The sequence below is a fragment of the Pseudomonas sp. HOU2 genome, assembly GCF_040729435.1.
GTDB lineage: Bacteria > Pseudomonadota > Gammaproteobacteria > Pseudomonadales > Pseudomonadaceae > Aquipseudomonas.
The window spans coordinates 173,015-230,524 of sequence record NZ_CP160398.1; the positions used below are offsets into that span (position 1 = coordinate 173,015).

Genomic DNA, 57,510 nt, shown 5'->3' on the forward strand with positions numbered 1-57,510 from the left:
TGAAGGCGCATGCCGGCGGCGACTGGCTGTTCGGCCTGGACGGCAACGACCACTTGATCGGCGGTGCCGGCAACGACGTGTTTGTCGGTGGCGCCGGCAATGACCTGATGGAATCGGGGGGCGGGGCGGATACGTTCCTGTTCAACGGCGCGTTCGGTCAGGATCGGGTGCTGGGTTTTACGTCGAACGACAAACTGGTGTTCCTTGGCGTGCAAGGGGTGTTGCCCAATGACGACTTCCGCGCGCATGCCTCGATGGTGGGGCAGGACACGGTGCTGAAGTTTGGCGCTGACTCGGTGACGCTGGTTGGGGTGGCGCTGAATAGCCTCAGTGCCGATGGAATTGTGATCGCCTGATGCATCCGTAACCTGTGGCGAGGGAGCTTGCTCCCGCTGGGTCGCGAAGCGGCCCTGAAGACTTTGTGAGCGCTACGCGCTCAAGCGGGAGCAAGCTCCCTCGCCACAACTCGGTATCGAAAGTGACTCGACAGCCACACCCTGACTCAAAAGCTCTGCAAACAGCAGAAGCGGCCTAAAGCCAGCACGTGCACACACGTTCTATAGCTAGCCGCCATTGAGTACAGGAGATGCACACGTGAGAAGGTTCAAGGGGTATGTCGGGATTGTCGGACTGGCGCTGTTATCGGCCAATGCCTGGGCCGACCTGCCGCCAACCTCGATTCTCAGCCGCTACGGCATCAGCAGCGATCAATTGCCGAAACCGGCTAAGACCGAAGCGGTCGAGCCGGTCGAAGAGAAAAGCCTGTTTCAGATTCAGCCCGAACAGCCGTTCGTGACGTTTCGGCGGGGTGATGACAAACAAGCGCAAGCCACCGGCAATCTGAGCATTGACCGCATGACCCAACAGGATCTGGAGCGTTGCCGACGTCTGCAAGCCGAGCTGGCGCGGCGCGGTGAGCAGTATTTCAGCTGTGATCACAGCATTGTGGGCCTGCCGGCTTTCGAGTAATTCTCCAACGTTCCCCCTGTAGGAGCTGCCGAAGGCTGCGATCTTTTGATTTTGTTTTTAAGATCAAAAGATCGCAGCCTTCGGCAGCTCCTACAGGGGTTGGGGGGTCAGTCTTCCTTGCGCACCGTTGCGACTTCGTCGGAACGGACTTTCACCTTGGTCCCGGAAATATCCTCGAACTCATAGAACCCGTCCTTGGTCTTGGTTTTCGGCATGTCCTTGGTCAAATACTGGGTGCCGTTCTGCAAGGTGACCACGGTCGGCGTCGAGCAGCCGGCCAATGCCAGCAGGGCCGCTACCGCCAGAGGAATACCCAGAGTCTTGATCTTCATAGCCACCTCAAATACCTCATTCCATATCAATTGACCGACTTCGGCCTCTAACGCGGTTGGTGCCATCGAACCGGGAAAAGTTCGATGGCCCCCTGAAAAAATCCGAATTGCCGCTGCCATTGATCTTTTTCCGTTTGCACCCGGCAGGGCAGAGCTGGTATCTGTACGCATAACCAGTATTTGCTCGCCATGGCCCTGAATTCCCGTGACTGCCAACCCGCTCGACGATCCGTTCTATTACCTCAACAACTTCCGGCAAGTGCTTGATTGGCTTGAGCTTCGCTATGCCGATGTGATGAGCGAATCCGAGCACGGCTTTATCCGCGACTTCAAGGCCTTGCCGCACGCTTCGCAGGGTCTGCTGGTGCGCATGGTAATGCGTAAGGGCGTGCATTTCCGCCTTGGCAAACTCAACTACCCAGAAATTGGGGACATCAGCAACGCCGCGCAGCCTTTGTTGCGTCACGGCTGGCTCGACGATCAGGCTTTATTGAGCGTGGCCGAAGTGTTCGACGTGTTGCTCAAGGCTGAACTGCTGCAGGCGTTCGGCAGCTTCATCGAACAGCCCAAGGGCCGCAAGGACGACTGGCTGCTGGCGCTCGCCGAGCAATTCAGCGAGTCGCGCAGCCTCTGCGACTGGGCGCCGACGCTCGGCGAGCGCTTGCTCAGCCTGACCATCATGGACCTGTGCGACCGTCTGCGCCTGATGTTCTTCGGCAACCTGTATCAGGACTGGTCGGAGTTCGTGCTCGCCGACCTCGGCATCTTTACCTACGAAAAAGTCGAATTCTGCGCCGACTCCCGTGGCCTGCGCAGCCGCGAGGACGTTGACGCCTGCCTGTTCCTGCATCACTGCCAGCAACGCTTCGAGGCCGGTGAACCGTTGGAAACCATTGTCGAGCAGGTCAGCGCGCTGCAGTTCGACAACCCGTGGCTGCAACGGCGGCGCGGCAAGGTGCTGTTCCAGATCGGCCAGTATTGCGAGCGCATCACTGAGTTTGCCCTGGCGCTGAGCATCTACCGCGATTGCGCCTACCCCGGCGCCCGTCAGCGCATGATCCGCGTGCTCGAGCGCTGCGGCGAATACGCACTGGCGCTGGAGCTCGCGACGCTCGCCGAACAGGCGCCGGAAAGCGCCGCCGAGCAGCAGAGCCTGCAACGGATGCTGCCACGGCTGCGACGCAAACTCGGCGGGCCACCGCTCAAACGCGCAACGCCACGTCCGGTCGAGCGCCTCGATCTGCAATTGCCGCGCACTGATCCGGGATTGTCGGTGGAGTTTTACGTGCAGGCGCATCTGCACGAAGACAGCGGCCCGGTGCATTACGTCGAGAACAGCCTGATCAACTCGCTGTTCGGCCTGTTGTGCTGGCCGGCGATTTTCGCGCCGTTGCCGGGAGCGTTCTTTCATCCGTTTCAGCGCGGGCCGGTGGATCTGCTCAACGAAGACTTCCAGCAACGCCGCGCCGAACTGTTCCAGGCTTGTCTCGACCAACTCGACGACGGCCGTTACGTCGCAACCATTCGTGAACGCTTTGTCGCCAAATGGGGCGTGCAGTCGCCGTTCGTGTTCTGGGGCGCGTTGAATGAGCAACTGCTCGAGCAGGCGTTGGCGTGCTTGCCGGCGGAACACCTCAAGCACTGGTTCAATCGTCTGCTGCTCGACATCAAGGCCAACCGCGCCGGCATGCCCGACCTGATCCAGTTCTGGCCGCAGCACAAGACCTACCGGATGATCGAGGTCAAAGGCCCCGGTGACCGCTTGCAAGACAACCAGCTGCGTTGGCTGGAGTTCTGCCACCAACATCAGATGCCGGTCGCCGTGTGCTACGTGCAATGGGCGGAGCAGAGCGCTTGAGTTACAGCATTGCCGTCCGTGCCCTGTGCGAGTTCACCGCCAAGACCGGCGACCTCGACCTGCGATTCACGCCCTCGCCGACAGCCCTCGAAGGCATGCTCGGCCATCGCACCGTGGCCTCGCGGCGCAACGACAAATACCAGAGCGAAGTGGCGCTGGAAGGCGAGTTTCTGCAGTTGAAGGTCAGGGGCAGGGCGGACGGCTACGACCCAGCGCAGAACTGTCTGGAAGAAGTCAAAACCTATCGCGGCGACCTCAGCAAGCAACCGGCCAACCATCGGCAGCTGCATTGGGCGCAGGCGAAGATCTACGGCTGGCTGATGTGCCGCAAGCTTGAACTTGAGCAGATCAATCTGGCACTGGTGTATTTCGACATCGTCAGCGAAAAGGAAACCTGTCTGGTCGAGTCCTTCAATGCACCCGCCTTGCAGGCCTTTTTCGAACAGCAATGCCGGTTGTTCCTGAACTGGGCCGAGCAGGAAATGGCCCATCGCGAGGCGCGCAATCTGGCCGCGCAGCAATTGAGCTTTCCCCACGCCGATTTTCGCCCCGGCCAGCGGCATCTGGCCGAATCGGTATTCAAAGCGGTCAGCACCGGCCGCTGCCTGATGGCCCAGGCGCCCACCGGGATCGGCAAAACCCTCGGTACGCTGTTCCCGATGCTCAAGGCTTTGGCGCCGCAGCAACTGGACAAGGTGTTCTTCCTGACCGCCAAGACTCCGGGGCGCAAACTGGCGCTGGATGCCAGTCAGGTGCTGTTCGATCAATCGCAAAATTTGCCGCTGCGGGTGCTGGAGATGGTCGCCCGCGACAAGGCCTGCGAACACCTGGACAAAGCCTGTCACGGCGAGTCTTGCCCGTTGGCCCAGGGCTTCTATGATCGCCTGCCCGCCGCTCGGCAAGCGGCGAGCCGGATCAATTTGCTGGATCAGGCGGCGATGCGCGAGGTGGCCCTCCAGCACACGGTTTGCCCGTATTACCTGAGCCAGGAAATGGCCCGCTGGGCCGACGTGGTAGTGGCGGACTACAACTATTACTTCGATTTCAGCGCGCTGCTGTTCGGCCTCGCTCAGCTCAACCAGTGGAAGGTTGCGGTACTGGCTGATGAAGCGCACAACCTGGTCGAACGCGGGCGCTCGATGTACAGCGCCAGTATCGACCAAGGCGCGCTGGCCAGTGTGCGCAAGACGGCCCCCGAAGTGCTGAAAAAATCCCTGCAACGGGTCAACCGCGAGTGGAACGCGCTGCACCAGCCGCAACTGGCGCCATATCAGGCCTACGACAAGGCCCCGGAGAAACTGCTGCAAGCCGTTTCCCTGTGCAGCTCGGCGATTGGCGATTACCTCAATGATCATCCGCAGGGGCTCGACAGCGCGCTGCAAACCTTCTATTTCGACATGCTGCAGTTTGGCCGGGTGGCGGAGCTGTTCGACGAGCATTACCTGTTCGACATCAGCAAGCGCGACCTTGAGCGCAAGCGGCCGCTGTCGCAGCTGTGCCTGCGCAACGTGGTGCCGGCGGCGTTCATCGGCCCGCGCCTGAAAGCGGCGCGCAGCAGCGTGCTGTTCTCGGCGACGCTGAGCCCGCGGCGCTATTACGCCGATCTGCTCGGCACGCCCGCCGACACGGTATGCATAGACGTCGAATCACCCTTCAGCGCCGAACAGCTGCAAGTGCAGATCGTCAGCCGTATCTCCACGCGCTTCAATCATCGCCAGGCGTCGCTGGAGCCGATCGTCGAGCTGATCGCCCGTCAGTTCAGCGAGCGTCCGGGCAATTACCTGGCGTTCTTCAGCAGTTTCGATTACCTGCAACAGGTGCTGACGCTGCTCGCCGAACGCCACCCGCAGATCAATCTGTGGCAGCAATCGCGGGGCATGGCCGAAGGGCAGCGCCAGGCCTTTCTCGATCAGTTCACCGCCGACAGTCAGGGCATCGGCTTCGCCGTGTTGGGCGGTGCGTTTGGCGAGGGCATCGACTTGCCCGGAGCACGGTTGATCGGCGCATTCATTGCGACTCTGGGGCTGGCCCAGCTCAACCCGGTCAACGAACAGTTGAAACGGCGCATGGCAGCGATTTTCGGCGCCGGCTACGATTACACCTACCTGTATCCGGGCGTGCAGAAAGTGGTGCAGGCCGCCGGGCGGGTGATCCGTACGCGGCAGGATCGCGGTGTGGTGATGCTGATCGATGACCGCTTCGCCGAGCCGCGCATTCAGCAACTGTTGCCGCGCTGGTGGTCGCTCGGTACCGACTCGCCCTCAATCAACCCGTTGATCACGCCGTGAATAGAAGCGCGTTTGCACCTTCCCATGGCGCCGGATTGCCGCATACTTGCGCTAATGAAAACCAGCGGTGAACCTGATGAGTGACAAACCGAGCAAAACTGCCGCGATCGAGGAGATGCGTTTCCGTCTGCTGATCGATGCGGTGGTCGATTATGCGATTTACATGATCGATCCGGACGGCATCATCACCAGCTGGAACTCCGGCGCCAAACGCTTCAAGGGCTACGAAGAGGCGGAGATTCTCGGCGAGCATTTCTCGCGCTTCTATACCGCCGATGATCGTGCGGCGGGCCTGCCGCAACGTGCGCTCGACACAGCGCTGCGCGAAGGACGCTTCGAAGGCGAGGGCTGGCGGGTGCGCAAGGATGGCGCCCGTTTCTGGTGCCACGTGGTCATCGATCCGATCATCGATCCCGACGGCAAACTGCTCGGCTACGCCAAGATCACCCGCGACCTGACCGACCGCAAGATGGCGGAGGAAACCCTCAAGCAAAGCGAACAGCAGTTCCGCCTGCTGGTGCAGGGGGTCACCGATTATGCGATCTACATGCTCAGCCCCGAAGGTCGCGTAAGCAACTGGAATCAGGGCGCCCAGCGGATCAAGGGGTACCAGCCGGAAGAAATCATCGGCGAGCATTTTTCGATTTTCTATACCCCCGAAGACCGCGTGGCCGGCGAACCACAGCGGGCACTGGAAATTGCCACCCGCGAGGGCCGTTTCGAGAACAAGAGCTGGCGCATGCGCAAGGATGGCACGCGGTTTCTGGCCCACGTGGTGGTCGATGCCATTCGCGGCGAAACCGGTACGCTGCTCGGGTTTGCCAAGATCACCCGCGATGTCACCGAAGCCCATGAGGCGCAAGTGGCGCTGGAAAAGACCCGTGAAGCACTGTTCCAGGCGCAGAAGATGCAGGCCATCGGTCAGCTCAGCGGCGGCATCGCCCATGACTTCAACAATCTGCTGACGGTGATTCTGGGCAATCTGGAGATTCTGCAAAAGCGCATCGGTGACGATCCGAAAAACAGTCGTCTGCTGGAAAACGCCACGCAGGGTGCATTGCGTGGCGTATCGCTGACCCAACGCATGCTGGCTTTCGCCCGCCGTCAGGAACTGAAGACCGAGCCGGTCGATATCGCGCAACTGGTGCAAGGCATCACCGGGCTGTTGCGCAGCTCGATCGGCCCGGGGATTCGCATCGAGACACGCTTTCCCGAGGATCTGCAACCGGTGCTGGCCGACAGCAACCAACTGGAACTGGCGCTGCTCAATCTGGCGACCAACGCCCGCGACGCCATGGTCGACGGCGGCAGCCTGTGCATTACTGCGCAGCCGGAAGTCGTGCTTGAGCAAAGCCATTCGTCAATGGCGGCGGGACGCTATGTGTGCCTGAGCGTGATCGACACGGGCGAGGGCATGGATGAAGCCACGCTGGGTTCGGCCAGGGATCCGTTTTTCACCACCAAGGGCGTGGGCAAGGGTACCGGGCTGGGCCTGTCGATGGTGCATGGCTTTATCGAGCAACTGGGTGGCCGTTTCATTCTCAAGAGCGAAAAAGGCCATGGCACCCGCGCTGAAATGTGGATACCGGTGGCGCTGGCCGGGGAGACGGCAAAAAACCTTTACCCGGCAGTCAAACCGGTGTTGGTGCCACGCCTCAGCGTGCTGGTGGTCGACGACGATTCGCTGGTAATGACCAGCACCACGCTGCTGCTCGAAGACCTAGGCCATCGTGTGATCAGCGCCACGTCCGGTGCCAGGGCGCTGGCGTTGTTCGAGCAGGGCGAAGTCATCGATCTGATGATCACCGACATGGCCATGCCGCAGATGAGCGGCGCGCAACTGGCGCATGCGGTGCGCCTGCTCAAGCCGGATCTGCCGATCATTCTGGCCACCGGTTACGCTGAACGCCTGGAAGGCTTTGCCGCGCAACTGCCGCGTCTGCCCAAGCCGTTCACCCAGCTCAACCTGGTGGAAATCATCGCGCAGTCGATGAAGTGAATCCGCCTGAACTTGTCCGTGGCGAGGGCCTTCTAAAAGGTTTCCCCCGCCACGGAGCGCGCGTCCCTTGCCTCGCATATTGACTGAGCCCAGCGCTGAAGAACACCTGACTGAACACGACGCCAAGATGTTCGGCTCACCCAAGGAACGACTGGATTTCTATCGCAAGGAAATCCAGTACGAAACCAGCATCCTCGCCAACCGCACTGACGCCTATCTGGCGGCGCAGTCGTTCTTGGTGATTGCCTTTGCTTCGTGCATGGCCAACCTCAACCCCGAGTGGGGCAAGTTGTTCACGCTGGTGGTGCCGCCGTTTCTCGCGCTGTTGGGGCTGCTCAGTTCGCTCAACGCCTGGCCGGGAATACGGGCGGCGTACGACATCATCGACCACTGGCACTACAAGCAGAGCGAGTTGTTGCGCAGCGAGCCGATCATGGGCATGGCTTACGACGAGTCGCCGCTGTTCAGCGAGATGGAGTCGAGCCACAAGGGCTATCGCAAGTCGTTGTTGTTTTCGGTGCGCACGCCCTGGATTTTCGCCACGTTCTGGATCTTGCTCGGGGCTTATGCGGTGTTCATTCAGGTGACCAACCCCGGGGGCTGAACGCCGCACAAGAAAAAGCCCGGACTTTGCAGCCGGGCTTTTTCTTGTGCGCGTTATTCGACGGTTTCAAGCTGTCGACGCAGTTCCTGCGAGTGATGCGGTGACATTGGAATCGGCGGAAAGTCTTCGTTGAGGACGCACAGATGATCGATGGCTTCCTCGAACTTCGCATCGGCTTTGCGGCGCAGTGCTCGATAGTGCTCAAACTGTTCGAGGTCCAGATTGTCCGCTTCCAGCAGCTCGTAAGCCGCTCGGTTGAGGGCGTGGGCATCTTCGAACAGTTGACGATTGCGTTCCAGGGCCAAAGCCCTGCAAGCCTTGATTTGTGCAGGAGTCGAGCATTCTTTCATGACCGTGACCTTGTTATCCAAAGATTCCTATTCATGGGCTGCAAGCCGCAGGGGAACCGAACCTGCCGGACCCCGCCGAGTGCTTACAGCGAGGGGTTATGCTTGTGACTGTCCGCTTTGGTCGAGGGATCCATTTATTTTCAGAAAAAACTTCGATGGTTCGCCCAAGATATTGCCGCCGGAAAAATCAGTTTTTTCGTTTTGGCCGTTGTTCATAGCGCGCCAGCAGCGGTTGCGTGCTGATGCCATGCAGCAAAATGCTCAATGCCACCACCGACAGGGTGATGTTGGTGCACAACGTCGCGACTGAAGGACTCAGACCATGGTTCAAGGCATAAAACAAATAGAACAGGCTGCCGATCCCGCGAATGCCGAACCAGCCGATCAACAGGCGCTGACCGCGGTCAAGCAAGGTGCCCCAAGGCATCAACGCCACGCAGAGTGGACGCACCACGCAGAACAGCACCGCGCCAATGACCAATGCGCGCCAGTCCCAATGCGGCACCAGCACCACGCCGAGCAGGGTCACCAGAAACACTTCCATGGCGCGTTCCACCAGACTGCCGAACGAGAGCATGTCGCCCATCATGATCCCGGCCGCAACCTGGCTGCTTTCCAGTCGTTCGGTATCACCGTGCACCGCGTGCTGCGGTTCGATGTTCTGATGGCCCACCACCGGTTGCACCAGATGTTCGGCGGGTGGCTGGCTGGCGCCGGTGGATTTGACTTCTTCCTGGCGCAAGCCGAGGCCGGCGGCGAATACTGACAGAAAACCATAACCGCCAATCGCATCCGCGCCGACGTAAGCCAGGGCAATCAGCGACAGCGCCAGATAATCATTCGGGCTCAGGGTGCTGTCGTCGTTGCGGATGCGCAGCGACAGGGTCAGCCGGCCAATGCCGCGTCCCATCCAGTAACCGGTGAGCAGACCGACCGGCACCGCCCAGAGCAAACCGTGCAGCACCCAATCGGTCAAGGCGCCGGGTTGCGCGTCGGCCTGCAACAGCAGCAAGCCGAGAATCACGAACGGGAACGCGATGCCGTCATTGAGCCCGGCTTCACCGGAAAGACCGAAGCGCACGCTGTCGACATCCCGCGCATCATTGACCTGCACCAGCGCGGCCAGTACCGGGTCGGTGGGCGCCAGCATCGCCCCGATCAGCAGCGACGGCCCCCACGACAGTTGCAGGCCCCAGTGCAGCAATACGCTGACCCCGGCGATGGTCAAGACCATCACCGGGCCAGCCAGCCCGAACGCAATCCGCCAGCGCTTGTCGCGCAGTGGCAGACGCAGCTTCAGCCCGCAGACAAACAGCGAAAACAGCACCGCCACTTCCGTGAGGTGTTCCATCCACACCGAGGCGTTTTCCAGGGGCAGCTTCAGCAGATCCAGACCGCTCGGACCGATGCCGATCCCCAGCAACAGGCACACGGCCGAAGTGGTGACCGGCATCCAGCGCAGGTACGACGAAGTCAGCGCCAGGGTCAGCAAGACGGCGCCAAGCACCGCGACCCAGATGACGAAGCTCATGTTCGGTCGCCCATCGACGACAGCGTTGGCACCGGGTTAAGCAACGGTAGTACGCAGGTACTCAGGCGCGAGCACGTTGAACCACAGCAGAATCATCGACACCAGAATGGTCACCATCACCAACAGGCCGACGCCCCAGACGCAGGCCGAGTACAGCAGGCCCTGTTCCTTGCGTTCATGCATGAACGTCGGCAGACCAACGAACAACAGGAACGTCGAATACACCGAAGCGGCACCCAGTACCAGAATCGCCAGCCAGCGACTTGGATATAGCCCGGCGATGCCGGCGACGAAAAACGGCGTCACGGTATAGGCGGCAAAGCCGATGCACTGGTTAAGCGTGGGGCGCGCGTCGAACGTACGCGACATCCAGCGGATGAACCCGCCGATGACCGCGACCCCGGCGACAATCGCCACATACAGCATGATGCTCAGTTGCAGCGCACTGGCCGTGCTCAAGCGCACGGTCTCGCCGGCTGCCAGACTCCAGCCGACATACGTAGTACCGAAGAACAGGCACACGGCGGGAATCAGCGCCAATAGCAGCAGATGCGCCAGGTAGTGACGGGGATGGGCCTCTTCTTCGCGGCGGATGTCGGTCCAGGCGAAGTTGGGCTGGGTGAAGAGTTTAATGAGAGGGGCGGACATGACGACCTCCTGATCCTGCGGACCGGTTGGGACTCTTAAAGGTATGGAGGGACGTCATGCCGCCAGGTTCAGTTTTTATCGCGCTGCTCAGAGCATCGGCTTGCCGCCGGTCACGCCATAGCGCTGACCGGTGATGTAACTGGCTTCATCAGAGGCCAGCAGCACGTAAATCGGCGCCACTTCCACTGGTTGTCCGGGGCGACCGAGCGGGGTTTCGCTGCCGAAGTTCTGCACTTCTTCATCGGGCATGGTCGAGACGATCAGCGGTGTCCAGATCGGCCCGGGGGCCACGCAGTTCACGCGGATATCTTTTGGCCCGAGGATCTGCGCCAGACCGCCGGTGAAGTTGGCGATCGCGCCTTTGGTGGTGGCATAGGCCAGCAGGGTCGGTTTGGGCATGTCCGAGTTGACCGAGCTGGTGTTGATGATCGAGGCGCCGGGGCGCATGTGTTTGATCGCCGCCTGACACAGCCGGAAAATCGCCGTGATGTTGACGTCGAAGGTCATTACCCATTCTTCGTCGGGGATTTCTTCGAAGGTCTCGTGGGTCATCTGGAACGCCGCGTTGTTGACCAGAATGTCGATGCGCCCGAAGCGTGCGACGGTCTTGTCCACCAATTCCTGGCAATGGGCCTTGTGCGCCAGATCGCCGGACAGCAACAGGCACTGGCGGCCTGCCTGTTCAACCCAGCGTGCGGTCTCTTTGGCGTCGTCATGTTCATTCAGATAGGCCACGACCACGTCTGCGCCTTCACGGGCGAAGGCAATCGCCACCGCGCGGCCAATGCCACTGTCGGCGCCGGTGATCAGCGCAATCTTGCCGGCCAGCCGCCCGGAACCGACATAGCTTTGCTCGCCACAGTCGGGGTACAGCTGCATTTTACTTTGCGCACCGGGAACGGCTTGGGCTTGTGCGGGGAAGGGTGGTTTTGGGTAGTCGGTCATCATCAATCTCCGAGGTTCTCAGGGCAGGTATGGGTGGTTGACCCGGACGGTTTGCCGTGAGTTCGATCGGATTTGCGCTGCACACCCACTGCAAACACAAACCCCCTGTAGGAGCTGCCGCAGGCTGCGATCTTTTGATCTTGTTTTAAAAAACCAACGTCAAAAGATCGCAGCCTTCGGCAGCTCCTACAGGGGGAGGTGGTGTTTTCAGGATTTGCGGTTGGTCAGGGCGCGCTCCATGCGGCTGATGCCTTCTTCGAGCAGCGAGCGCGGGCAGCCGAAGTTCAGGCGCACGAACTGTTGGTGCTGGTCACCGAAGTCCAGACCGGGGCTCAAGCCGACTTTGGCCTGTTCGAGGAAGAACTGCTGCGGATTGTCCAGCTCCAGCGCCGAGCAATCGAGCCACGCCAGATAGGTTCCCTGCGGCACATTGATCGTGACGCCCGGCAAGCGGCTGCGCACCGCATCCACCAGCCAGTCGCGGTTGGCCTGCAGATAGGTTTTCAGCTCGGCCAGCCACGGCGCACCTTCGCTGTAGGCGACGCGGGTGGCTTCCATGCCCAGCGGGTTGACGCTGTCGACCATGCCGCAACGGGCGTGGTTGACGCGTTCGCGCAGGGCGGCGTCCTGGATGATCATGAACGAGGTCTTGAGGCCGGCGATGTTGTAGGCCTTGCTCGCCGACATCAGGGTGATCGTGCGCCTGGCGATTTCCGGGCTCAGCGAGGCGGTCGGAATGTGCACGCGGCCGTCGAAGCACAGCTCGGCGTGGATCTCGTCGGAGATGATCCAGGCGTCCTGTGCCGCGCAGATATCCGCCACGGCTTGCAGTTCTTCACGATCGAACACTTTGCCGATCGGGTTGTGCGGATTACTCAGGAGCAGCGCACCGCCACCGTTCAGCGACTCGCGCAGGGTCTCCAGCGGGGTGGCGTAGGTGCCATCGGCCTGGGCGACGAATTCCAGCTCGACCTTGTTCAGCCCCCAATGCCCCGGCGCGTGACGCAGCGGCGGGTAGTTCGGCACCTGCACCACGACGTTCTGCTGCGGCTGTACCAGCGCTTTCAAAGCCATGTTGAAACCAGATTCGACACCCGGCAGGAAGATCAGCTCCTGCGGTTTGACCTTCCAGGCGAACTTGTTCCACAGATCAGTGACGATGGCTTCACGCAGGTTGTCCTGCGCCACGCTGTACCCCACCAACGGATGCAGCAGGCGCTGCTGCAATGCCTCGATGACGACCGGCGGCGCGGCGAAATCCATGTCAGCGACCCACATCGGCAACACGTCTGCCGAGTAACGGCTCCACTTGGTGCTGCCGGTGTTGTGGCGGTCGAATAGCTGATCAAAATCGAAAGTCATGCGCGGTCTCGTGAAGGCGGGATGGGTCCTGGGCGCCATTCTAAGCCCAACGCGACCCATGTGGGAGCTGGCTTGCCAGCGATGGCGTCGTCACTGTCGCTATTGGTGTTGGCTGATCCACCGCTTTCGCTGGCAAGCCAGCTCCCACAGGGTTTTGTGTTCGTTGGCGAATAGACCGACAAACGGCCGACGGTCGGTTTTCACACAGAGTGTGTGGTCATTGTCTACAGTGAAAAAGTCGGCAGCCATTCTGCCGTAACCGTGTTTGTCCAGAAAAAGCCCGGCTCAAGTACCGGGTTCCACCTGATCAGGAGTGCACGATGGATCTCAGCCGTCGTCAATTCTTCAAGGTCGCCGGTATCGGCCTTGCAGGCTCTAGCCTGGGCGCGTTGGGCATGGCCCCGACGCTGGCCTTCGCCGAGCAGGTGCGTCACTTCAAGCTTGCCCACACTCATGAAACCCGCAACACCTGCCCGTATTGCTCGGTCGGTTGCGGGTTGATCATGTACAGCCAGGGCGATGCCGCGAAGAACGTCGCGCAAAACATCATTCATATCGAGGGCGACGCCGACCACCCGGTCAACCGCGGCACCCTGTGCCCAAAAGGCGCGGGCCTGCTGGACTTCATTCACAGCCCGGGCCGCCTGCAATATCCGCAGGTGCGCAAACCCGGCAGCAGCGAGTGGACACGCATCGGTTGGGACGAAGCACTGGATCGCATCGCCGACCTGATGAAGGCCGACCGCGACGCCAACTTCATCGAGAAGAACGCCACCGGGCAAACGGTGAATCGCTGGCTGACCACCGGGTTTCTCGCCGCGTCGGCCGCGTCCAACGAAGCCGGTTACATCACCCAGAAGGTGATTCGCAGTCTCGGCATGCTGGGGTTCGATAACCAGGCGCGTGTCTGACACGGCCCGACGGTGGCAAGTCTTGCCCCGACGTACGGCCGTGGTGCCATGACCAACACCTGGACCGATATCGCCAACGCGAATCTGATCCTGGTGATGGGCGGCAACGCAGCAGAAGCGCATCCGTGCGGCTTCAAATGGGTGACCGAGGCCAAGGCGCACAACGCTGCCCGGCTGATCGTGGTCGACCCGCGTTTTACCCGGACCGCTTCGGTGGCCGACTATTACGCGCCGATCCGCACCGGTACCGACATCGCCTTCATGGGCGGGCTGATCAATTACCTGCTGACTCAGGACAAGATCCAGCACGAATACGTGCGCAACTACACCGACGTCTCGTTCATCGTCAAAGCCGGCTATGGCTTTGAGGATGGCATTTTCAGCGGCTATGACGCGGCCAAACGCAGTTACACCGACAAATCCGGCTGGGGTTACGAGTTGGGCGAGGATGGCTTCGTCAAGGTCGACCCGACCCTGCAGGATCCGCAATGCGTCTATCAATTGATGAAGCAGCATTACAGCCGCTACAACATTGAGCTGGCGAGCCAGATCTGCGGGATGCCGGTCGATGCCATGCAGAAAATCTGGGATGAGATTGCCACGTGCTCCACGCCGGGCAAGACCATGACCATCCTGTATGCCCTCGGCTGGACGCAACACTCGATCGGCGCGCAGATCATCCGCAGCGCGGCGATGGTGCAACTGCTGCTGGGCAACGTCGGCATGCCGGGTGGCGGCGTGAATGCCTTGCGCGGCCACTCGAACATTCAGGGCCTGACCGACCTCGGGTTGCTGTCCAACTCGTTGCCGGGCTATCTGACCCTGGGCAGCGATGGCGAGCAGGACTACAACGCCTTCATCAAAAAGCGCACACAGGTGCCGTTGCGTCCGGGGCAACTGTCCTATTGGCAGAACTACAGCAAATTCCACGTCAGCCTGATGAAGTCGTGGTACGGCGCCAACGCGACGCTGGAGAACAACTGGAATTACGATTACCTGCCGAAACTGGACATCCCCAACTACGACGTCCTGAAAATGTTCGATCTGATGAGCCAGGGCAAGGTCAACGGCTACATGTGCCAGGGTTTCAATCCGATCGCTGCGCTGCCGGACAAGAACCGGGTGATGGGCGCGCTGGCCAAGCTCAAATGGCTGGTGGTGATGGATCCGCTGGCCACCGAAACCTCGGAGTTCTGGCAGAACGTCGGGCCGTACAACGACGTGAAAAGCGCCGAGATCCAGACCGAAGTGATTCGCCTGCCGACCACTTGCTTTGCCGAGGAGGACGGCTCGCTGGTCAATAGCAGCCGCTGGCTGCAATGGCACTGGAAGGGCGCCGACGGCCCCGGCGAAGCGCAGACCGACATACGCATCATGAGCGAACTGTTCCTGCGCCTGCGCAAGCGCTATCAGGCCGAGGGCGGCAAGTTCCCCGATCCGCTGCTGAACCTGTCGTGGCCGTACAAGATTCCCGACGAGCCATCGCCGGAGGAGCTGGCCAAAGAGATCAACGGCAGCGCCATGGCTGACTTCACCGATGCCAGCGGCGTGGCGGTCAAGGCCGGCTCGCAACTGGCCGGGTTCGGGTTGCTCAAGGATGACGGCAGCACCGCGTCCGGTTGCTGGATCTTCGCCGGCAGCTGGACCGAGGCCGGCAACCAGATGGCCCGGCGCGACAATGCCGATCCGTATGGCATGCATCAGCATCAGGGCTGGGCCTGGGCGTGGCCGGCCAACCGGCGGATCCTCTACAACCGCGCTTCGGCAGACGTTGCGGGCAAACCGTGGGATCCGAAAAAACGTCTCGTATGGTGGAACGGCAAGGCCTGGGGCGGCACCGACGTGCCGGACTACAAGGCCGATGTGCCGCCGGAAGCCGGGATGAACCCGTTCATCATGAACCCCGAAGGCGTGGCGCGGTTCTTCGCCGTCGACAAGATGAACGAAGGGCCTTTTCCCGAGCACTACGAGCCGTTCGAAACGCCGATCGGCATCAACCCGCTGCACCCGCAAAACAAGAAAGCCACCAGCAACCCGGCGGCGCGGATCTTCGATTCGGTCTGGGAAAGCCTCGGCGAAGCCAAGGACTTCCCATACGCCGGCACCAGCTACCGGTTGACCGAGCACTTCCACTTCTGGAGCAAGCATTGCAAGTTGAATGCGATTGCCCAGCCCGAGCAGTTCGTCGAAATCGGCGAAGTGCTGGCGAAGGAGAAGGGCATCGCGGCTGGAGATCGGGTGCGGGTCAGCTGCAAACGCGGGTTCATCGAGGCGGTCGCGGTGGTGACCAAACGCATCCGGCCGCTGCAGGTCAACGGCCAGGTGGTGCATCAGATCGGCATCCCGCTGCACTGGGGGTTCACCGGCCAGACGCGCCACGGCTACCTGACCAACACCCTGGTGCCGTTCCTCGGCGATGGCAACACACAGACCCCGGAATCCAAGTCATTCCTGGTCAACGTGGAGAAACTGTAAATGGCCAGCCAAGACATCATTGCCCGCTCGGCCACCACCACGGTGCCGCCCTCGGTGCGGAATCAGCAGGCAGTCGCCAAACTGATCGACACCACCAAATGCATTGGCTGCAAGGCCTGCCAGGTCGCCTGCTCGGAATGGAACGAGCTGCGCGACGAGGTCGGCCACAACCACGGCACCTACGACAACCCGCAAGACCTGAGCGCAGAAACCTGGACCCTGATGCGTTTCACCGAACACGAAACCGACGCCGGCAACCTGGAGTGGCTGATCCGCAAGGACGGCTGCATGCATTGCGCCGAGCCGGGGTGCCTCGCGGCTTGCCCGAGTCCCGGGGCGATCATCAAGCACGCCAACGGCATCGTCGATTTCGATCAGGATCATTGCATCGGCTGCGGCTATTGCATCACCGGTTGCCCGTTCAACATTCCGCGGATTTCGCAGAAGGATCACAAGGCCTACAAATGCACCTTGTGTTCCGACCGCGTCGCGGTAGGGCTGGAGCCGGCCTGTGTGAAAACCTGCCCGACCGGGGCCATCGTCTTCGGCACCAAGGAAGACATGAAGGAACACGCCGCCGAACGCATCGTCGACCTGAAAAGCCGTGGCTTCGACAACGCCGGGCTGTATGACCCGGAAGGCGTCGGCGGCACTCATGTGATGTATGTGTTGCACCACGCCGACACGCCGAAGATCTACGCCGGGTTGCCCGATGCACCAGCCATCAGCCCGCTAGTGGGCCTGTGGAAAGGCATCAGCAAACCGCTGGGTCTGCTGGCAATGGGCGCGGCGGTGCTGGCCGGGTTCTTCCATTACGTGCGTATCGGGCCGAATCGCGTCGAGGAAGATGACCATCCGGCGCCACCGGATACTTCGGTACATGTCGTCGATCCGGCGGTGCACACCTTCGATCCACGCGGGGAGGACCGGCCATGAGCAACAAGACGATCCTGCGCTACACCGCCAACCAGCGCACCAATCACTGGCTGGTAGCGATTCTGTTTTTCATGGCCGGGCTGTCCGGGCTGGCGTTGTTTCATCCTTCGATGTTCTGGCTGACCCACCTGTTCGGCGGCGGGCCGTGGACGCGGATTCTGCACCCGTTCATGGGCGTGCTGATGTTCGTGTTGTTCCTCGGTCTGGTGTTCCGTTTCTGGCGTTCGAACTTCTTCATCGACAACGACTGGAAGTGGATGCGCCGCATCGATCGGGTGCTGGTCAACGATGAAGAAAGCGTGCCGCCGGTGGGCAAGTACAACGCCGGGCAGAAGATGCTGTTCTGGACTTTACTGCTGTGCATGCTTGGCTTGCTGTTCACTGGACTTGTGATCTGGCGCGCGTATTTCAGTGCGTACTTCGGCATCACCGTGATCCGCTGGGCCATGCTCCTGCATGCGCTGGCCGGGTTTGTGCTGATCCTCAGCATCATCATTCACATCTACGCCGGGCTGTGGATCAAGGGTTCGGTGGACGCGATGCTGCATGGCTGGGTCAGCCGCGCCTGGGCGAGGAAACACCATGAACTCTGGTATCGCGACATCACCCGCGATGAACGCAATCCGGACGTGCCGGAGCGACCGATCACCAAAAAGGGCTGACTTTTGGCAACCATTCTTGAACCCGGGGAAATCGAAGCGGCGGCCAGTTCGCCGCCGTTTCTGCACCTGCCGCCGCACAACCTGTTCACCTTGCGCGCCCAGCGTCTGGAGCAATTGGCTCACGGGCATCCGCTGGCCGATTACCTGCGGCTGATCGGCGGATTGTGCCGGGCTCAGCAGCAGGTTTTCGACGATCCACCGCTGACGGCACCGTTTGATCAGCAAAGGATCGAAGCCTGTCAGCTGCATGGTTTGCCGCCGTTCGCCGCCGACACACTGGTGCGCGAAGACGCCTGGCAGGCTTATCTCGATGCGTTGCTGCAACGCTATGCGCCGCCCGAGCAACCCGCCGTGGTCGACGCGCTCGCCACATTGCGTGGCGCCAGTGCCGGGCAGTTGCGATCATGGGCGGTGGCGCTGGTCAGCGGCCAGTATTCGATGGTGCCGGCGCAGTTGGTGCCGTTTCTCGGTGCCGGGTTGCAAGCGGCGTGGAGTCACTGGCTGCTCAACGCACCCAACCTGCAACTGAAACCCGGCGACAGCCTCAGCCAGTGCCCGGGCTGCGGCTCACCGGCGATGGCCGGGGTCATTCGTCATCGCGGCAAACACAACGGCCTGCGTTATCTGGTGTGTTCGTTGTGTGCCTGCGAATGGCATGTGGTGCGGGTCAAGTGCGTGTATTGCGAATCGAGCAAGGGCCTGGATTACCTGAGCCTTGAGGATGATCGGCATGCGGCCAATCAGGCGCCGATTCGGGCGGAGGTGTGCCCGAGTTGCAACAGCTACTTGAAACTGGTGTACCTGGAAAACGATGCCGAAGGCGAAGCGCTGTCGGCTGACCTCACCAGCCTGCTGCTCGACATGCGTCTGGCGCAGGACGGCTATCAGCGTCTGGCACCGAATCTGTTGCTGGCGCCGGGAGACGAATGACCAGAGCGTCTACACTCGCCGGACAGTCTTGTTTTTTCGGGAGTGGCTGATGTCTTCGAGCGTTGCCCTGCGGTTGCCTTCCATTGATGGGTTGTTGCGTCACCCGGCCTGTGTGCCGTTGGCCGAGCGTTATGGTCGCGAGTCGTTGCTGGCCAGCTTGCGCCAGTTGCTCGATGAGTTGCGATCCAGCGTGTTGAACGGCCAATTGTCAGCCGTCGAAATCAGCCCTGACGTGCTCGCCGGGCGGGTTGGCGAGCGCCTGGCCCAGCAGCAGCGCAGCAACGTGCGCCGAGTGTTCAACCTCACCGGCACGGTGCTGCACACCAATCTTGGCCGGGCGTTGTTACCGGACGAAGCCATCGACGCGGTGCAGATGGCCGCGCGCTATCCGCTCAATCTTGAGTTCGATCTGGCGACCGGCAAACGCGGTGATCGCGATGACCTGATCGAAGGCCTGATCCGCGAACTGACCGGCGCCGAAGCCGTTACCGTGGTCAACAACAATGCCGCAGCGGTGTTGCTGACACTGAACAGCCTCGGCGCGCGCAAGGAAGGCATCATCTCCCGTGGCGAACTGATCGAAATCGGTGGCGCGTTCCGCATCCCCGACATCATGGCCCGCGCCGGCGTGCGCCTGCATGAAGTCGGCACCACCAACCGCACTCACGCCCGCGACTACGAAGCGGCGATCAGCCCGCGCAGTGGTTTGATCATGCGCGTGCATGCGAGCAACTACAGCATCGAAGGCTTTACCGCCCGGGTGCCCACCGCCGAACTGGCCGAGCTGGCCCATCGGCACGGCTTGCCGCTGCTGGAGGATTTGGGCAGTGGCAGTCTGCTGGACTTGACCCGCTGGGGGCTGCCGGCGGAACCAACAGTGCGCCAAGCGCTGCTTGATGGCGCTGACATCGTCACCTTCAGCGGCGACAAATTGCTCGGCGGGCCGCAGGCCGGGTTGATTGTCGGGCGCAAAGACTTGATCGCGAAGATCAAGAAGAATCCGTTGAAGCGTGCCTTGCGGGTCGACAAGTTAACCCTGGCGGCGCTGGAAGCGGTGCTTGGCCTGTATCGCGATCCGGATCGCCTCGCTGAACGTCTGCCGAGCCTGCGGCTGTTGACTCGCCCGCAAGCCGAGATCCTCGCCCAGGCTTGCCGTTTGCAACCGGCGATGGCTGAAGTCTTGGGCGAACCCTGGCAGGTCAGCGCCGTGCAGGCGTTGGGCGTGATCGGCAGCGGCAGCCAACCGGTGGCGCGTTTGCCGAGTGCAGCGCTGTGCCTGCGCCCGCAGGTATCGAAACGCTTGCGCGGGCGTTTTCTGCTGAATCTGGAAGCTGCTTTGCGCAGTCTGCCGATCCCGGTGCTCGGTCGCATTGACGACGACGCGCTGTGGCTGGACCTGCGCCAACTCGACGACGAGCCGGCGTGGCTGGCGCAGTTGCCGCAGTTGCAGGTCGAGTCGTGATCGTTGGCACCGCCGGGCACATCGACCACGGCAAGACCTCGCTGCTGCAAGCCCTGACCGGGCAAACCGGCGACCGCCGCCCGCAGGAGCGCGAGCGCGGAATGACCATCGACCTCGGTTATCTCTACGCGGAGCTGGAACCCGGCGCCGGGCTGACCGGGTTCATCGATGTGCCGGGCCACGAGAAATTCACCCACAACATGCTCGCCGGGGCGCAGGGCATCGATCTGGTGTTGCTGGTGGTAGCGGCGGACGACGGAGTGATGCCGCAGACCCGCGAGCATCTGGCGATTGTCCAGTTGCTGGGCATTCCCCGGGCGCTGGTGGCGATCACCAAATGCGATCGGGTTGAAGCGGGCAGGGTGGAGGAGGTGCAGCGCCAGGTTCTGGATTTGCTCGAACCCGGGCCGTTTGCCGAAGCGCCGATATTGGCGCTGTCGAGTGTGACTGGGCAGGGCGTCGATGAACTGCGCCAGAGCTTGCTGCAGATTCAAAGCGAAGTGCATGAGCGCAGTCGCGACGGTGGTTTTCGCCTGGCCATCGACCGCGCCTTCAGCGTGGCGGGCGCCGGGATTGTGGTCACCGGCACGGCGTTGTCGGGCACGGTGTGTATCGGGGACAAACTGACCCTCGCAGCGTCCGGCAAATCGGTGCGGGTGCGAGGACTGCACGCGCAAAACCAGCCCGCCGAGCAGGCCTTCGCCGGACAGCGGGTGGCGCTGAATATCAGTGGCGATCGACTGGCGCTGGAACAGATCCATCGCGGTCAATGGCTGTTGGCGGAGTGGCTGCACGCACCGACGCAACGGGTCGATATCGAGTTTCAGTTGTTGCCCGGTGAGCGCACGTTCGAACATTTTCACCCGGTGCACGTGCACCTCGGTACGCAAGACGTCATCGCCCGCGTGGCGTTGCTCGAGGGTCCGCGTTTGCGTCCCGGCGAACGGATGTTTGCGCAACTGCTGATCAATGCGCCGGTGCATGCGGTAAAGGGCGATCGACTGATCCTGCGTGACCAGAGCGCGCAACGTACCCTTGGCGGCGGTCAGGTGCTTGACCCGTTCGCCCCGGCCCGACAACGCCGCAGCCCGGAACGGCTGGCGCAACTGCAAGCGCTGGCCGGCAGCGACAGTCTTGAACAGGCGCTGCCGCTGTTGCTCGACCACAGCGCTGGCGGCCTCGATCCGCAACGGCTGGAGCGCCAGTTCAATCGCCCGCGTGAAGACTGGGCGCTGCCGGCCAACGTGCGCCTGATCGACACCCGCCAAGGCCCGGTGCTGTTCAACGTGCAGCGCTGGGGGCAGCTGAAGTTCACCCTGTTGGAGCAGTTGGCCAAGTTGCATGAACTGGAACCGGACCAGATGGGGCCGGATCGCGATCGCCTGCGCCGCTTCAGTGGTCTGGCGCTGGAGCGTTCGACCTTTGTCAGCCTGCTGGAAGAATTGCGCGCCGCCGGATCGATCAACGCCAGTGGGCCGTGGTTGCATCTGCCGGATCATCAGGTGCGCTTGAATGCTGAAGACGAAACCCTGTGGCAGCGTATACAGCCGCTGTTCGAACAGGCCGGGTTTGATCCGCCGTGGGTGCGTGACGTCGCCAAAGTGCTTGGCGAGGATGACGCGCCGGTGCGTCTGTTGCTGCGCAAACTGGCGCGCCTGGGGTTGATGCATCAGGTGGTGCGCGACCTGTTTCTGAGCGACGTGCAATTGCAGCGCATGGCCGAAATCCTGTTGCAACTGGAGCAGGAAAATCCGTCGATCCAGGTGACAACTTTCCGTGATGCGCTAGGCTTGGGACGCAAACGCTGTATTCAGTACCTGGAATACTTCGACCGCCTCGGCCTGACCCGACGCATCGGCGAATCCCGGGTGATCCGCCATGACAACGCGCTGGCCAGTGCCGACGCACCCTGAGTTCAAAGGAAGGCAATCGCGCCCGGTGGCGCGGCCGGGCTTCAAACCCGGTTGGGGACGGCATCCGTTCCCGGGCAGGTTCGACTCCGGCTGCCTTCCGCCAATTACTACAGCATCCTCGACGCACTGAATCCCCTGTGGGAGCGAGCTTGCTCGCGAATGCGGTACGTCATTCAACATCTATGTCAACTGATCGACCGCTTTCGCGAGCAAGCTCGCTCCCACAGTGAGTTATGGGTTAGAGGCGGCCGTGTTCGCGGGCTGTGCGATCCACGGCGATACGTGTTTTGTCGACCAATTCATCCAGCTCCGCCCGCGTGGCGATCAGCGCGGGGGCCATGATCATCCGGCCCAGCGTCGAACGAATGATCAGGCCTTCTTCAAAACCAATAGTGCGGCAGCGCCAGGCGATGTCGTTCTCGTTGGCGAAACGCTTGCGGGTGGCTTTGTCTTCGGCGAACTGCAACGCCGCCACCAGCCCCACGCCCTGAATCTCACCCACCAGCGGATGGTTGCCGAACACTTCGCGCAGGCAGTTCTGCAGGTACGGGCCGGTGTCGGTTTTCACTTGAGTGACCACGCCTTCATCGCGCAACGCCTTGAGGTTGGCAATCGCCACCGCAGCCGCCACCGGGTGCCCGGAGTAGGTCAGGCCGTGAGCGAACACGCCGCCTTTTTCCACCAGCGCTTCGGCCATGCGCCGCGACAGAATCAGCCCACCCATAGGGATGTAGCCGGAGGTCAGGCCCTTGGCGATGGACAGGGTGTCCGGCTCGAAACCGAAGGCCTGATGCGCGAACCATTCGCCGGTGCGACCGAAACCGCCAATCACTTCGTCGGCACACAGCAGCACATCATACTTGCGGCAGATGCGCTGGATTTCCGACCAGTAGGTGGCGGGCGGAATGATCATGCCGCCAGCGCCCTGGAACGGTTCGGCGACGAACGCGGCGACCTTGTCGGCGCCCAGTTCGAGGATCTTGTCTTCCAGCTGCCGCGCCGCCCGCAGGCCGAATTCTTCGGGGCTGAGGTTGCCTTCGTGGGCGAACCAGTACGGTTCGTCGATGTGCGCGACGTCAGGGATGGTGCCGCCCATTTCGTGCATGAATTTCATGCCGCCCAACGCCGTCGCGGCCAGGGTCGAGCCGTGGTAGCCGTTCCAGCGGCCGATCATGATTTTCTTCTCGGGTTTGCCCATCACCTGCCAGAACTTGCGCACGGTGCGGATCAACACCTCGTTAGCTTCGGAGCCGGAGTTGGTGTAGATCGCGTGGCTGTAGTGCTTCGGTAGCAGGCTGAACAACAGCTCCGACAGCTCGATCACTTGCGGGTGAGTGGTGTGGAAGAACATGTTGTAGTAGGGCAGTTGTTCCAGCTGCGCGGTGGCGGCAGCGGCCAGGTCCTTGCGCCCATAACCGAGGTTGGTGCACCACAGGCCGGACATGCCGTCCAGGTAGCGATTGCCGTCGTTGTCCCACAACGCCAGGCGGTCACCGCTGACCATTACCCGCGGGCCTTCTTCGTTGAGGGCTTTCTGATCGACGAACGCGTGAATGTGGTGGGCGGCGTCGGCAGCCTGGTAATCGCGGGTGCTGCGGGTCGGATCGAGTTCGGCGGACATGGCGGTTCTCCAGAGAAACGGGGCAAGTGGGTGCGCGTTCATTCCAGCGGTGCACGGTTAATATTTGTCACTTAAAAATATTTTTGTAAAGAAAATATTTGTCGGTGAAAAAAGAAATCCGTAGGCTGACGACAATCAGCAAGTCAGGACAAAGGCACCATGAGCGGGCTCAGAGAGCGGCAAAAGGAACAGCGCAGGGAAGTCATCGCGCAGGCAGCGCTGGAGCTGTTCAAGACCAACGGTTTTGCGGCCACCACGCTGGACCAGATCGCGGTCCAGGCCGGGGTGTCTGCGCCGACGGTGGTCAATTACTTTGGCGGCAAGCAGGAGATCTTGCTGGCCTTGCTCAAGCAACCGGACGAGCAGGCCATGCGCGAGGCGCGGGCCAATCTGGATGACGACAGCGATCCGCTGGAGGCGTTGTGCGAGTTCGAAGGCTTGATGACTGACTACCAACTGCAAGCCATGCCGGCCTCGCTGTGGCGTGAATTGGCACCGTTTCTACTGACGGGTGAGTTGGCGCTGGCGTTGAGCCCGTGGAATGCGGCGGTGATCGAAGAAACCAAGGCCCTGCTCGGGCATTTTCAGGCGCAGGGCAAGGTGCGGGCGACGGTAGATCTGGACGTGGCGGCGACGCTGTTCAATCAGTACGCGAACATGGCGTTTATCCGTCTGGCGACCGAGCCTGAGCCGGACCGGGCGGCACATGCCGAACACATGCGCGGTGTGCTGGGTTTGATCTGTCATGGCATTTTGAGCAGCGAGTAGTGGTTTTCAGGTTTTCGGCAACCACGGCTGCATCAACTCCAGCATCCCGCGTCCGCCTCGGCGGAGCCCGGCGGCCATGGCCAGCCACGACAGCTCGGTAATGATCACTTCGCGGGCGTGCAGCAAGCGCACTTCGCCCGCCGTGCCACCGGCCGTTCCGCCATCCGGCATGTACACGGTCATCCAGTCACCGACACTTTCCACCACCAGACACAGACGCCAGCCTTGTTCCTCGGCAATCAGGCCGACCTTCGAGCCGTCAGGGTTTTCCATCCCGGCAAAGCGTGTGGTGGTGTCCTTGAACAACTGGTAACCCGGCAGATTGCTCAGGACCTTGTCTACACCGTTTTCGATCGCTCGGGCCGCGGTGGAAGTGCGGGCCAGCAGACCGGCGAGAAAACACAGCACAATCAAACCGAACAACGTCGCCAGCGTGATCAGGGTCACGCCGGCAACGTCGTGCCCGGCAAACATCGGCAGCAGCTTCTCCACGGGGCCACGCAACAGGTGGATGGCTTTTTCCAGCAGGACGAAAATCAGCACCAAGGGCAGAATGAACAGCAGCCCGCCGATCACGGTGGTTTTGATGAACTTGAACATGGCAGCTCCTTGCTGAATTCCTTCAGTGACACGAAGCAAGGCTAGCTGAATAAAATGCCGAGGCCGACTGGCGACGAACAAGGAGCAGGGCGCATGAGCGCTGGCGCGACATCTGGCTCGATTGCACCCAGAGCATGAGTGGATTCAGCGATTGCAACTGACTGAAAAATACTCCCAACTCAACGAATGACTGTGGCGAGGGAGCTTGCTCCCGCTGGGGCGCGAAGCGGCCCTGCTGTTGAGGGACTGCTGTGCAGTCCAGCGGGAGCAAGCTCCCTCGCCACAACAGACTTGTTCATCAGTAGATATGGCTAACGACGGGTCGCCAGGTAGGACTGCCCAAGATCGCTGGCCCAACTGTCCAGCACCGCTTTGACGTCATCGGCGGTCAGCACCTGTTTGTCGTTTTCCAGCGGCAGCCCGATGCCCTTGCGCACGACTTCGGCGACCACTTCGCCGGTGGAGCCGTCCTCGAATGAGACTTCGGTGGTGATTTCGCTGTCCTGATCGCGGATGCCGGTGGCGGTGCTCACACCTGCAGCGACCAGCGTCACCGGTAGCCATTCATAAAAGCGCAGGCCCTGGGTGCTGGCGGCGACGCGGGTGATCGCCGGTCTGACGGTCAGGGTGTTCGGGCCGGGTAGCGGCACCAGGCGCATGACCTTGCCCAGTTCCAGCCTGAGCGCGGCGTCGTAGTACTCGGTGACGCCGGACAGCGTGCTCAGCGGGATCCGCTCGCTCGGCGCGGCGCTGGGGTAGAACTGGCTGGGCGCCAGATAGACCTGGGTGTAACGCCCCCGGGCCAATGCCGGGCTGACCCAACTCAACACCGTCTGCCCCGATGGCGACTGGTGCTCGCTGAGCACGCTGTAATCGTGCAGGAATCCGGTGTACTTCTGCGGTTCGACGGTTTTGCTGCTGCAGGCCGACAGGCTCAGGGACGCCGTACACAGCACCGACATCAAGCAATGGCTTCTGATCATGCGAATCCTTGTTTTGCGCTGTTGCCCCGCGTGGTTCAAGCGCGGGAAGTGATGGGGGAGGAGAGCGGCGGGGTGTTGTCCGAGCATTCGATGTGCAGACGGCCGTGGCTCATGATCCATTGGATGAGGTCGGCGGTCGGAATCGAATGCACGTACTCGACCCATTGCGAATCGCTGGGGCCGTACTGCTCGAAATAGCGGCGCAAGACGATACGGCTTTGGTCATCTGACAGGCCCAGGCAAAACTCCTGAAACAACAGCGGCGTATCCTGCTCGGGCGCGCTGGTGCGCTGGCTGAGAATCAACGGATAGCGGGCGTCGTGGCCCTCGGCGGTATAACGGTTGTGCAATGCGCTCATTGAAAGCCCCCCGGTTGTCGATGGCGTGCAGGGTGCCTGAGGGGTTTTGCCGCAGAATGTCTGCTTGATGTCCGGGACGACGGAATGTTGCTCGATTGAAATATATGACCCGCCCGCCAGAATAGTTTTAGATGCGTTCTTTTTTTGGCCTGAGGATCCTGTGCCCGTGAGCAGACTGCTGATCGTCGACGATGACGTGGAAATTCTCGCCCTGCTGAAGAAGTTCTTCGTCCAGCACGCCTACGAGGTCGATGTCGCCGCTGACGGCGCAGCGATGTGGGCGGCGATTGCGCAGCAGCGCCCGGACACGATCATTCTCGACCTGATGCTGCCCGGCGAAGGTGGCCTGAGCCTGTGCCAGAAAGTGCGGGCGCAGATGGGCATTCCGATCATCATGCTGACCGCCATGGGCGAATTGAGCGACCGGATTGTCGGCCTTGAACTGGGCGCCGATGACTACGTCACCAAACCGTTCGCCCCGCGTGAACTGTTGGCCCGTCTGCGCGCCGTGCAGCGTCGCGCCGGTGAGCAGGTCAGCCCGGCGAGTGAACCGGCGCGGCCGGTGATCGCCTTCGCCGGTTGGCATCTGGATATCACTTGTCGCGAACTGCGCTCCCCGGAAAACGTGATGATTCCGCTGTCCGGTGGCGAGTTCGATCTGCTGGTGGTGTTTCTCGAACACCCGCAGCGCATTCTTACCCGCGAACAATTGATCGACCTGTCTCGCGGTCAGGGCCACGACGCCTTTGATCGCAGCATCGACGTGCAAGTCAGCCGCCTGCGGCGCAAGATCGAGCCGGACAGCAAACGCCCGGACCTGATTCGCACCGTGCGCAACGGTGGTTACATGTTTACCGCCAAGGTCACTCGTTCATGATCCGTCGATTCCTCCGCCGTGATCCGTTGAGTCGGCGGATCGCCCTGACCATCGTCGCGGCCATGCTCGCTTCGCTGGCACTGAATTTCCTGTTCGTGGAGGTTGCCGGAACCTGGGCGCGGCCACCGATTGAACGCACCGGGTTGCTGGAGCAGATCGCCGCGACCGTCAAGGTGATCGAGGCTGCGCCCGCGCCTTTACGCCCGAAACTGGCGCAGGCGGCAACCGGCCCGGCGCTGGAGGTGACGTGGCATGCACAACGGGGCGAGTTCGGATTGCCAACGGCGGGTACGCAGCTTGTCGCCGACAAGACGTCGGGCTTGCATCAGTTGTTTGGCTATGAGCGAGACATTCGGGTGTTCAACCCCGGTGACTGGCCGAGTGGCAGCCCGCTCGGCCGCTATGCGGCGCTGATTCAATTGCCGGATGCCAGCTGGTTGCTGTTCTCTTCGCCCGAGCGCTCCTGGGGCCTGGACATCGGCACACGCATCGCAATCATCATCGCGCTGGGCCTGATCGCTACCGTGCTGGTGGCCTGGCTGGCCACAAGGCAACTGGCCCAGCCACTGCAACGTTTCGCCAGCGCCGCCCGGCGTTTCGGCGGCGACCTGCGCGCGCCGCCGATCAAGATCGAAGGCCCGGACGAGATCCGTCAGGCGATCATCGCCTTCAACACCATGCAGGCGCAGATTCAGCACTACATCAGCGAGCGCACGCACATGCTCGCGTCGATTTCCCACGACTTGCGGGCACCGCTGACCCGCATGCGCCTGCGCAGCGAGTTCATGGAGGATCTCGATCATCAGGACAAACTGATTCGCGACATCGAAGAAATGCGCCTGATGATCAACTCCGCGCTGGCGTTTTTCCGTGAGGACACCCAGCCGGAACCCACCACCGCGTTCGACCTGTCGGAACTGCTGCAGACGATCGTCGACGACTATCGCGACCAGAACATCGCTATCGACTTCAGCGGTCCCGCGCATCTGGTCTACGAGGGCCGCCCGCTGGCGATCAAACGGGTGATCGTCAACCTGCTGGAAAACGCCGAGAAGTACGCGCAACACCCAGTCATCGCGCTGAGTAGCGACGGCTACAGCGTGTGCATCGATGTCAGTGACAACGGGCCGGGGATTCCCGAAGCGTCGTTGCAGCGGGTGTTCGACCCGTTTTTTCGCCTGGAAACCTCGCGCAACCGGGAAACCGGTGGGGTCGGGCTTGGGCTGTCGGCGGCGCGGGCCATCGTGCGTGATCAGGGCGGTGAACTGAAGTTGAGCAATCGCAGCAGCGGTGGCTTGCTCGCCCGGGTGGAATTGCCGCTGTAATACTTTGAAACATTTGCCAGCGGCCGGCGGTCAACAGGACACATTCTCTGCAAGAAGCGTCCATGAAAACCCCACGGCCCTCCGCACGTCTTGAACCCTTGTCGCAACTGCGCAATTTGAAAATGGCTCGTTCCGCGCATGCCTATGTGCGCGGCAGTACGGTGCAGTTTTATGAGTGGCTGCACAGCCAGCCCGGGCGCAGCCTGCCAAAAGGGCCGGCGGTGTGGATCTGCGGCGATTGTCACGCCGGCAATCTCGGGCCGACCGGCGATCTGAAAGGGCGCATCGACATTCACATCCGCGACCTCGACCAAACCGTTATCGGCAACCCTGCGCATGACTTGGTCCGGCTGGCACTATCGCTGGCGACTGCCGCCCGTGGCTCCGATCTGCCGGGTGTGGCCACGGCACGGATGCTCGAAGAGATGATGCGCGGCTATGAGCAGGCATTCGAAGACGATGTCGACAAAGAGCCGCCAAGACCCGCGCAAGTCAAGGCCGGCATGCGCAGCGCGGTGCAGCGCACCTGGAAGCATCTGGCGCAGGAGCGCATCGAGAACACCAAACCGACCATTCCGCTGGGCAAGCATTTCTGGTCGCTGTCACGGGAAGAACGCAGCGCGCTGAAATCGCTTTGCGCAACGCCTGACGTCCATACGCTGGTGACGTCCCTGAAAGGCCGCTCAAAGGACGACCGAGTGAAAATGCTCGATTCGGCCTACTGGGTCAAAGGCTGCAGCTCGCTGGGGCTCAAGCGTTATGCGGTGTTGCTGGGGGTGGGCGAGGGCGATGATCAGGAATATTGCCTGCTCGATATCAAAGAGGCAGTTGCTGCCGCCGCCCCCCGGGTGGCGCGAGCAGCGATGCCCCGTGACAACGGCAAACGTGTGGTCGAAGGCGCGCGTTTTCTCTCCCCGGGCCTGGGCAACCGGATGATCGCCACCCGCGTGCTCGACCATGGCTTCTTCATCCGCGAACTGCTACCGCAAGACATGAAACTGGAACTGGATCAGTTGAGCCAGACCGACGCGATGCTCGCCGCTGGCTATCTGGCCCGGGTCGTGGGGCTGGCCCATGCCCGGCAGATGGACATGAGTACCCGCGCCGAATGGATGCGTGAATTGCAGACCTGTCGTTCGAAAACGCTGGATGCACCGTCGTGGCTGTGGACGAGTGTCGTGCAGTTGGTGGGCAGCCATGAGAAAGGCTATCTGGAGCATTGTCGGCGCTATGCGCTGGAGCACTGATTTGCGTGCGTGAAACAGTTGTCGGTTGCCGATGTGAAATTTGTTCTGTAGATTTTCATGAAATTACAAGAACAGAATTTCACGAGGCGGCAAATGTTTCAGCACTCCCAGCGCCATGTCGACAGCTATTACGCGCACAGTTGCGCCGATATCCTGAGTCACCGACCTGCACTCGAAGGCGCGCAGGCCTGCGATGTGGTGATCATCGGCGCGGGGTTCAGCGGTTTGCACACAGCGTTACGACTGGCGCTGGCCGGCAAGCGCGTCACCGTACTGGAAGCCAGTCGCGTGGCATGGGCCGCCTCGGGGCGTAATGGCGGGCAGGCGATTCTGGGCTGGTCGTGCGACATGCCGCCGCTGGAAGCAGCGCTCGGCCATGAGCGCGCCCGGCGTCTATGGGACGGCATGCGTTGGGCCGCGCGGGAGCTGCGTGAATTGCCCGGGCGGCATGGTTTCGATTGCGACTATCGCCCCGGCCATTTGTGGACGTCGGTGATGCCGCGTCGGGTCAGCCTGCTGACTGAATGGCAACACGAAGCCAGTCACAAGTGGGGCCATGACGGTCTGCAGTTCATTCCCCGCGAAGACCTGCCGCAATGGGTCGCCAGCGATCGTTATCAGGCCGGCCTCTACGACGCCGAAGGCGCACACCTCAATCCGCTGAAACTCGCGCTCGGGCTGGCCGCCGCCATCGAACGCGCCGGCGGACATATCTACGAACAAAGCAAAGCGCTGAGCTATCAGCGCGAAGGCGACGGTTACCGGGTCAACACCGAGTACGGTTCGGTGAAGGCCGACGTGCTGGTGCTGGCCTGCAATGCCTATCTCGATGAACTCGATCCGCAACTCTCCAGCTGCATCCTGCCGGTTGGCACCTATCAAGTCGCCACCGCACCGCTGACGCCGGAGCAAGCCACTGCGCTGCTGCCGAGCAACGTCTGTGTGACCGACAACCAGTTCGTCCTCGATTACTTCCGTCGCACGCCGGACAACCGCTTGCTGTTCGGGGGCGGCTGCACCTATCTGGGCGGTATGCCCAAGGACATTGCGGCGGCGACCCGGCCGTTTCTCGAACGGGTGTTTCCGCAACTCAAGGGCGTCGAGGTGGAATTCGCTTGGGGCGGGCATATCGATCTGACCATGAACCGAACGCCGGATGTCGGCGGCGAGGGCAATCGTTATTGGCTGCAAGGCTACTCGGGCCACGGCGTGCTGCCGACGCTGGCCGCCGCCCGTGCGGTGTCCGATGCAATTCTCGGCGAGGCGGATGAATTGGCGTTGTATCAGGGCCTGAGCAATGGCCGTTTCCCCGGCGGCAAGCACTTCGCAGCACCGCTGGAGGCTATCGGCAAGGCCTGGTATCGGCTGCGCGACAGCATTTGATGAGATTTTGACCATGAACAAGCAAGAAGAAATCGCCGCGCTGGCGATCCTGATCCACGACCTGCGCAAGCACAAGAAATACACCCTCAAGGATCTGGCCGACAAGATCGGCCGTTCGGTGGGTTTTCTCTCGCAAGTCGAACGTGGGCTGTCGCGCCCGACGGTGGCCGATCTCACCGCGATCAGCGAAACCCTCGGTGTGCCGACCACCTATTTCTACAGCCTGCCCAAAGCCAAGCAAGTGCCGTGGGTCACCCGTCCGGACGAACGCCGCACGCTGTATTACGCCAACGGCATCACCGACATTCTGGTGTCGCCGCAGATGCGTGCCTCGTTCTCGATGCTCGAAAGTCATCTGGAGCCGGGCGCGAGCAGTGGCGACCGGCACATGAGCGACAGCTCGGAGCAGGGCGGCTACGTCCTTGAAGGCGAACTGACCTTGTGGCTGGGCAACGACGACGAGCCGGTGACCTTAAAGGCCGGTGACAGCTTTCAATTCGACAGTCACACCCATTGCCGCTACGGCAACCTCACCGGGCAGCTCACCCGCGTGCTGTGGGTCTACACCTGACAACAACAAAGGAAATCCAAGATGGACGCTGTCTGCTCTGACCTGCTCGCCGAAGTGCGCGCGTTTCGCCAACGCTACCCCGAGGTGCGTTATGTCGACCTGATTTCTCTGGACATTCCGGGGCACTTCTACGGTAAGCGCTATCCGGTCGACATGCTCGAAAAAGTCGCGGCGGGCGGTGCGCTGAAACTGCCGCAGAACTGCGTGCTGCTGGGCGTGCAGGGCGGGTTGTTCAAGATCGGCGATTACTGTTTCAACGACGGCGACCCGGACGCCGTGCGCCGCCTCGTTCCGGGCACACTCAAGCCGGTGACTTGGGAAGCGCAGCCGCTGGGGCAGATGCTGATTACCTCCGACGGCACCGCCAAACCGATCGAATTCGAACCCCGTGAAGTGTTGGCGCAAGTGTTGAATCGACTGGCGGGCAAAGGCATTCACCCGGTCGTGGCGTTCGAGCTTGAGTTCTATCTGTTCGACAAGAAGCTGCGCGACGGCCTGCCGCAATTTCCCCGCGACGAACTGACCGACGATGCCGATGATCAGCCGAACATGCACATCGAACGCCTGTCGCGCTTCGCCCCGGTGCTCGATGAAATGGTGGAAGCAGCGCGGGCTCAGGGCATCGACGCCACGGTGATCACCGCCGAGCTGGGGCCTGGGCAATTCGAGATCAATTTCGGCCATCTGGACGACGGCCTGCGCGCGGCCGATTGGGCGGCGCTGTTCTGTCGCAGCACCCGTGGCGTTGCGCTCAAGCACGGCTACCGCGCCAGTTTCATGGCCAAGCCCTACGTGCAACATCCGGGCAGCGGCATGCACGTGCATGTCAGCCTGTATGACGCCGCCGGCAACAATCTTCTGGCGGCCAATCACCAGCAAGCGCTGCGCCATGCAGTGGCCGGCTGCCTGGATCTGCTGCCGCACAGCATGCCAATCTTCGCCCCGAACCAGAACGCCATGCGCCGCCTGAGCGGCACGGTGAACACCGCGACCAAGGCGAGCTGGGGTTACGAGGATCGCGACGCCTGCCTGCGCATCCCCGAATCGGACACGAAAAACCTGCGCATCGAATACCGGCTGGCCGGCGCCGACGCCAACCCGTATCTGGTGCTGGCGGCAATTCTGGTGGGTCTGGAACATGGTCTGGCATCAGGCAAGGAGCCGATCTCGCCACTCAACGACGATCGCAACAGCGGTATCGATTTTCCGACGGAAATCCTCGACGCGGTGCGCGCTCTGCAGCACCAGCCGCAACTGCGTGCGGGACTGGGTGCCGAGTTCGTCGACGTGTATTGCGAGAACAAGCGTCAGGATCACCTGGCATTCATGCAGGAGATCAGTGCGCGGGAGTATCGCTGGTATTTGTGATCACTGGTTCAGCGCCACACTTGAGTCAGGTGCGGGGGCCGCGATGACCGGATGGAATTCAGTACCGGTGAATTCCATGGTTCATCAAAAGACCACCCGCCCCGAAACACAGTGCTGTACTGCTCCGCCAACCCATACGGTACCGTCGACGTTTTCGATGTGCAGTCGCCCGCGGCGCCCGATGGCGCTGCCCTGGCTCACGCTGTAGCGGTCGTTCAGGATGCCCGCGCCGATCAGCCACTGAGCCAGGCTCGCATTGAGGCTGCCAGTGACCGAGTCCTCGTTGCATTCTTCGCCCATGAAGGCTCTGACTTCCACGTCGGTTTCGGCCTGCGGCCCATTCCATGGCGCAATAACCCCGACATTCAACCCCTGCAGCGCCGCGTAATCGGGTTTGATCGCCAGCACTTCTTCGCGACTCCCCAGCAACACGCCCGCCCAGCCGGGGCCGTTGTCTACCCACTGGCTGGCCCGGATCTGCCCGGCGGCGAGTCCGAGCCCTTGTTCGATCAGGTTTGACGTCATCGCATCCAGCGGCCCGCTGCGCACCAGCGGCGGCGCGCAAAACGCCAGGTGAGGGCCTTGCCTGCGTACCCGAATCAAGCCTGCCGGGCATTCCTGAATAATCTCGACTTGCCCGGGATTTCCATTTCGGGCCAGCCATACCTTGCAGCTGCCCAGGGTAGGGTGGCCAGCAAAGGGCAGCTCGCGCAGCGGAGTAAAAATCCGTACGCGGTACTGCGCTTGCGGCGTTTGGGGTTTCAACAGAAAAGTGGTCTCACTGAGTTGCGTCCACCGGGCAAACGCCTGCATCTGCTCGGTTGTCAGCTCATCGGCATCCGCCACGACGGCCAGCGCGTTGCCTTCGCAAGAGTGATCAGCGAATACATCGACTTGTTCGAACGGCAAAGAGAGCGGCATTAAGTATCCTTCACAGGTAGAGGCGGTGCACATCTGCACTCGGCGGCCAAGGCTAGTCGTTGCACGGTAATAATTAAAGAATGCGTGGGTTCTGAGGATGTCCGCCGCAGGTGGGTTTCGGCCAGAAGCAGACATCCAAATCCTGCACTTGTATATTCCCGACAGGGTCTTCACCAGCACCGTGCAGAAGCGGGAGGCGACAAATTCATGGATCAGAAAAAAGGCCAACCTGGCGGCGCCGACTGGATCATCCGCAGTGTTCAATCCGAAGGGATCGAGTGTATTGAAGCGTGGTTCGGCAGCCACGGCTACGATCCCCATCGACACGACACCTACTCGATCGGCCGTACTTTAGCGGGCGTCCAGAGCTTTCACTATGCAGGCTCGCTGCGCCATGGCGTTCCCGGCAACACACTGGTGCTTCACCCCGATGAACTCCACGATGGTATGGCCGGCACCGATGCAGGCTTTCGTTATCGTATGGCCTACGTTGATCCGGCATTAATCCAGAACATCCTGGGGGGAGAACCGTTGCCCTTTATCGCGGGGGGAATTTCCAGTGATCCGCGTCTGTTCCATGCCAGTGCGGCGTTCGTACAAGCAGTGGATCATCCACTGGAAACACTGGAGCAGCAGGACGCGCTCTATGACTTGGCAATGGCATTGCGTGCCGTCGGTGGTAAGCCGCGCGGGCGCAAGCGCCTGGATTACCGCGCAGCCGAGCGCGCCAGAGCGTTTATCCTGGAACATCTGCATTCATCCATTACGCTGGAGATGCTGGAGCATGCCAGTGGACGCGAATGCTGGAGCCTGTCACGCGACTTCAGAACACTTTACGGTACCAGCCCTTACCGATTTGTCACCCTGCGCCGCCTGGATCGGTTCCGCGCATTGGTGCTTGAAGGGTTCACCCTGGTGGATGCGGCCCTCGTCGCGGGTTTCCACGATCAAAGTCATATGACGCGACACTTCACCCGTTGCTACGGAATACCGCCCATGCGCTGGCTGGAGCGATTGCGAGCTGCACGCTGACTTGCAGGATCGTACAAGAACCCTCTGCTCAATGCTCTATAGGCTGGCAACTTCAACCACAGAGGATTTGTCATGTCAGAGCTGCATCAGCAACACTCATCGTTTCCTGTAAACCTGGCTCATAAGGCTTCGCTCATCGAACAGCACTGGAGCCCCAGAGTTGTTGCGGAAATGAATGACTACCAGTTCAAGGTTGTGCGAATCGAAGGCGAATTCATCTGGCACTCACATCCCGAGACCGACGAAGCATTTCTTGTCCTGGAGGGCACCTTGCGCATCGACCTGCCGGAAGGCTGCGTCTATGTGAATCCGGGTGAACTGTATGTGGTGCCCCGTGGCGTTAAACATCGCACGGCTGCCAAAGGTGAAGTAAAACTGATGATGATCGAGCCACGAGGGATTTTGAACACCGGGCATGAAGAGGGCGAAAGAACAGCGTTGAACGACGTCTGGATATAAACCAGCGCCATCCCGGGCAAGGTCTGCGTCGAGTTGAAAATAGTGGGCTTTGGTTGGCTGCTATCGGCCAATAGCGGCCGTTCTGGAATGGCAGGAAACGACCGATAACTGCCTTCGATACGCGACTTTCGCCCGCCAGCGGCTCGATTGTAAGAATATGGCGGAGAGCTGCAAAACCGCCTACGCTTATAGAATGATTCCTCGAACGCCTTGCCCATCTGGTGGTATAGAGCCGAGAGATCTGACTTCCTTTGACCGTCCGCTTAACACCCACCCGGACCAACCCGCGCCTATCGCCAGCAACTGCCCCCTGAGTCCGGTCCACACGACCAGCAGTACGGCGCAACGGGTAAAAGCCAGACCCAGTCCCCCCACCTGCCGTTCAAAAGCGACCGATGCCGCAGCACCTCTGGAAACCGGGGCGCTGTTCACGTTCTGCCATGAGGTCAATCCGTATGTATCGGCCGAGCACGATTCCTTACCAGCAGCATCGAGGGTTCAGCCGAACCTTCACTCAGGGGCATTTGAGCCTTGGATTATTCTTTCCCATGGAGGCGTTCGACGGGGACACTCCGAGCATGCTCAACCAGGTCACACTGGCTAAACAAGCCGAGGCGCTGGGCTTCTGCGCGCTCTGGTTTCGCGACGTGCCGCTTCGCGACCCTGGCTTCGGCGATGTCGGCCAAGTCTTCGACCCCTGGGTTTACCTGGGTTATATGGCCGCCCATACCTCGGAGATTGCACTTGGCACCGCTTCCATTGCCATCCCTTTGCACCATCCCCTGCACACGGCCAAGGCGTCAGCCAGCGTCGATCAGTTGAGCACAGGTCGCTTGATTCTGGGGGTGGCTTCGGGAGATCGGCCGGTGGAGTTTTCGGCTTTTGGTGTCGATCCCGAAAGGCGTGGAGAAATCTTTCGAGAACACTACGAAGTGATTCGGCAAGCCCACAGCACCAGTTTTGAGCCCATCCACTGGAGCACTGGCGAAATGCACGGCGCAGACCTGATTCCGAAACCCACCACCCAATTCATTCCAATGCTGGTGACCGGCAACAGTCGCCAGTCACTGGATTGGATCGCGCGTGAGAGCAACGGATGGATCAACTATCCACGCATACCGAATATGCAGCGGCTGGTCGTGGAAGATTGGCGGCTGGAGGTCACCAGGCAATGTGGCTCTGTGTACAAGCCCTTTACTCAGTCGCTGTACATCGATCTCGATGAGAATCCGTCCACGCCACCCACACGTATCCATTTGGGGTTCAAACTTGGACGTTACCATCTACGTTTTTTGCTGGAGTCGCTTGAGGAAATCGGCGTGGACCACGTCATTCTCAATCTCAAATATGGCAAGCGCCCTGCGGCGGAGGTTATTGAGGAATTGGGTACGCACATCGTTGCGCAGTTCGGAGTGCAGCCGCGTCCGGCAGCGCATTGAACATCGGTCACTGCTACGCCGACGGATGCTCACTTGACGAAACCATCGTGAGCCTCCCCGAACTGAATGGAACTTCCTGTTGGATTTGCTTAACCGGGCAGCTTGGCCGCAAGGACGTCAACCTTCTCGATTGATGGCGGTTCGGCAAACAGCTCGGCAGCGTTTGCCATAAGCGCCGCCGCGACCTTGCCCGAAAGATGAGCCTGCCGGCCCGCTTCATCCGGGAATGCGTCAAAGATGCCAAAGGTAGACGGCCCCAAGCGGATTCCAAACCAGGCTGTAGTGGCTGGCTCCTCCTCCACTAAAGGAAGGCCGCTCAAGAGAAAGCGCTCCACCTCTTTCTCTTTCCCAGGTTTTGCTTCCAGACGAACGAACAACGCTACTTTGACCATGACGTGGCTCCTGTTGTTACGATGCGGCTGGTGCTATCTGGTCGCAATAGCTAAAAGGGGCATCCGGCTATTAACTATGGTCGACGACACCAGGATTACAAACCCAAAGAGACCAAGGGTAGCGTCGCATGTCGCTCGGACACTGAGAATGACGTAGTAGGCAGCGCGCAAACCGCAGACCAGCCGCGTGATCACTTTTCCCGAGCTGTGGCCTGATAATCAAGACTCAACGATATCTGAAATTCAGGAGAACATAACAAATCATGGTGACTGTCAAGCCGACCAATATGTACTCGACACGTGGTAGAAATATAACTAACCCACCTAAAGAAAACACGATCAAGGTGTTTTGCAGTATGTATTTCCTTATTCGACTCACAGCTATGAAATAGCCATATTGCTTCCCCAGGAAAAACAAGACCATGCCGGTGATCGACATAATCTGGAAATCGCGCATCGCAATGTCGTTCAGGATCGCATGCCTGATCAAATTTGCCAGAAGTGCCAGCCCCATAAAAAGAAAAAGGTGCGAGTAGATTAAGGCGTGCCCACTCATACTGCTTTTATGTTTGTTCAATAAGTAAAAACTATCAAAATAGATCCACCAGATACTGCAAATCATGATGAATCCGGTGATGGCCGCCATCACATTGTAATAACCCCAATGAATGTTAGATAAGCCTCCGGAAAGGCTAATAATTGACTCCCCCAATAAGATTAGGGTGAGTAGGCCTATGCGCTCAACCAAGTGCTCTGTGTGTGCTGGCAACGGTTTTAATTTAGTCCAGAAAAATACAGGAAACAGAATATCAAGAACAATCCCAATATAAGCAACAAGGTAACGCAAGGGCGGGTCAAAAATAACGGATGAAAGGCTAATAACTGCGCTAACTAATAGGGCGAAGCCGAGCCTTGAGGAAAGCTCGCCGCGAGAATCGAGTTTACTAATGGACGAAATATACATGATGCTGATGATCGCACGTATACCAAAATAGCAGGCAATAATAAGCGGGTAGTTCACTTCCAGGTCTTCCCCGATCCGTGCCGATAGCACAATGAGCAGGAGCATTATGAATAATGTTGCCAAACGGTGAAGATTGCTGTCTGTATCAAACCTGTTGGAGTAAATCGTGTGACTGGACCAGATCCACCACAACGGTACAAAAAGCAGTAAGAATGTCCATAATTGCTTATGTTCAAAGTGCCCGTCATGAACATGTCCGAGCGTGTGCGTAACCTGGCCTATCGTAACAACGAAAGTCAGGTCAAAAAACAACTCCAACCATGTGGCGTGTCGATTTTCTTCATAATACTTCAAAGATTTCATTAGTTGCCGGCTCCGTGTCCACCTCTTTAATGTAAAAGGTAGCTAACGTTGGTTTTTTCTCGGCTCCGATGTGGGTGATGCCAAGCCGATTTGGCTCTCTAGCGATTTCGTCCACGCACTAACAAAAGCTCAATCATCTGACTCATCCCGATGAACTCTGGAACTCCGTCATAGCGAAGCCCGTCAATGTAAAACGCTGGGGTGCCATTCACGCCGCTGCGTACACCGCCATTGAAATCGGCTTGTATTTTGGGGATGTAAGTGTCCTCTTGCATTGCAAGATCGAATTCCTCCCTGGAAAGGCCGTGTTTGAGAACGATGGCGCGATACAGCGGCAGGCCCAATCGATCCTGATTTTCGTACAATTCGTCGTGGGCCTCCCAGAAGAATCCTCGACTCCCGGCATACTCAGCGGTGACCGCTGCACCCAATGCATGGGGGTGAGCGGTGGTCAGAGGGAAGTTACGGAACACGAACAGCAAATCATCGCGAAAATGCTGCTGCAGATTCTTGACCATCCAATACGCTTCACCGCAATAGGGACATTCATAGTCGCCAAATTCCACCAAGGTGACCTTGGCATGCACACTTCCCTGACGATGGTCGTTGGCACTTACCGGGACTTTGAGAGTGGCCATGTAATCACCTGTTAATTTTTGATTGGCGTGCCTTGTGGCGAATTCGCCAGAGCATCCAGCGCATCCAGAATGCCGTCCGCCCCAGGGTTGATTGCCATTGGTGAGACGTAGCTCCAGGCGACCACCCCCTCCTTGTCAATCACGAACAGTGCCCTCTTACAAACTCCGAGCTGGGACTCGTACACTCCATACTGTCGTGCCACCGCCCCTTTGGGCTCGAAATCGGCCAGCAGGCTGAAGTGAAAATTCCTATCTTTGGCAAAGGCCTGATGACACCAGGCGCTGTCAACCGAGATACCCAATAGCACCGCACCGTATTCTCTGAAGGTGGGTAACAACTGGTTGTACAAGGTCAGTTGGTCACCACACACCGAAGTCCAGTCAGCGGGATAAAACGCCAGTATCACGGGGTTCCCCTTTAACTCGCGCAGCGACAACTGTTGATCAGGGGTTGCGTGAAGAGTGAAGTCGGGCGCGACAGTGCCGGCCGGCAGCGGACCCTGAACCAGGTCGCCATTGGTTTTTTGTGCATCATCGAACTCTAAAGTATTCATTGCTTGAACCTTGATAGATGGGTGGTTGGGACGTGCTCAGTGGGATGCGACGTGCCCGGCGGGATAACTCCATCCACCATCAAGGGGTTCAAAAAAAGACAACGCTGCCTCGATCTCAGCCTGAGCCTGAGTGATTTCGGCAGCGAAACGTTCACGTTCCGCATCGAGGAACACAAGAAGATCCGCCGTGTAATCGCGGAATTGGATTAGGCCAGGTTGGCAGGGGAATGGTCAGATTCGCTCTGGCTCACCAATGACTATAGTCGTTGATGACGCTTGCCGTAGTCGCTGAACGAATTTTCGATACCCTCCAGTGCCAACAACACTCACGCACTTATCTTGCTGCCATTTCAGGCGGCGTTTTAACACGATGATTTTGGCAGTTATTTCGCCACTTCAGACAAATCTACATCTACTTTCTGGACGACAACTGCTGCCCATTACGACAAGCAGAAATCGACCAGAGGCAGACAATGAACCGCCTTCAGGTCGACAGAATGAAGGTTGATATGGGAATGCTCTGGGCAAACGAGTCGTTGTCATTAGTGTCGGCATCGTGGGCGCTTCGCTGGCGTATCACGTGGCTGATAAAGGCGCGAATATCACCTTGGTTGAGGCTGAAGGTAATCAAAGATGCGGCTCGTGCAGCGATGGTGCTGTACCTAACGAATAGTCGAGATCGGTCTTCGGGAAGCTGAGCGGTAGCCTATGCGAATATTGTCACTGACCGCTTTTGGCCGGAAGCAGTAGTTCCCGGATGTCCGCTACTGGCCGGTAGCGGTCGCCTGCCGACGTCCGCTTTTGGCCGAAAGCAGCCACTCAACGATGGCGGCACGTTGCCCGACCTGCAAAAAACAAAACAGCCCGCAAAAACTTACGTCGATGGCGCGGTTATCTATCAGTCTTTAACTGACCCTGCAAAAACCGCACAATTGCCGGCTTTTTTCTCGACAGGAAGTTCCCATGCAACGGATTGTAATTCTTGGCAATGCCGGCAGCGGTAAATCTACCCTTGCCCGCGCCTTGGGCAGGCGTCTCGATCTGCCCGTGGTGCATCTGGACACTTTGTTTTGGGAACCCGGCTGGATCGAGCCAGACGCCGAGCAGTTTCGCGCACGCGTCAGAGAAGCGATATCAGCAGATGTCTGGATCTGTGAGGGCAACTATGCCCGGCGCACATTCGACCTGCGCCTGCCTCGTGCCGATCTGGTCATTTGGCTCGATACGCCGCGGCTCACCTGCTTCACTCGGGTGATCTTGCGCAGCGTATTGAATCGACCTCGTGCAGACCTTGCTGCAGGTTGTACGGAGAAGCTTGATCGGGCGTTCCTGACCTTCCTGAACTTTGTATGGAATTTCGATCGTGGTTATCGCCCTGGTATCGAGGCCGTGCGTCAGGCCATTGGCCCGCAGGTCCCGACGGTGCACTTGCGATGCAAGCGCCAGATTGGCGCATTTCTGGATAGCTTGCCCGCATCACCTGAAGTCTGCCTGATGTGACAGCGGCTGCACCGCCAGGTGTGGCGTTTCGCCGAAGAACTCGATCAGCAGTTCAGTGAGCACACGAATTTTGCGCGCAGGATGCGGTCCCGGCGGACGGATGATGTAGGCACCGGCCGGAGGCGGAGGATGGTTTGTCATGATCGGCACCAGTGCGCCGGATGCCACGTGTTCATGGGTGAGGCAGTCAGGCAGGTAGGCGACACCGAGGCCTGCGGTCGCAGCGGCGACCAGGGCGATGCCGTTGTCGGCCTTGAAGCGGCCTTGCGGACGAACCGTGATGACTTTGTCGCCATCCATGAACTGCCAGGCTTCGGTGCCTTGCATGAGCGCCTGATGGGCAAGCAGTTCATCCGGTGTCTCGGGCGCGCCGTGCGCGTTGATGTAAGCGGGGCTCGCGACGAGCTTGCCGTAGACCGGGCCAATCCGTTTGGCGATCAGATTGGAGTCCTGCATATAGCCCACCCGGATGGCGCAATCGTAGCCCTCGGCAATGAGGTCAACGAAGCGATCGCTGTAACAGGTCTGGATGTGCAGCTGCGGGTGCCGACGCGCCATTTCTGCCAGCATCGGGGCGAAGTGACTCGGGCCGAACGACAGTGGCACGGCCACGCGTAAGCGGCCGCGGAGGGCGCCGGCGGGCAGGATCGTTTCCTTGGCGATGTCGATCTCGGTGCAAACCCTGGCGGCGTAGTCCCGGAACGTCGCACCGGCCTCGGTGAGCGCCGCTCCGCGCGTGGAGCGGGCCAGCAGTTGCACACCCAATTCGGTTTCAAGCCGAGCCAGGCGGCGGCTGACGATCGATTTCGACACGCCAAGCCGCAGGGCTGCCTGCGAAATGCCCCCGGCATCAGCCACTTCCACGAAGGTCTGCAGTTCTTCGATATCCACTCTTGCGTTCCTCTTTTCGCGACACAGCACGTCGCGCAATGCTACTACTGCGTCGAACATGGGAACAGCACAATGGATTTTCCGGGCATGGCGTCATTCGCACATGTTTCGGAACCCATCACCCGCACAGGCTTCGGCCTGATTCACAAACGTGCGTCACCCATGAAAAGGATTTACCAATGGCAAGCGAGACTCTCCGCAACCCCCATACCGATCAGCTACTGACCCCGGAAAACTCGGCGTTGATCATCATCGATTATCAACCTGTTCAGGTTTCTTCGATCCGCTCGATGCCGCGTGATGAACTCGTCTTCAACATAACCAGCGTCGCGAAGGCGGCGGTCAACTACAACCTTCCGATCATCCACTCGACAGTCAATGTCGCGACCGGCCGCAACAAGCCGCCGATCCAGGAGCTGCAACAGGTGCTCGGCCATCTGCCGACCTATGACCGCACATCGATCAACAGTTGGGAGGACACGCAATTTAAGCAGGCAGTCAAGGCGCTCGGGCGCAAGAAGCTCATCATGACTGCACTCTGGACCGAAGCGTGCCTGACATTCCCGGTGCTCGACGCGATCCAGGAAGGTTATGAGGTTTATGTGCCGGTCGATGCGGTCGGCGGTACATCGCTCGCCGCGCACGAGGCGGCGTTGCGCAGAATGGAACAGGCGGGCGCGAAGCTCATCAGCCGGGTGCAAATGTACTGCGAACTACAGCGCGACTGGGCGCGGGAAGTGACCGTGCCGGGCTTTCTGGGCGTATTCGAGAACTTCGACGGGTTCAACGCTGAAAAAGCGCTGGAAGAGGCGAACAACAAGGCCTGATTAGCGGGCAGTGGATGAAGGTGTCGCTCGCGAAAGCGAGCGACACCTTTATTTTTTTCCTGTTGCAAACGACTGCTTTTGTGCAGGCCCTGCCGCCGATTCAGTACCTTGGATGCATCATGACCCTGTCAGATACCAACATGTGGATACTGGACAGTCGTGTCGCTAACTCATGTGTAAGGAAGAGGCTCACCAAAACCAATACGGCAGAAACTTTGGCGTGGGTTCGATCATGAGTTCCAGGTGGTAGGTGATCGGGTTGAAGAAAAACATGTCCAGTATCAAGAAGGCTCCTACCCCATAGGAAAGTGTCATGAACTCACGATAGGGATGTTCGACGAAGTACTCCTGTTTAACACGGTAGAAGCTCAACAACGCAGACAGCCCCAGGCCTGCGCCGAGGTAGTTGGGTTGTAACGGGACATCGGCGAAGTTGTTGTAGACCAGCACCGCCACCAGCATCCCCAACCCCAGCAGGGGCAACTTCAGGCAGAAATTCATCAGGCCGTTTTTGGCGCGGACGAAGCTGGCTTCCTTGATGACGAAGAGGTAAGCGGCCAGCAGCGAAATCGCCGGGGTGATTGCCAGGATGTAGCGCGCTTTCTTCGAACTTGGAATTGTGAACAGCACCAGCAGCACCAACAGCCACCCGCTCAGATAGAGCAGCAGGTCGATGTCTTTATCGCGGGTCGAGCGGAAGAACTGTTGGTACTTCTTGAGAATTACATTAATGGCGTAAAACACCGTGATGCCGTAGGTAAACAGGCCTGCGGAAAAGTAGAAGTAATAGCGTGGCGCGTGGTCGGAACCGAAACGTCCGATGCCTTGCATGTTCAGCACGTCGTCGAGGAACGCTTGCCCCCCTTGCAAGTAGGCCGCCCATGCCAGCAGCGCAACCCCCAAAGCCAGAATCACGCCCGAGAGCAATGAAAACAGTAGCAACATGCGCCACTGCCGGCTCAGCAAGTAATAAGCGCCAATGACACTCGCCGGTCCGATCAAGCCAATAGGCCCACGAAACGCGAATCCCAGCGCCAGGCCGAGGTACAGAAACACCAGGCGCCGCGGGTCCTTTTTCATTTCCGCCGAATAGGCAAAGTAGAAGCACATCACCGTTAACAGCGCCGGATAGATATCCAGGGCCAGCGAGTTGACGCCGTCAAGAAAGGCCCAGGTCAGCAGGCTGAAAAGCACGCCATACGCACCCCATTTCTTGCTGTGCAGCGCCCCCAGCCGATAAATGAATACCAGCATCAGCGACGCGGCCACGCAGGACGGAATACCCATGGAAAGAATGGACACCCGGCCGAACGGCAAGGAAACCAGATAGACCAACAGGGTATTGAGGACCGTGTAGTCGGGATAAGGCTTGAGGTCGTCGGCAATCGGGAACAGCGTGACGCCGTGCTGCAACATGTACTCGGCAAAGTCGACAAAGCGTGTTGTGTAGTTGAGGACGGCGGGTTTGTACTGCAACGCCATGAACACGGCCAGTGTCATGAAAAAAATGCTCAGGCATGGGTTTCTCGCAATCAATCCCGTCAACATTCCAGCCCGCGAAGTGCGTTCTACAACAAGCGGGGCATCATATCGATCCATCGTTAACCCTTTAGTGAAGTTGTTCTTTTGACCGTAATCCTGACAGTCCGGTGACGCCTGCATTGAACTTGTGTGTGGCGCGAAATAGACGTTGAGCCTGGCCCGCGGCGAGGACTATTCAAGCATGACGGCCCTAAACACACCCTGAACAAAACCCATTGAAGTCAACACGAACACCGTATTAACGAAGCGTGTCGAGCCGGGCTGTGTGCATTTCGATGATTGATTATTGCCGGCGATGCAAGGCCGGCTAAATGACGCGTCCTTTCTTGGGCGACGGATGATCGGCCGGTTCGGCCCTGGCGCTTTTCAACAACTGTGCAAACGCGCTCTTGTCGATCGGCCTACTCATGAAATAGCCCTGCACCTCGTTGCATTGATCCTTGCCGAGAATCTCCAGTTGCTCCTCGGTTTCCACGCCTTCGGCGGTCACGGTCAGGCCCATGGCCTTGCCCAGGCCGATGATCGCCTGGACCACCGCGCGGTCATTGGCGCCGTGGCTGATCGAGGCGATGAAACGCTTGTCGATCTTGATCCCGTCGAACGGGTAGGCGCGCAGGTAACCGAGGGACGAGTAGCCGGTGCCGAAGTCATCCATGTTCAGGCGCACGCCCAGTTGCTTGAGCGCATTCATCGTGGCCAGCGCGCCGTCGGTGTCGACCAGCATCACGTTTTCGGTGATTTCCAATTCCAGGCGACTGGCCGGGAAACGCGTCTGCACCAGTACTTCGCGCACGTCCTCGACGACATCGCTGAGGGCAAACTGCGCCGGCGACAGATTGACTGACAACAGGATGTCCGCCGGCCAGGTGAGGGCGGTTTCACAGGCTTCGCGCAGTACCCAGCGTCCCAGCGGCACGATCAGGTCGGTCTGCTCCGCCAGGCCGATGAACACGTCCGGCCCGAGCAGGCCCTTGGTCGGATGCTGCCAGCGCACCAGGGCTTCGACCGAGACGATGTGCTTGCCGTCGACCGTGTAGCGCGGCTGGTAGTGCAGGACGAATTCGTCGTTCTTCAGCGCGCCGCGCAAATCGCTTTCCATCTGCCGGCGTGTCTGGATCTGGTCGCTCATGTGCGCTTCGAAATAACACCAGGTGTTCTTGCCTTCGGACTTGGCCTGATACAGCGCGATGTCGGCGCAACGGATCAACTCGCTGGGCACGAAGCCCTGACGCCGGCTCAGGGCGATGCCGATGCTGGCGCCGACGTGCAACGGATGGTGCTCGAAGACCATCGGCTGATGCAGGCTCTCGACCAGCCGGGTGCAAAAGCGGTCGACCTCCTGCCGAGTGTCCATGCCATTGAGCACCACGACGAATTCGTCACCGCCCAGGCGCGCGACGATGTCGAGCTCACGGGTGCATTCGCGCAGGCGACTGGCGACTTCCTGCAACACGGCATCGCCGGCCGGGTGGCCGAGGGAGTCGTTGATCGGCTTGAAGTTGTCCAGATCGATCACCAGCAGCGACAGCGCTGGCGCATGCTCCTTGAGTTGCAGTGCATCATCCAGATAACGCGCCAACTGGTTGCGATTGGGCAGGCCGGTGAGGGCGTCGTGCATGGACAGGTGCTGAATCTGCGCATGGGCGGCGACTTCGTCGGTGATGTCGCTGGCGGTGCCGCGATAGCCGCTCACGGTGTGCTTGTCGAGGATCGGGCGTGCCGACAACCGGCAATGACGCTGCTGCCCGGCGTGATCGCGATAGGTGCAACGCAGGTCGCTGGCATTGCTGTCTTCGGTAAGTTTCTTCAGCCACAGCTCCAGCGGCGTGGTATCGCATGACACCAATTGCCCGATGCTCTGGCCGATCCACTGGGTTTGCGGGTAACCGGTCACTTCACTGAAGCGCGCCGAGAGATAGGTCAGGCGCAGTTGATTGTCGACCTCCCAGATCCAGTCCGACGCCGCTTCGGCGACCGCGCGAAAACGTTCTTCACTGGCTTCCAGCGCATGATTGGCGGCTTCCAGCGCCTGATTCGAGGCCTGCAGCGTGCTGAAGCTGTGGTCGACGTAGGTCGAAGATCGCAAGGCGTGACGCAAGAAATACCCGGTCAACAGCATCAGCACCGCCATTACCCCGCCGAGCGTTGGCAACAGCGACCACAGCAGTTGCCGGCCGGGGCGTTCGAGGTCCGCGCTGAGGCTGTAACCGGTGCTGTCCAGCGGCACCCGAGGCTGTTCCTCGGCGAGCGTGTCATCCGGGGCAAGTCTCAGGTTCTGCAGGCCGTAGGCAGTGCCGATCGCCTGCAGTTTGCTCGGCGTCAGCTTGTCGACGAACACCAGCACCGAGGTCTGTTTCGGATCGCCCAGCGGCCGCTCGTCGTTGGGCAGGATCGCCGCGGCCGTGACCAGTGCCGGCGCGCCGTCGAACAGCGAGTAAGCACTGATCGGCACCGTCAGATCGGTCTGGTTTTGCACCTGATCGATCAGTGACGCGGCAGAGACCTTGAGCAGGGCGTTGATGTCCACGTCGTCGAGTTGACCCTGCACGACGGCGTACTTCGTGCGGCCCCGATCCAGCACAAACACACCGTCATAGCCGTCGCTGGTGAACAGGGTCTTGCCGATGTTCTGCTGGGTGTAAGCCCAGTCGGTATCGATTTGGGTATGCAAGTGTTCGTAAGCCGTGGTCCAGTCGGCGTAGCTGGTGATGTAGCTTTTGGAGGCGGCGATGCGATTTTCCAGCGCACGGGCCGTATAGAAGCGGGTTTGCTCGACATCCTCGCGATCCAGGCGAGCGGCAATGCCGAGCAGGGTGCCAATGGCGGCCATCACCCCGACGATAAACAGCGCACCGACCGCAAACGCCAGCCGGCGGGTGATTGTGCTTTGCTGAGGCGGAACAGGCGCAGCGGGAGCGAAGACATCCATATGTTCGTCCTTGATTCTCTGTCTGAATCATCTGGAACAGCGGCCCGCGTGCAATGTTCAATGTGTTTGCCGGGCTTGCACCGAGGCGGATTTCTCAAGCGTAGTGAATGCGCGGGGATTTTGCCTTGAGACTGCGGCGGGCGTGCGATGGCCGGGAGCGTTTGGTGCTCAGTGCGAAGACACGTACAAGGAGGGCGTGTCGGACTGGGGCAGGGCATACGTGGCCTTTATCCACGCGACCTCAGCCAGCGGCGTGCGGCCGAAGAAGCGCTTGAATTCGCGGCTGAACTGCGAGGCGCTTTCATAACCGACGTTGAACGCTGCCGTCGCGGCCGGCATGGCGCCACGCAGCATCAGCAAGCGCGCCTGATGCAGGCGCGTGGCCTTGAGGTATTGCATCGGCGATGAGTCGGTGACGTTGCGAAAATGCACATGAAAGCTCGGTACGCTCATCCCCGCTTCCTCGGCGAGGGACTCGACATCCAGGCGTTGCTCATAGCTGCTGTGAATCCGCCGGATCGCCCGGCTGACCTTGCCGAAATGCCCTTGCTGCTGGAGCGCCGCACGCATCGAACCGCCCTGGGCACCGGTCAGGATCCGGTAGTAGATCTCCCGAACCAGCGCCGGCCCGAGGATCTGCGCGTCGCCCGGATCGCTCATCGCTTCGAGAAAACGCAGGGTCGAGGCGCGCAATGGATCATCCATCGGCGAGGCGTACATGCCCTTTGGCGGAGCGTCGCTGGGGCCGAACACCTCGTCGACCTGCAGCATCAACTCGCTGGCCAATTGCAGGTCGAGGCGCATGTACACCGCCAGCATCGGCTCAGCCGCACTGGCCTCGGTTTCCATGGTGAACGGCACCGGCACCGAGACCACCAGATAATGCTGGGCGTCATAGACGTAGACGTCATCGCCCAGAAAGCCGCGCTTGCGCCCCTGACAGAGAATCACGATGCCCGGGTCATACAACACCGGAGTGTTGCTCAGCGGCCGATTCGAACGCAGAAACCGCACGTCCTCCAGCGCACTGAGGTTGTAACCCTCCAGCGGCGCGAGCTGTTCAAGCAACTGCACCATGCGCGCGGTGTACGGATCGGATGGACTCATGGGCATTGATCTCTTCGCCGGGTACTCAGCCATCGGTGGAGCGGGTCAGGGTTTCCCATTGCTCGATGTCGCTGAGGCTGCGTTGCAGTTTATCGCGCACCAGATTCAGCGCATCGCTGCCCAATAGCAAGTGTGCGGGTGGTGCGGCGCTGGCGATCAGTTGCAGCATGGCCTGCGCAGCCTTGCGCGGATCGCCCAACTGCTTGCCGCTTTTTTCCTCGCGGGCCTTGCGCACGGGGTCGAAACTGGCGTCATAGTCGGCAATGCTGCGCGCCGTGCGCTGCATCGAACGCCCGGCCCAATCGGTACGAAACGAGCCAGGTGCCACCGCCGTGACAAAGATGTTGAACGGCTGCAATTCCTTGCTCAGCGTATCGGAGAGCCCTTCGAGGGCAAACTTGCTCGAACAGTAATAGGCAATGCCGGGCATGGTGATGGTGCCGCCCATCGAGGTGATATTCAGAATGTGCCCGGCGCGCCGTTGACGGAAATACGGCACGAACGCCTTGATCATCGCTGCCGCGCCGAACAAGTTGACGTCGAACTGTCGCCGCATCTCTGCTAGTGGTGACTCCTCGAAAATGCCCTCATGACCGTAACCGGCGTTGTTCACCAGTACATCGACCGGACCCAGTGTGGCTTCGACGTCGGCGATCACCCCGTTGATGCGTTCGAAATCGGTGACGTCGAGCAACACCCCGTGTGCCCGATCCGCTGACAAGGCCTCGAACGACTTCAGGTCGGCGTCATTGCGCACGGTACCGATCACCCGGTGACCGGCGTTGAGCGCTTCCTGTGCGAGCGCGCTGCCGAAGCCGCTGCTGACACCGGTGATAAACAGGGTTTTGCTGCTGTGCATGGCTATCTCCGACGGATAAGTGAGAGGCCATGGTAGGCAGCCTGGGGCGAGAGGGGTATGCCGGTTTATCTGCGAGGATTGCCTGTTCCTATTGGCAGGCCTGTGAAGCGCTCTGAAACGTGAGGCTGATGCGGCATGCCTCCCGGATCAGGAGCCATTCCGGAGCAATTGCCCCAGCGCCTCCAGCTCAGCCTTTTCCACATCCGACACCAGCACGAAACGCATGTGAGCGGATTGCCACGACACCACGTTGAACCCGCGCAGGCTCTGGCTCTGCACGGCTTTATCAGCCTCGCTCGTGGGCAGGATGAACACGTTGATGATGTGTTTGGCATGCCCGTAACTCAGGGCCGCGGTGGTCTGGTGCTGCAGGTAATCCAGGCGCCCGCCGAGCAGGGGAAAGCCTTGCGCCGAGTAGTCGAACACCGGGGGGGAGAAGTCGAGTTTGCCGGTGAACCAGGGCTTGACGGTGTGGCGGTCGGAGGACACCACGTCGTTCAGGTGTTCGCCCATCAACGAGCGCACGTGGCTGGACACGGCCTCGTCGATCAAGGGTTGCTCGCTGCCCGGAGTGGCGACATACAGCACCATCGCCAGAGCCAGCGCTGCGGCGGAAAACCCCGGAGCCAGCCATTTTTGCCAGCGCTGGATCAACCCCGGCGCAGGTGTGTCGGCGGCGAACACGCTGGCCGCCAGTGAGGCGGGGGCGCGGTAGTAGGGGGCATGGCGCTGCACGCTGACCTTGAGCAGCCTGGCTTGCTCGTGCAGCCGAGCGCACTCGGCGCAGGCGCTCAGGTGCGCGGCCACCTGCGCCGTCGTCGCCGGATCCAGTTCCTGATCCAGATAGCCGTGCAGTCGGGTCTGGCAAACCTTGCAGTCGAGTTCATTCATGATCGTGCAACTTCAGCAGTTCGAGCTTGAGCAGGGCCCGCGCCCGGGCCAGCCTGGACATCACGGTGCCGATGGGAATATCGACCACCAGGGCGATGTCCTTGTAGGGCAGGTCTTCGAGTTCCTTGAGCACGATCACCTCGCGAAACACCGGCGGCAGGGCGCACAGCGCTTGCTGCAGCAACGCGGCGTTTTCCGTATGAATGGCCAGCAGTTCCGGGGTCTGGCCATGGCTCAGGGGGCCGTCGTCAGTCACCATGTCGTCATCGATGGCGACCCAATGGCGTCCGGCCGAGGCCTTGAGCCAGGTGTAGCTTTCGTTGCGCACGATAGTCAGAAACCACGCTTTGGCGTTGCCATCGGCGAAACGCTGCAAAAACCGGAAGGCGCGCAGGGCGCTTTCCTGCACCACATCGCGCGCAGCGCTGTCGTTGCCGGTGAGCCAGCGCGCAAGGTTGTAGGCCGCGTCCAGATGGGGCGCAATCAGTTCCTCAAATCGCTTCATGGTCGGTTCCGCACCGTCACACCCCTATAACCGTGCTGCGGCAGGTTTTATTCGCGCAAAAACATTTATTTTTTGCCGTGGAATAAAGCCTCGCGCCGCCAGGTTTACCTCGTGTCAGCTACCTCACTGTAGTTCGCCCGCGAGGACACACCGATGGACATTCAAGCAAAACACCCGCTGCGCACCGACGGCCCGCTCAACCCGGATCGGCGAACCCTGCTCAAATGCTCGGCGTGGGCCGGGGCCGGGGTCCTCTGGGCCTTGAGTGGCGGCATTCCCAAAGCCTTTGCGCTCGACGAGGCGGGTAACGTCAGCGACCCCAAGGCGCTGGCCAGCAGCTTTCACTTCGTGCAGATCAGCGACTCGCACATCGGCTTCAACAAGGAGGCCAATCCGGAGCCGGTCAAGACCCTGCAGGTGGCGATCGACAAGGTCATCGCGCTGCCCAAACGGCCGTCGCTGATCCTGCACACCGGCGACATCACTCACCTGTCCAAGCCCGAGGAGTTCGACACCGCCGCGCAATTGCTCAAGGGCCTGCCGTCCACCGTGCATTACATACCCGGTGAACACGACACCCTCGACGAGGGCGGCGGCAAGCTGTACCTGGAGCGCTACGGCAAAGGCACCAAAGGCAACGGCTGGTACAGCTTCGATGACCATGGCGTGCACTTCATCGCGCTGATCAATGTGTTCAATTTCCAGGCCGGCCATGAGGCCAACCTCGGCGCCGAGCAACTGGCCTGGCTGGCGGATGACCTGCGTGCGGTTTCCACCAGTACGCCGATCGTCGTATTCACCCACATCCCGCTGTGGACGATTTATCAGCCGTGGGGCTGGGGCACCGAGGATGGCGATCAAGCAATAGCGATGCTGCGCAAGTACGGTTCAGTGACGGTGCTCAACGGGCACATTCATCAGGTGATCCAGAAAGTCGAAGGCAATATCACCTTTCACACCGCCCGTGGCACGGCCTATCCGCAGCCTGCACCGGGCGCGGCACCGTCGCCGGGGCCGATGACGGTGGCGGCCGATCAATTGCGCAATTACCTGGGGATCACCGACGTGCGCGCGACCCAAGGCGAGCATCCGCTGGCCCTGATTGATTCGACACTGGTGTAACCGAGGGCGAACCGATGAAAACGCGACTGTTGGCGCTGATGGGCCTGTTGCTGGCGATGCCGGTGTGGGCCGCGGAAGTGAGGATCGACATCAAGGAATTCATGTTCGACCCCAAGGACCTGACCGTGGCCGTCGGCACCAAGGTGACGTGGGTCAATGACGATCAGATTCCGCACACGGTGGCGGAAACCCACAAGGTGTTTCGCTCGGGGGCGCTGGACACCAATGACAGTTTTTCCTGGGTGTTCGATACGCCGGGGGCGTTTGAATATTTTTGCGTGTTGCATCCGCAGATGATTGGCAAGGTGGTGGTGACGCAATGATGCATGCCGCAAGGGTGCGGTTGAGGCGAGTGTTACTCAGCTACCAATCTGCACCTTTGCGGGGCTCGCCATGGGCCATCGGGTAGCACTACTCAAGTTTCGAGCTGCAGGATCTGCTCGCTGTTGTTTTCTTAAATCATTCAAATCAAGCGCTTGGCACGGTGCGGAGAAATCTGGCATGCATCGTGCTTTTTTGTATCCGTGGATAATTGGATACAAAAAGACAGAAGGTGCTGCCATGCAATTCGCTCCCGCCTACGACCAGCGTCAACCGATGACCGCCGAGGAAGAGGCCTACAACTTTCTGTTGGAAGGCATTTGCGGCGGTCGTTATCGCAAGGGCGACCGGTTGATCGCCGAGGACATCGCCAGTGAAATCGGCATGAGCCGCATGCCCGTGCGCGAAGCCTTTCGCCGTCTCGATGCGCAGGGGCTGGTGACGCTGAGGCCCAATCGCGGCGCCGTGGTCAGCGGTCTGGATGTCGAGCAAATGCACGAAGTGTTCGAGATGCGCAGTGCGCTGGAGGGGCTGGCGATTCGCATCGCCGTGCCCAAGATCAGCGAGCGTCAGTTGACCGCGCTGGAGCGGCTGCTCGATGAAATGGACGATTACCGCGAAGAGAGTGCGGCGTGGGTCAGCCGACATCGCAAGTTCCATGAATACCTGTGCAGCCTCAGCGATCGGCCACGGCTGCTCAAGCAGATCGGCGCCCTCTACTCATTGATCGAAGCGCCGATGCGCCTTTGGCTGCAGCACATCGAAAAGCCCCTGAGTGCGCGCCAGGAACACCAGATGATCCTCGATGCGATTCGTGCCGGTGACGCCAACAAGGCCGAGGCCGTGGTGCGCGAGCACATCGAAGGCACCGTCCCCGAGCTGATCAAATTTTTGCAATCGGAAAAATAACCACAGAGCGGAACACGAGTCCGCCGATGTTTTGACTTTGAGTACTGCCCCGTTACTAACCGAACTGGAGTGTCTGGTCATGCATACGTCTCGCCTGTTACTGGCTGCAATATCCCTCGGATTCTGTACGCAGTGGGCGGTTGCCGCACCTACGGTGCCGGAGCGTCTGGTCAAGGTCGACAAACTGACCTATTGCTCGGGCATGGATTCACCGCCACTGGTGTCCTTCGACGAAGCGCAAAAGCCCAAAGGGCTGACCGTCGACCTCGGCCTGGAAATCGCCAAACGTCTGGGCGACAAAAAGGTCGATTGGCGGGTGATTCCATTCTCCGGATTGCTCCCGGCCTTGCTCGCCAAACAGTGCGACATGATCGTCGACCAGTTATTCGACAAGCCCGAGCGCCGTGAGGTGATCGACATCGTCAACTACATGTATTCCAGCCAGGCGGTGGTGGTGCCCAAGGATAATCCGAAGGCGCTCAAGACCTTGGCGGATCTGAGTGGGCACAAGATCGCGGTGCTCAACGGTTCGACCATCAAGACCTTGCTCGACACCGAAAATGAAAGCCTTACCAAGGCCGGCAAGCCACCGATGAAACTGGTGGTCTACAACACCGACACCGATGCCTTCCAGGCCCTGCGCATCAATCAGGTTGACGCTTACGGCACCACCGTAGAAACCGCCGGCTATTACGCGGCGATGGCGCCGGACCTGTTCGAGGAAGGCGTGCCAGCCTTCAGCCGGATCCTCACCGGGCTGGGCATTCGCAAGGATGATCCGCAACTGAGCGCCGCCGTGCAGCAGATCATCACCGACATGCGCAGCGACGGCAGCTACAACCAGCTCCTGAATAAGTGGCACGTCTCCAGCGACACTCTCGATTGAGGTAAGCGTTGATGAACTTCAATTGGGATGTGTTCTGGCAGTACCTGTTGCAGCCCAGCGGCGTGTACCTCACCGGCCTGTGGCTGACCTGCCTTATCAGTGTGCTGGCGATGTTGCTGGGCTGTGTGCTGGGGCTGGCCGCCGCGCTGCTGCGCTTGTCGAAGAACCCGTTGCTGCATCTGCCGGTGCGTTTTTATGTGTGGCTGATGCGCGGCACGCCGCTGTTGGTGCAGATCGTTTTTCTGTACACCGCGCTGGCGGCGGGCGGGATTTTTCGCTTCGAAGACATCGAGCTGTTCGGACTGGTGGTGCCCGGCAACATTCAGGCGGCGATCATTGCTCTGGGCCTCAACGAAGGCGCATACATGGCCGAGATCATCCGCGCCGGGATCGGCGCCGTGGACAAGGGCCAATACGAGGCCGGCCGCTCGCTGGGCATGACCTTCGCCAAATTGATGCGCCGTATCGTGCTGCCGCAAGCGTTTCGGGTGATCGTGCCGCCGCTGGGCAACGAGTTTAACGTGATGCTGAAAAACACCACGCTGGTCAGCGTGATCGGCGTGCAGGAGCTGTTGCTCAGCACACAGATGGTCACCTCGGCGACCTTTCGGGTGTTCGAGTTGTACCTGGTAGTGGCGATCTATTTCCTGTTGCTCACCACGCTGTGGGGCTTCTTTCAGCGCTGGCTGGAGAACCGTTTCGGCCAGTCCGACCGACCTTCTGCACCACCGCCGGCCTCCAGCCGAATGTTCGGTCGCAGCACTCTTAAACTGCTGAGGGGGCGTTGATCATGGCGCAGCAAAGTGACGAACTGATCATCGAGGCGCTGAACATTCACAAGGCCTTCGGTGACCTGCAGATTCTCAAGGGCATTTCCCTGCAAGTGCGACGCGGCGAAGTGGTGGTGCTGATCGGCGCCTCGGGCTCGGGCAAAACCACGTTTATCCGCTGCATCAATCTGCTCGAAGACATTCAGGGCGGAGAGATCCGGGTCAACGGCCGACCCATGGGTTATCGCACCCGGGCGGACGGCAGTCTGGTGCGCGACTCGGAACGCAACATCGCCCGTCAGCGCCGGGACATCGGCATGGTGTTTCAGCGCTTCAACCTGTTCCCGCACATGACCGCTTTGGAAAACATCATCGAAGCACCGATTCAGGTACTGGGCGTGCCGCGCCAGGCTGCGCTGGATCAGGCGCACGCATTGCTCAAGCGAGTCGGGCTGGCGGACAAGGCCGGGCATTACCCGTCGATGCTTTCCGGTGGTCAGCAGCAGCGGGTGGCAATCGCCCGAGCACTGGCGATGAAGCCCCAGGCGATGCTGTTCGACGAACCCACCAGCGCCCTCGACCCGGAAACTGTCGGCGAGGTTCTGCAGGTCATGAAGGAACTGGCCGAGGAGGGCATGACCATGGTCGTGGTCACCCACGAAATGGGCTTTGCCCGCGAGGTAGCCGACCGGGTGGTGGTGCTCGATCAGGGTGAACTGATCGAACAAGGCCCGCCGGAGCAGATTTTCAGTCGTCCCACCCATCCCCGAACCCAGGCCTTTCTCAGCCGCGTGCTGTGAACTTCACAAGGAATTTGACGATGCGTTTATCGAGCTTGTTCGCGGCGCTGTGCTGCGCCGCTGTGGTGCCCATGCTTCAAGCCGCCGACTCGGTGGTGAAGGTATACAACTGGTCCGATTACATCGGTCCCGACACGCTGAAGAATTTCGAGAAAGACAACGCGATCAAGGTTCAGTACGACATCTTCGACACCAATGAAATGCTCGAAGCCAAGTTGCTTTCCGGGCACTCGGGTTACGACGTGGTGGTGCCGTCCAGCCAGTTTCTTTCGAAACAGATTCGCGCCGGCGCTTATCAGCCACTGCAACGCGAATTGCTCGATAACTGGAAACACCTCGATCCGCGTCTGATGCAGCGCCTGCAAGCTGCCGACCCGGGTAATAAATACGCCGTGCCGTACATGTGGGGCACGGTGGGTATCGGCTACAACGAGGAGAAAGTCCGCGCCGTGCTGGGCAAGGATGCGCCGCTGGATTCCTGGTCGATGGTGTTCGACCCGCAGAACCTCGCCAAACTGAAGAGCTGCGGCGTGGCCTTTCTCGATGCTCCGGTGAAGATCATCCCCCAGGCCCTGCTTTACCTCGGGCTGGCCCCCAACAGCGTCAAGCCCGACGACTACAAACAGGCTTCCAAACTCCTGATGACCTTGCGGCCCTCGGTGACCTACTTCAACTCGTCGAAGTACACCGCCGACCTCGCCAACGGCGACATCTGCGTAGCGATCGGCTATTCCGGCGACGTGATGCAGGCCCAGACCCGGGCGCGCGAGGCGGGCAAAAACATCGATATCCGCTACCTGATTCCCAAGGAAGGCGTGAACCTCTGGTTCGACATGCTGGCGATCCCCAAGGACGCCGGCAACGTCGCCAACGCCCATGCGTTCATCAATTACTTGCTGCGCCCTGAGGTGATTGCGCCGGTCAGCGATTACGTCGGTTACGCCAATCCGAACAAGGACGCCACGGCGCTGATGGATAGCAAAGTCAGCGGCAACCCGGGGATCTACCCGACTGACGAGGTGATCAACCATGCCTTCGTCTCCGCCGATCTGCCGGAAAACATCCAGCGTCTGATTACCCGCGAATGGAACCGGATCAAGTCCGGCCAATGAATTTGATTTGAAGAGCCTTTGCCATGTTGAAATTCTCTGCTCACGAATATCCCTATCCGTCGCAACGCCAAAGCGTGTTCGCCCGTCGTGGCATGGTTGCAGCGTCTCAGCCGTTGGCCGCACAGGCCGGCATCGAGATGCTGCAGAAGGGCGGTAATGCGGTCGACGCCGCCATCGCCACGGCGGCGGCGCTGACTGTGGTCGAGCCTACGGGTTGCGGCCTGGGCGGCGATGCGTTTGCGCTGGTCTGGTTCAAGGATCAGTTGCATGGCCTCAATGCCAACGGCCATGCCCCGGCGGCTCTGAGTATCGAAGCGGTGAAAGCGGCCGGCCATGAACAGATGCCGTTATATGGCTGGACGCCTGTGACAGTGCCCGGCTGCCCATCGGCCTGGGCCGAGCTGTCGCAACGCTTTGGCGTGTTGCCGTTCGCCGATTTGCTGCAACCGGCAATCAGTCTGGCCAGAGACGGTTTTCCCTTGTCGCCGGTGGTTGCCCAT

54 protein-coding genes, 1 tRNA gene and 1 pseudogene (2 of these 56 only partly in view) are annotated in these 57,510 nt (G+C 60.3%); 33 read left to right on the plus strand and 23 right to left on the minus strand.

Going from position 1 to position 57,510, the window contains the following annotated elements; all coding sequences use genetic code 11:
- A protein-coding gene (locus ABV589_RS00785; RefSeq protein WP_367084479.1) for a polyurethanase crosses the window boundary here: on the plus strand, positions 1-356 show its 3' portion. Its footprint begins 1,498 nt before the window's first position; the window shows 356 of its 1,854 coding nt (coding positions 1,499-1,854); its start codon lies off the left edge, out of view; its stop codon occupies positions 354-356.
- 238 nt (positions 357-594) lie between these two features.
- Positions 595-969, plus strand: a complete 375-nt coding sequence (locus tag ABV589_RS00790; protein ID WP_367084480.1) for a hypothetical protein — start codon at positions 595-597, stop codon at positions 967-969.
- A 107-nt stretch (positions 970-1,076) separates the two neighbouring features.
- Here ABV589_RS00790 and ABV589_RS00795 read toward each other — a convergent pair whose 3' ends face one another.
- On the minus strand, positions 1,077-1,301 hold the full coding sequence (locus tag ABV589_RS00795) for a YgdI/YgdR family lipoprotein (RefSeq protein WP_007967004.1): 225 nt from the start codon (positions 1,299-1,301) through the stop codon (positions 1,077-1,079).
- 205 nt (positions 1,302-1,506) lie between these two features.
- Here ABV589_RS00795 and ABV589_RS00800 point away from each other — a divergent pair, with 205 nt between their 5' ends.
- The 4 genes from ABV589_RS00800 (at position 1,507) to ABV589_RS00815 (ending at position 8,050) form a co-directional block, all read left to right on the plus strand.
- Complete coding sequence (locus ABV589_RS00800) at positions 1,507-3,159, plus strand: VRR-NUC domain-containing protein (RefSeq protein WP_367084481.1); 1,653 nt, start codon at positions 1,507-1,509, stop codon at positions 3,157-3,159.
- Positions 3,156-5,447 carry an ATP-dependent DNA helicase gene (locus tag ABV589_RS00805; RefSeq protein ID WP_367084482.1) on the plus strand — a complete coding sequence of 764 codons (2,292 nt, stop codon included), beginning with the start codon at positions 3,156-3,158 and terminating at the stop codon, positions 5,445-5,447. Before ABV589_RS00800 ends, ABV589_RS00805 begins: the two co-directional genes overlap by 4 nt.
- A gap of 76 nt (positions 5,448-5,523) precedes the next feature.
- Positions 5,524-7,446 (plus strand): PAS domain S-box protein, encoded by a 1,923-nt coding sequence (locus tag ABV589_RS00810; protein ID WP_367084483.1) that lies wholly within the window; start codon positions 5,524-5,526, stop codon positions 7,444-7,446.
- A 67-nt stretch (positions 7,447-7,513) separates the two neighbouring features.
- The gene (locus ABV589_RS00815) at positions 7,514-8,050 is read left to right on the plus strand and encodes a hypothetical protein (RefSeq protein WP_007967008.1); all 537 of its coding nucleotides are present in this window, start codon (positions 7,514-7,516) and stop codon (positions 8,048-8,050) included.
- 53 nt (positions 8,051-8,103) lie between these two features.
- Here the strand turns inward: ABV589_RS00815 and ABV589_RS00820 are convergent, their stop codons facing one another.
- The 5 genes from ABV589_RS00820 to ABV589_RS00840 all read right to left on the minus strand — a co-directional run bounded on the left by ABV589_RS00820 (position 8,104) and on the right by ABV589_RS00840 (position 12,886).
- A complete protein-coding gene (locus tag ABV589_RS00820; RefSeq protein WP_007967009.1) occupies positions 8,104-8,400 on the minus strand; it encodes a hypothetical protein in 297 nt (98 codons plus the stop codon).
- A gap of 187 nt (positions 8,401-8,587) precedes the next feature.
- Positions 8,588-9,931, minus strand: a complete 1,344-nt coding sequence (locus ABV589_RS00825) for a cation:proton antiporter (protein WP_367084484.1) — start codon at positions 9,929-9,931, stop codon at positions 8,588-8,590.
- A 36-nt stretch (positions 9,932-9,967) separates the two neighbouring features.
- Positions 9,968-10,579, minus strand: coding sequence for a Yip1 family protein (locus tag ABV589_RS00830; RefSeq protein ID WP_007967011.1), 612 nt, complete (start codon positions 10,577-10,579; stop codon positions 9,968-9,970).
- A gap of 87 nt (positions 10,580-10,666) precedes the next feature.
- Positions 10,667-11,524: a glucose 1-dehydrogenase gene (locus ABV589_RS00835; RefSeq protein ID WP_367084485.1), complete on the minus strand. Its 858-nt coding sequence runs from the start codon at positions 11,522-11,524 to the stop codon at positions 10,667-10,669.
- A gap of 207 nt (positions 11,525-11,731) precedes the next feature.
- Positions 11,732-12,886, minus strand: a complete 1,155-nt coding sequence (locus ABV589_RS00840; RefSeq protein ID WP_367084486.1) for a PatB family C-S lyase — start codon at positions 12,884-12,886, stop codon at positions 11,732-11,734.
- A gap of 320 nt (positions 12,887-13,206) precedes the next feature.
- Between ABV589_RS00840 and fdnG the strand changes: the two genes are divergently transcribed.
- The 7 genes from fdnG to ABV589_RS00875 all read left to right on the plus strand — a co-directional run bounded on the left by fdnG (position 13,207) and on the right by ABV589_RS00875 (position 22,278).
- Positions 13,207-16,272 carry a formate dehydrogenase-N subunit alpha gene (gene fdnG, locus ABV589_RS00845; RefSeq protein WP_367084487.1) on the plus strand — a complete coding sequence of 1,022 codons (3,066 nt, stop codon included), beginning with the start codon at positions 13,207-13,209 and terminating at the stop codon, positions 16,270-16,272.
- A complete protein-coding gene (fdxH, locus tag ABV589_RS00850) occupies positions 16,273-17,208 on the plus strand; it encodes a formate dehydrogenase subunit beta (RefSeq protein WP_367084488.1) in 936 nt (311 codons plus the stop codon).
- Positions 17,205-17,870: a formate dehydrogenase subunit gamma gene (locus ABV589_RS00855; protein WP_367084489.1), complete on the plus strand. Its 666-nt coding sequence runs from the start codon at positions 17,205-17,207 to the stop codon at positions 17,868-17,870. Before fdxH ends, ABV589_RS00855 begins: the two co-directional genes overlap by 4 nt.
- Before the next feature lie 3 nt (positions 17,871-17,873).
- The gene (gene fdhE, locus ABV589_RS00860) at positions 17,874-18,800 is read left to right on the plus strand and encodes a formate dehydrogenase accessory protein FdhE (RefSeq protein WP_367084490.1); all 927 of its coding nucleotides are present in this window, start codon (positions 17,874-17,876) and stop codon (positions 18,798-18,800) included.
- Between the two features lie 49 nt (positions 18,801-18,849).
- The gene (gene selA, locus ABV589_RS00865) at positions 18,850-20,262 is read left to right on the plus strand and encodes an L-seryl-tRNA(Sec) selenium transferase (protein WP_367084491.1); all 1,413 of its coding nucleotides are present in this window, start codon (positions 18,850-18,852) and stop codon (positions 20,260-20,262) included.
- A complete protein-coding gene (selB, locus tag ABV589_RS00870; RefSeq protein ID WP_367084492.1) occupies positions 20,259-22,175 on the plus strand; it encodes a selenocysteine-specific translation elongation factor in 1,917 nt (638 codons plus the stop codon). Before selA ends, selB begins: the two co-directional genes overlap by 4 nt.
- Positions 22,176-22,182: 7 nt before the next feature.
- A tRNA-Sec gene (locus tag ABV589_RS00875) sits at positions 22,183-22,278 on the plus strand.
- Positions 22,279-22,413: 135 nt separating this feature from the next.
- Here the strand turns inward: ABV589_RS00875 and ABV589_RS00880 are convergent.
- Positions 22,414-23,796: an aspartate aminotransferase family protein gene (locus tag ABV589_RS00880; RefSeq protein ID WP_367084493.1), complete on the minus strand. Its 1,383-nt coding sequence runs from the start codon at positions 23,794-23,796 to the stop codon at positions 22,414-22,416.
- 159 nt (positions 23,797-23,955) lie between these two features.
- Here ABV589_RS00880 and ABV589_RS00885 point away from each other — a divergent pair, with 159 nt between their 5' ends.
- A complete protein-coding gene (locus ABV589_RS00885) occupies positions 23,956-24,564 on the plus strand; it encodes a TetR/AcrR family transcriptional regulator (RefSeq protein ID WP_202368229.1) in 609 nt (202 codons plus the stop codon).
- Positions 24,565-24,570: 6 nt separating this feature from the next.
- Here ABV589_RS00885 and ABV589_RS00890 read toward each other — a convergent pair whose 3' ends face one another.
- The 3 genes from ABV589_RS00890 to ABV589_RS00900 form a co-directional block, all read right to left on the minus strand.
- Positions 24,571-25,164 (minus strand): hypothetical protein, encoded by a 594-nt coding sequence (locus tag ABV589_RS00890; RefSeq protein WP_367084494.1) that lies wholly within the window; start codon positions 25,162-25,164, stop codon positions 24,571-24,573.
- 311 nt (positions 25,165-25,475) lie between these two features.
- Positions 25,476-26,147 carry a DUF3313 domain-containing protein gene (locus ABV589_RS00895; RefSeq protein WP_367084495.1) on the minus strand — a complete coding sequence of 224 codons (672 nt, stop codon included), beginning with the start codon at positions 26,145-26,147 and terminating at the stop codon, positions 25,476-25,478.
- A 35-nt stretch (positions 26,148-26,182) separates the two neighbouring features.
- The gene (locus ABV589_RS00900) at positions 26,183-26,506 is read right to left on the minus strand and encodes a hypothetical protein (RefSeq protein ID WP_367084496.1); all 324 of its coding nucleotides are present in this window, start codon (positions 26,504-26,506) and stop codon (positions 26,183-26,185) included.
- Between the two features lie 166 nt (positions 26,507-26,672).
- Here ABV589_RS00900 and ABV589_RS00905 point away from each other — a divergent pair, with 166 nt between their 5' ends.
- From ABV589_RS00905 to ABV589_RS00930, 6 genes are all read left to right on the plus strand, one after another.
- Entirely contained in the window at positions 26,673-27,383 is a 711-nt protein-coding gene (locus ABV589_RS00905; RefSeq protein ID WP_367084497.1) for a response regulator, read from the plus strand.
- Positions 27,380-28,708 (plus strand): ATP-binding protein, encoded by a 1,329-nt coding sequence (locus tag ABV589_RS00910; protein WP_367084498.1) that lies wholly within the window; start codon positions 27,380-27,382, stop codon positions 28,706-28,708. Before ABV589_RS00905 ends, ABV589_RS00910 begins: the two co-directional genes overlap by 4 nt.
- Before the next feature lie 62 nt (positions 28,709-28,770).
- Positions 28,771-29,955, plus strand: coding sequence for a DUF2252 family protein (locus ABV589_RS00915; protein ID WP_007967039.1), 1,185 nt, complete (start codon positions 28,771-28,773; stop codon positions 29,953-29,955).
- A gap of 93 nt (positions 29,956-30,048) precedes the next feature.
- Positions 30,049-31,338: an FAD-binding oxidoreductase gene (locus ABV589_RS00920; protein ID WP_367084499.1), complete on the plus strand. Its 1,290-nt coding sequence runs from the start codon at positions 30,049-30,051 to the stop codon at positions 31,336-31,338.
- A 13-nt stretch (positions 31,339-31,351) separates the two neighbouring features.
- Positions 31,352-31,909, plus strand: coding sequence for a cupin domain-containing protein (locus ABV589_RS00925; RefSeq protein ID WP_258679765.1), 558 nt, complete (start codon positions 31,352-31,354; stop codon positions 31,907-31,909).
- A 21-nt stretch (positions 31,910-31,930) separates the two neighbouring features.
- Positions 31,931-33,277, plus strand: a complete 1,347-nt coding sequence (locus ABV589_RS00930; RefSeq protein WP_367084500.1) for a glutamine synthetase family protein — start codon at positions 31,931-31,933, stop codon at positions 33,275-33,277.
- Between the two features lie 84 nt (positions 33,278-33,361).
- On the opposite strand, the gene ABV589_RS00935 is transcribed toward ABV589_RS00930, so the two are convergent.
- The gene (locus ABV589_RS00935) at positions 33,362-34,198 is read right to left on the minus strand and encodes a PhzF family phenazine biosynthesis protein (protein WP_007967043.1); all 837 of its coding nucleotides are present in this window, start codon (positions 34,196-34,198) and stop codon (positions 33,362-33,364) included.
- A 207-nt stretch (positions 34,199-34,405) separates the two neighbouring features.
- On the opposite strand from ABV589_RS00935, the gene ABV589_RS00940 reads away from it, so the two are divergent.
- From ABV589_RS00940 to ABV589_RS00950, 3 genes are all read left to right on the plus strand, one after another.
- On the plus strand, positions 34,406-35,230 hold the full coding sequence (locus tag ABV589_RS00940) for an AraC family transcriptional regulator (protein WP_367084501.1): 825 nt from the start codon (positions 34,406-34,408) through the stop codon (positions 35,228-35,230).
- Between the two features lie 72 nt (positions 35,231-35,302).
- Positions 35,303-35,689: a cupin domain-containing protein gene (locus tag ABV589_RS00945; protein WP_007967046.1), complete on the plus strand. Its 387-nt coding sequence runs from the start codon at positions 35,303-35,305 to the stop codon at positions 35,687-35,689.
- A gap of 455 nt (positions 35,690-36,144) precedes the next feature.
- Positions 36,145-37,128: an LLM class oxidoreductase gene (locus tag ABV589_RS00950; RefSeq protein WP_367084502.1), complete on the plus strand. Its 984-nt coding sequence runs from the start codon at positions 36,145-36,147 to the stop codon at positions 37,126-37,128.
- A gap of 89 nt (positions 37,129-37,217) precedes the next feature.
- Here ABV589_RS00950 and ABV589_RS00955 read toward each other — a convergent pair whose 3' ends face one another.
- From ABV589_RS00955 to ABV589_RS00975, 5 genes and pseudogenes are all read right to left on the minus strand, one after another.
- Positions 37,218-37,520 carry a putative quinol monooxygenase gene (locus ABV589_RS00955; protein ID WP_025569629.1) on the minus strand — a complete coding sequence of 101 codons (303 nt, stop codon included), beginning with the start codon at positions 37,518-37,520 and terminating at the stop codon, positions 37,218-37,220.
- 226 nt (positions 37,521-37,746) lie between these two features.
- Positions 37,747-38,847, minus strand: coding sequence for a low temperature requirement protein A (locus tag ABV589_RS00960; RefSeq protein ID WP_367084503.1), 1,101 nt, complete (start codon positions 38,845-38,847; stop codon positions 37,747-37,749).
- A gap of 98 nt (positions 38,848-38,945) precedes the next feature.
- Positions 38,946-39,485 carry a thioredoxin domain-containing protein gene (locus tag ABV589_RS00965; protein WP_367084504.1) on the minus strand — a complete coding sequence of 180 codons (540 nt, stop codon included), beginning with the start codon at positions 39,483-39,485 and terminating at the stop codon, positions 38,946-38,948.
- Between the two features lie 11 nt (positions 39,486-39,496).
- Complete coding sequence (locus ABV589_RS00970) at positions 39,497-40,039, minus strand: redoxin domain-containing protein (RefSeq protein ID WP_367084505.1); 543 nt, start codon at positions 40,037-40,039, stop codon at positions 39,497-39,499.
- Between the two features lie 36 nt (positions 40,040-40,075).
- Positions 40,076-40,365 (minus strand): annotated as a pseudogene (locus tag ABV589_RS00975) (TolC family protein); the annotation flags it as partial.
- Between the two features lie 637 nt (positions 40,366-41,002).
- Between ABV589_RS00975 and ABV589_RS00980 the strand changes: the two are divergent.
- The gene (locus tag ABV589_RS00980) at positions 41,003-41,539 is read left to right on the plus strand and encodes an AAA family ATPase (RefSeq protein WP_367084506.1); all 537 of its coding nucleotides are present in this window, start codon (positions 41,003-41,005) and stop codon (positions 41,537-41,539) included.
- Here ABV589_RS00980 and ABV589_RS00985 read toward each other — a convergent pair.
- Positions 41,516-42,430 (minus strand): LysR family transcriptional regulator, encoded by a 915-nt coding sequence (locus ABV589_RS00985; protein WP_367084507.1) that lies wholly within the window; start codon positions 42,428-42,430, stop codon positions 41,516-41,518. The genes ABV589_RS00980 and ABV589_RS00985 overlap by 24 nt on opposite strands.
- 179 nt (positions 42,431-42,609) lie before the next feature.
- On the opposite strand from ABV589_RS00985, the gene ABV589_RS00990 reads away from it, so the two are divergent.
- On the plus strand, positions 42,610-43,257 hold the full coding sequence (locus ABV589_RS00990; protein WP_097089831.1) for a hydrolase: 648 nt from the start codon (positions 42,610-42,612) through the stop codon (positions 43,255-43,257).
- Between the two features lie 189 nt (positions 43,258-43,446).
- Here ABV589_RS00990 and ABV589_RS00995 read toward each other — a convergent pair whose 3' ends face one another.
- The 6 genes from ABV589_RS00995 to ABV589_RS01020 form a co-directional block, all read right to left on the minus strand.
- On the minus strand, positions 43,447-44,757 hold the full coding sequence (locus ABV589_RS00995) for a glycosyltransferase family 39 protein (RefSeq protein ID WP_367086238.1): 1,311 nt from the start codon (positions 44,755-44,757) through the stop codon (positions 43,447-43,449).
- A 349-nt stretch (positions 44,758-45,106) separates the two neighbouring features.
- Positions 45,107-47,728, minus strand: a complete 2,622-nt coding sequence (locus ABV589_RS01000) for an EAL domain-containing protein (RefSeq protein WP_367084508.1) — start codon at positions 47,726-47,728, stop codon at positions 45,107-45,109.
- 168 nt (positions 47,729-47,896) lie between these two features.
- Positions 47,897-48,835 (minus strand): AraC family transcriptional regulator, encoded by a 939-nt coding sequence (locus ABV589_RS01005; protein WP_367084509.1) that lies wholly within the window; start codon positions 48,833-48,835, stop codon positions 47,897-47,899.
- A gap of 25 nt (positions 48,836-48,860) precedes the next feature.
- Positions 48,861-49,694, minus strand: a complete 834-nt coding sequence (locus ABV589_RS01010; protein WP_367084510.1) for an oxidoreductase — start codon at positions 49,692-49,694, stop codon at positions 48,861-48,863.
- 147 nt (positions 49,695-49,841) lie between these two features.
- The gene (locus ABV589_RS01015; protein ID WP_367084511.1) at positions 49,842-50,585 is read right to left on the minus strand and encodes an anti-sigma factor; all 744 of its coding nucleotides are present in this window, start codon (positions 50,583-50,585) and stop codon (positions 49,842-49,844) included.
- A complete protein-coding gene (locus ABV589_RS01020; protein WP_007967104.1) occupies positions 50,578-51,090 on the minus strand; it encodes a sigma-70 family RNA polymerase sigma factor in 513 nt (170 codons plus the stop codon). Before ABV589_RS01020 ends, ABV589_RS01015 begins: the two co-directional genes overlap by 8 nt.
- A gap of 153 nt (positions 51,091-51,243) precedes the next feature.
- On the opposite strand from ABV589_RS01020, the gene ABV589_RS01025 reads away from it, so the two are divergent.
- From ABV589_RS01025 to ABV589_RS01060, 8 genes are all read left to right on the plus strand, one after another.
- Positions 51,244-52,212 (plus strand): metallophosphoesterase, encoded by a 969-nt coding sequence (locus ABV589_RS01025; RefSeq protein WP_367084512.1) that lies wholly within the window; start codon positions 51,244-51,246, stop codon positions 52,210-52,212.
- Between the two features lie 14 nt (positions 52,213-52,226).
- Positions 52,227-52,535 carry a plastocyanin/azurin family copper-binding protein gene (locus tag ABV589_RS01030; RefSeq protein WP_367084513.1) on the plus strand — a complete coding sequence of 103 codons (309 nt, stop codon included), beginning with the start codon at positions 52,227-52,229 and terminating at the stop codon, positions 52,533-52,535.
- A gap of 238 nt (positions 52,536-52,773) precedes the next feature.
- A complete protein-coding gene (locus tag ABV589_RS01035; protein ID WP_367084514.1) occupies positions 52,774-53,442 on the plus strand; it encodes a GntR family transcriptional regulator in 669 nt (222 codons plus the stop codon).
- A 79-nt stretch (positions 53,443-53,521) separates the two neighbouring features.
- Positions 53,522-54,328 (plus strand): ABC transporter substrate-binding protein, encoded by an 807-nt coding sequence (locus tag ABV589_RS01040; protein WP_367084515.1) that lies wholly within the window; start codon positions 53,522-53,524, stop codon positions 54,326-54,328.
- Positions 54,329-54,339: 11 nt separating this feature from the next.
- On the plus strand, positions 54,340-55,116 hold the full coding sequence (locus ABV589_RS01045; protein WP_007967116.1) for an amino acid ABC transporter permease: 777 nt from the start codon (positions 54,340-54,342) through the stop codon (positions 55,114-55,116).
- Positions 55,117-55,118: 2 nt separating this feature from the next.
- Entirely contained in the window at positions 55,119-55,898 is a 780-nt protein-coding gene (locus ABV589_RS01050; protein WP_108589741.1) for an amino acid ABC transporter ATP-binding protein, read from the plus strand.
- A 20-nt stretch (positions 55,899-55,918) separates the two neighbouring features.
- Positions 55,919-57,010 carry a polyamine ABC transporter substrate-binding protein gene (locus tag ABV589_RS01055; RefSeq protein WP_367084516.1) on the plus strand — a complete coding sequence of 364 codons (1,092 nt, stop codon included), beginning with the start codon at positions 55,919-55,921 and terminating at the stop codon, positions 57,008-57,010.
- Positions 57,011-57,033: 23 nt separating this feature from the next.
- Positions 57,034-57,510, plus strand: partial view of a gamma-glutamyltransferase family protein gene (locus ABV589_RS01060; RefSeq protein ID WP_367084517.1) — the start only. Its footprint extends 1,134 nt past the window's final position; only the first 477 of its 1,611 coding nucleotides appear in the window; the start codon lies at positions 57,034-57,036; its stop codon lies off the right edge, out of view.

Coding starts and splice junctions, on each gene's coding strand:
- ABV589_RS01055 (WP_367084516.1), top strand. CDS start 55,919: ATGCGTTTATCGAGCTTGTTCGCGGCGCTGTGCTGCGCCGCTGTGGTG.
- ABV589_RS00825 (WP_367084484.1), bottom strand. CDS start 9,931: ATGAGCTTCGTCATCTGGGTCGCGGTGCTTGGCGCCGTCTTGCTGACC.
- ABV589_RS00810 (WP_367084483.1), top strand. CDS start 5,524: ATGAGTGACAAACCGAGCAAAACTGCCGCGATCGAGGAGATGCGTTTC.
- ABV589_RS00970 (WP_367084505.1), bottom strand. CDS start 40,039: ATGAATACTTTAGAGTTCGATGATGCACAAAAAACCAATGGCGACCTG.
- ABV589_RS01050 (WP_108589741.1), top strand. CDS start 55,119: ATGGCGCAGCAAAGTGACGAACTGATCATCGAGGCGCTGAACATTCAC.
- ABV589_RS00990 (WP_097089831.1), top strand. CDS start 42,610: ATGGCAAGCGAGACTCTCCGCAACCCCCATACCGATCAGCTACTGACC.
- ABV589_RS00890 (WP_367084494.1), bottom strand. CDS start 25,164: ATGTTCAAGTTCATCAAAACCACCGTGATCGGCGGGCTGCTGTTCATT.
- ABV589_RS00955 (WP_025569629.1), bottom strand. CDS start 37,520: ATGGTCAAAGTAGCGTTGTTCGTTCGTCTGGAAGCAAAACCTGGGAAA.
- ABV589_RS00910 (WP_367084498.1), top strand. CDS start 27,380: ATGATCCGTCGATTCCTCCGCCGTGATCCGTTGAGTCGGCGGATCGCC.
- ABV589_RS01040 (WP_367084515.1), top strand. CDS start 53,522: ATGCATACGTCTCGCCTGTTACTGGCTGCAATATCCCTCGGATTCTGT.
- ABV589_RS01000 (WP_367084508.1), bottom strand. CDS start 47,728: ATGGATGTCTTCGCTCCCGCTGCGCCTGTTCCGCCTCAGCAAAGCACA.
- ABV589_RS00995 (WP_367086238.1), bottom strand. CDS start 44,757: ATGACACTGGCCGTGTTCATGGCGTTGCAGTACAAACCCGCCGTCCTC.
- ABV589_RS00900 (WP_367084496.1), bottom strand. CDS start 26,506: ATGAGCGCATTGCACAACCGTTATACCGCCGAGGGCCACGACGCCCGC.
- ABV589_RS01030 (WP_367084513.1), top strand. CDS start 52,227: ATGAAAACGCGACTGTTGGCGCTGATGGGCCTGTTGCTGGCGATGCCG.
- ABV589_RS00885 (WP_202368229.1), top strand. CDS start 23,956: ATGAGCGGGCTCAGAGAGCGGCAAAAGGAACAGCGCAGGGAAGTCATC.
- ABV589_RS00835 (WP_367084485.1), bottom strand. CDS start 11,524: ATGACCGACTACCCAAAACCACCCTTCCCCGCACAAGCCCAAGCCGTT.
- ABV589_RS00855 (WP_367084489.1), top strand. CDS start 17,205: ATGAGCAACAAGACGATCCTGCGCTACACCGCCAACCAGCGCACCAAT.
- ABV589_RS01045 (WP_007967116.1), top strand. CDS start 54,340: ATGAACTTCAATTGGGATGTGTTCTGGCAGTACCTGTTGCAGCCCAGC.
- ABV589_RS00895 (WP_367084495.1), bottom strand. CDS start 26,147: ATGATCAGAAGCCATTGCTTGATGTCGGTGCTGTGTACGGCGTCCCTG.
- ABV589_RS00920 (WP_367084499.1), top strand. CDS start 30,049: ATGTTTCAGCACTCCCAGCGCCATGTCGACAGCTATTACGCGCACAGT.
- ABV589_RS00880 (WP_367084493.1), bottom strand. CDS start 23,796: ATGTCCGCCGAACTCGATCCGACCCGCAGCACCCGCGATTACCAGGCT.
- ABV589_RS00940 (WP_367084501.1), top strand. CDS start 34,406: ATGGATCAGAAAAAAGGCCAACCTGGCGGCGCCGACTGGATCATCCGC.
- ABV589_RS01020 (WP_007967104.1), bottom strand. CDS start 51,090: ATGAAGCGATTTGAGGAACTGATTGCGCCCCATCTGGACGCGGCCTAC.
- ABV589_RS00980 (WP_367084506.1), top strand. CDS start 41,003: ATGCAACGGATTGTAATTCTTGGCAATGCCGGCAGCGGTAAATCTACC.
- ABV589_RS00820 (WP_007967009.1), bottom strand. CDS start 8,400: ATGAAAGAATGCTCGACTCCTGCACAAATCAAGGCTTGCAGGGCTTTG.
- ABV589_RS00965 (WP_367084504.1), bottom strand. CDS start 39,485: ATGGCCACTCTCAAAGTCCCGGTAAGTGCCAACGACCATCGTCAGGGA.
- ABV589_RS00960 (WP_367084503.1), bottom strand. CDS start 38,847: ATGAAATCTTTGAAGTATTATGAAGAAAATCGACACGCCACATGGTTG.
- ABV589_RS01035 (WP_367084514.1), top strand. CDS start 52,774: ATGCAATTCGCTCCCGCCTACGACCAGCGTCAACCGATGACCGCCGAG.
- selA (WP_367084491.1), top strand. CDS start 18,850: ATGTCTTCGAGCGTTGCCCTGCGGTTGCCTTCCATTGATGGGTTGTTG.
- ABV589_RS00925 (WP_258679765.1), top strand. CDS start 31,352: ATGAACAAGCAAGAAGAAATCGCCGCGCTGGCGATCCTGATCCACGAC.
- fdxH (WP_367084488.1), top strand. CDS start 16,273: ATGGCCAGCCAAGACATCATTGCCCGCTCGGCCACCACCACGGTGCCG.
- ABV589_RS01005 (WP_367084509.1), bottom strand. CDS start 48,835: ATGAGTCCATCCGATCCGTACACCGCGCGCATGGTGCAGTTGCTTGAA.
- ABV589_RS00935 (WP_007967043.1), bottom strand. CDS start 34,198: ATGCCGCTCTCTTTGCCGTTCGAACAAGTCGATGTATTCGCTGATCAC.
- ABV589_RS00840 (WP_367084486.1), bottom strand. CDS start 12,886: ATGACTTTCGATTTTGATCAGCTATTCGACCGCCACAACACCGGCAGC.
- ABV589_RS00950 (WP_367084502.1), top strand. CDS start 36,145: ATGTATCGGCCGAGCACGATTCCTTACCAGCAGCATCGAGGGTTCAGC.
- ABV589_RS00945 (WP_007967046.1), top strand. CDS start 35,303: ATGTCAGAGCTGCATCAGCAACACTCATCGTTTCCTGTAAACCTGGCT.
- ABV589_RS01025 (WP_367084512.1), top strand. CDS start 51,244: ATGGACATTCAAGCAAAACACCCGCTGCGCACCGACGGCCCGCTCAAC.
- ABV589_RS01015 (WP_367084511.1), bottom strand. CDS start 50,585: ATGAATGAACTCGACTGCAAGGTTTGCCAGACCCGACTGCACGGCTAT.
- ABV589_RS00915 (WP_007967039.1), top strand. CDS start 28,771: ATGAAAACCCCACGGCCCTCCGCACGTCTTGAACCCTTGTCGCAACTG.
- ABV589_RS00930 (WP_367084500.1), top strand. CDS start 31,931: ATGGACGCTGTCTGCTCTGACCTGCTCGCCGAAGTGCGCGCGTTTCGC.
- ABV589_RS00795 (WP_007967004.1), bottom strand. CDS start 1,301: ATGAAGATCAAGACTCTGGGTATTCCTCTGGCGGTAGCGGCCCTGCTG.
- ABV589_RS00830 (WP_007967011.1), bottom strand. CDS start 10,579: ATGTCCGCCCCTCTCATTAAACTCTTCACCCAGCCCAACTTCGCCTGG.
- ABV589_RS01010 (WP_367084510.1), bottom strand. CDS start 49,694: ATGCACAGCAGCAAAACCCTGTTTATCACCGGTGTCAGCAGCGGCTTC.